This is a genomic window from Microbacterium sp. 1154 (genome assembly GCF_031455375.1).
GTDB lineage: Bacteria > Actinomycetota > Actinomycetes > Actinomycetales > Microbacteriaceae > Microbacterium.
Genome location: NZ_JAVDSN010000002.1, coordinates 1 through 55,735, shown reverse-complemented (window position 1 = coordinate 55,735; position 55,735 = coordinate 1). Strand labels below are relative to the sequence as shown.

The 55,735-nt window shown below is 70.1% G+C and carries 56 protein-coding genes and 2 tRNA genes (1 of these 58 cut by a window edge); 39 read left to right on the top strand and 19 right to left on the bottom strand.

What is annotated here, in order from left to right; translation table 11 throughout:
* The 3 genes in view from J2X55_RS09445 to J2X55_RS09435 are tightly spaced (each overlapping or abutting the next) and all read right to left on the bottom strand, a layout consistent with a single transcriptional unit that may run on beyond the window.
* Window positions 1-127, bottom strand: the 5' portion of a protein-coding gene (locus tag J2X55_RS09445) for a TAXI family TRAP transporter solute-binding subunit (protein WP_309823077.1). 806 nt of this gene lie to the left of the window's left edge; 127 of the gene's 933 nt are visible here — the first part of the coding sequence; it begins with the start codon at window positions 125-127; its stop codon lies beyond the left edge, outside the window.
* Window positions 124-1,512: a HAMP domain-containing sensor histidine kinase gene (locus J2X55_RS09440; protein ID WP_309823076.1), complete on the bottom strand. Its 1,389-nt coding sequence runs from the start codon at window positions 1,510-1,512 to the stop codon at window positions 124-126. Before J2X55_RS09440 ends, J2X55_RS09445 begins: the two co-directional genes overlap by 4 nt.
* Window positions 1,509-2,165: a response regulator transcription factor gene (locus J2X55_RS09435; protein ID WP_309823074.1), complete on the bottom strand. Its 657-nt coding sequence runs from the start codon at window positions 2,163-2,165 to the stop codon at window positions 1,509-1,511. Before J2X55_RS09435 ends, J2X55_RS09440 begins: the two co-directional genes overlap by 4 nt.
* Before the next feature lie 181 nt (window positions 2,166-2,346).
* Here J2X55_RS09435 and J2X55_RS09430 point away from each other — a divergent pair, with 181 nt between their 5' ends.
* On the top strand, window positions 2,347-3,711 hold the full coding sequence (locus tag J2X55_RS09430) for an MFS transporter (protein ID WP_309823072.1): 1,365 nt from the start codon (window positions 2,347-2,349) through the stop codon (window positions 3,709-3,711).
* A gap of 287 nt (window positions 3,712-3,998) precedes the next feature.
* Here J2X55_RS09430 and J2X55_RS09425 read toward each other — a convergent pair.
* The 5 genes from J2X55_RS09425 to J2X55_RS09405 all read right to left on the bottom strand — a co-directional run bounded on the left by J2X55_RS09425 (window position 3,999) and on the right by J2X55_RS09405 (window position 7,608).
* Window positions 3,999-4,074: transfer RNA gene (locus tag J2X55_RS09425), tRNA-Ala, on the bottom strand.
* 40 nt (window positions 4,075-4,114) lie between these two features.
* The gene (locus J2X55_RS09420; RefSeq protein WP_309823071.1) at window positions 4,115-5,023 is read right to left on the bottom strand and encodes a 3-methyladenine DNA glycosylase; all 909 of its coding nucleotides are present in this window, start codon (window positions 5,021-5,023) and stop codon (window positions 4,115-4,117) included.
* Window positions 5,020-5,730 (bottom strand): SOS response-associated peptidase, encoded by a 711-nt coding sequence (locus J2X55_RS09415; RefSeq protein ID WP_309823069.1) that lies wholly within the window; start codon window positions 5,728-5,730, stop codon window positions 5,020-5,022. Before J2X55_RS09415 ends, J2X55_RS09420 begins: the two co-directional genes overlap by 4 nt.
* Window positions 5,731-5,890: 160 nt before the next feature.
* Window positions 5,891-6,922 (bottom strand): App1 family protein, encoded by a 1,032-nt coding sequence (locus J2X55_RS09410; protein ID WP_115918126.1) that lies wholly within the window; start codon window positions 6,920-6,922, stop codon window positions 5,891-5,893.
* A 5-nt stretch (window positions 6,923-6,927) separates the two neighbouring features.
* A complete protein-coding gene (locus J2X55_RS09405; protein WP_115918128.1) occupies window positions 6,928-7,608 on the bottom strand; it encodes a DedA family protein in 681 nt (226 codons plus the stop codon).
* Between the two features lie 42 nt (window positions 7,609-7,650).
* Here J2X55_RS09405 and J2X55_RS09400 point away from each other — a divergent pair, with 42 nt between their 5' ends.
* Together J2X55_RS09400 and leuS are read left to right on the top strand one after the other, a co-directional pair.
* The gene (locus tag J2X55_RS09400) at window positions 7,651-8,889 is read left to right on the top strand and encodes an anthranilate synthase component I family protein (protein WP_309823068.1); all 1,239 of its coding nucleotides are present in this window, start codon (window positions 7,651-7,653) and stop codon (window positions 8,887-8,889) included.
* Between the two features lie 65 nt (window positions 8,890-8,954).
* Window positions 8,955-11,528, top strand: a complete 2,574-nt coding sequence (gene leuS, locus J2X55_RS09395; protein ID WP_309823067.1) for a leucine--tRNA ligase — start codon at window positions 8,955-8,957, stop codon at window positions 11,526-11,528.
* A gap of 174 nt (window positions 11,529-11,702) precedes the next feature.
* On the opposite strand, the gene J2X55_RS09390 is transcribed toward leuS, so the two are convergent.
* Window positions 11,703-12,200 (bottom strand): DUF2087 domain-containing protein, encoded by a 498-nt coding sequence (locus J2X55_RS09390; RefSeq protein ID WP_309823066.1) that lies wholly within the window; start codon window positions 12,198-12,200, stop codon window positions 11,703-11,705.
* A 219-nt stretch (window positions 12,201-12,419) separates the two neighbouring features.
* Here J2X55_RS09390 and J2X55_RS09385 point away from each other — a divergent pair, with 219 nt between their 5' ends.
* The 3 genes from J2X55_RS09385 to holA are packed head-to-tail and all read left to right on the top strand — an operon-like array spanning window position 12,420 to window position 16,402.
* A complete protein-coding gene (locus J2X55_RS09385; RefSeq protein WP_309823558.1) occupies window positions 12,420-13,004 on the top strand; it encodes a helix-hairpin-helix domain-containing protein in 585 nt (194 codons plus the stop codon).
* Window positions 13,001-15,355, top strand: coding sequence for a ComEC/Rec2 family competence protein (locus tag J2X55_RS09380; protein WP_309823065.1), 2,355 nt, complete (start codon window positions 13,001-13,003; stop codon window positions 15,353-15,355). The genes J2X55_RS09385 and J2X55_RS09380 overlap by 4 nt, the downstream gene beginning before the upstream one ends.
* 9 nt (window positions 15,356-15,364) lie before the next feature.
* On the top strand, window positions 15,365-16,402 hold the full coding sequence (gene holA / locus J2X55_RS09375) for a DNA polymerase III subunit delta (RefSeq protein WP_210112713.1): 1,038 nt from the start codon (window positions 15,365-15,367) through the stop codon (window positions 16,400-16,402).
* Window positions 16,403-16,452: 50 nt separating this feature from the next.
* Here holA and J2X55_RS09370 read toward each other — a convergent pair whose 3' ends face one another.
* The gene (locus tag J2X55_RS09370; protein ID WP_309823063.1) at window positions 16,453-17,232 is read right to left on the bottom strand and encodes an alpha/beta fold hydrolase; all 780 of its coding nucleotides are present in this window, start codon (window positions 17,230-17,232) and stop codon (window positions 16,453-16,455) included.
* Entirely contained in the window at window positions 17,232-17,759 is a 528-nt protein-coding gene (locus J2X55_RS09365) for a phenolic acid decarboxylase (protein WP_309823062.1), read from the bottom strand. The genes J2X55_RS09370 and J2X55_RS09365 overlap by 1 nt, the downstream gene beginning before the upstream one ends.
* 61 nt (window positions 17,760-17,820) lie before the next feature.
* On the opposite strand from J2X55_RS09365, the gene J2X55_RS09360 reads away from it, so the two are divergent.
* Window positions 17,821-18,270, top strand: coding sequence for a MarR family winged helix-turn-helix transcriptional regulator (locus J2X55_RS09360; RefSeq protein WP_115918144.1), 450 nt, complete (start codon window positions 17,821-17,823; stop codon window positions 18,268-18,270).
* A 90-nt stretch (window positions 18,271-18,360) separates the two neighbouring features.
* Here the strand turns inward: J2X55_RS09360 and rpsT are convergent, their stop codons facing one another.
* Window positions 18,361-18,621 (bottom strand): 30S ribosomal protein S20, encoded by a 261-nt coding sequence (gene rpsT, locus J2X55_RS09355; protein WP_056231218.1) that lies wholly within the window; start codon window positions 18,619-18,621, stop codon window positions 18,361-18,363.
* A gap of 119 nt (window positions 18,622-18,740) precedes the next feature.
* Window positions 18,741-19,463, bottom strand: coding sequence for an alpha/beta hydrolase (locus J2X55_RS09350; RefSeq protein WP_309823061.1), 723 nt, complete (start codon window positions 19,461-19,463; stop codon window positions 18,741-18,743).
* Between the two features lie 86 nt (window positions 19,464-19,549).
* Between J2X55_RS09350 and lepA the strand changes: the two genes are divergently transcribed.
* The 16 genes from lepA to J2X55_RS09270 all read left to right on the top strand — a co-directional run bounded on the left by lepA (window position 19,550) and on the right by J2X55_RS09270 (window position 35,747).
* Entirely contained in the window at window positions 19,550-21,394 is a 1,845-nt protein-coding gene (gene lepA, locus J2X55_RS09345) for a translation elongation factor 4 (RefSeq protein WP_309823060.1), read from the top strand.
* Window positions 21,395-21,419: 25 nt separating this feature from the next.
* On the top strand, window positions 21,420-22,064 hold the full coding sequence (locus J2X55_RS09340) for a DUF1990 family protein (protein WP_115918148.1): 645 nt from the start codon (window positions 21,420-21,422) through the stop codon (window positions 22,062-22,064).
* Window positions 22,064-23,281, top strand: coding sequence for a radical SAM family heme chaperone HemW (hemW, locus tag J2X55_RS09335; protein ID WP_309823059.1), 1,218 nt, complete (start codon window positions 22,064-22,066; stop codon window positions 23,279-23,281). Before J2X55_RS09340 ends, hemW begins: the two co-directional genes overlap by 1 nt.
* Window positions 23,282-23,365: 84 nt before the next feature.
* Window positions 23,366-24,406, top strand: a complete 1,041-nt coding sequence (hrcA, locus tag J2X55_RS09330; RefSeq protein WP_115918152.1) for a heat-inducible transcriptional repressor HrcA — start codon at window positions 23,366-23,368, stop codon at window positions 24,404-24,406.
* 64 nt (window positions 24,407-24,470) lie between these two features.
* Window positions 24,471-25,595 (top strand): molecular chaperone DnaJ, encoded by a 1,125-nt coding sequence (gene dnaJ / locus J2X55_RS09325; protein WP_115918154.1) that lies wholly within the window; start codon window positions 24,471-24,473, stop codon window positions 25,593-25,595.
* A 1-nt stretch (window position 25,596) separates the two neighbouring features.
* Window positions 25,597-26,331: a 16S rRNA (uracil(1498)-N(3))-methyltransferase gene (locus J2X55_RS09320; RefSeq protein WP_309823058.1), complete on the top strand. Its 735-nt coding sequence runs from the start codon at window positions 25,597-25,599 to the stop codon at window positions 26,329-26,331.
* A gap of 193 nt (window positions 26,332-26,524) precedes the next feature.
* Window positions 26,525-26,872: an HIT domain-containing protein gene (locus J2X55_RS09315; RefSeq protein WP_115918158.1), complete on the top strand. Its 348-nt coding sequence runs from the start codon at window positions 26,525-26,527 to the stop codon at window positions 26,870-26,872.
* 49 nt (window positions 26,873-26,921) lie between these two features.
* On the top strand, window positions 26,922-27,944 hold the full coding sequence (locus tag J2X55_RS09310; RefSeq protein WP_309823557.1) for a PhoH family protein: 1,023 nt from the start codon (window positions 26,922-26,924) through the stop codon (window positions 27,942-27,944).
* On the top strand, window positions 27,941-28,408 hold the full coding sequence (gene ybeY, locus J2X55_RS09305) for an rRNA maturation RNase YbeY (protein ID WP_210112725.1): 468 nt from the start codon (window positions 27,941-27,943) through the stop codon (window positions 28,406-28,408). Before J2X55_RS09310 ends, ybeY begins: the two co-directional genes overlap by 4 nt.
* A complete protein-coding gene (locus J2X55_RS09300) occupies window positions 28,405-29,715 on the top strand; it encodes a hemolysin family protein (protein WP_309823057.1) in 1,311 nt (436 codons plus the stop codon). The genes ybeY and J2X55_RS09300 overlap by 4 nt, the downstream gene beginning before the upstream one ends.
* The gene (gene era / locus J2X55_RS09295; RefSeq protein WP_309823056.1) at window positions 29,712-30,605 is read left to right on the top strand and encodes a GTPase Era; all 894 of its coding nucleotides are present in this window, start codon (window positions 29,712-29,714) and stop codon (window positions 30,603-30,605) included. Before J2X55_RS09300 ends, era begins: the two co-directional genes overlap by 4 nt.
* Window positions 30,606-30,675: 70 nt before the next feature.
* Window positions 30,676-31,623, top strand: coding sequence for an NADP-dependent oxidoreductase (locus tag J2X55_RS09290; RefSeq protein WP_309823055.1), 948 nt, complete (start codon window positions 30,676-30,678; stop codon window positions 31,621-31,623).
* A complete protein-coding gene (locus J2X55_RS09285; protein ID WP_309823054.1) occupies window positions 31,620-32,219 on the top strand; it encodes a GNAT family protein in 600 nt (199 codons plus the stop codon). The genes J2X55_RS09290 and J2X55_RS09285 overlap by 4 nt, the downstream gene beginning before the upstream one ends.
* A 138-nt stretch (window positions 32,220-32,357) precedes the next feature.
* On the top strand, window positions 32,358-34,118 hold the full coding sequence (gene leuA / locus J2X55_RS09280; protein WP_115918170.1) for a 2-isopropylmalate synthase: 1,761 nt from the start codon (window positions 32,358-32,360) through the stop codon (window positions 34,116-34,118).
* A gap of 23 nt (window positions 34,119-34,141) precedes the next feature.
* Window positions 34,142-34,930 carry a methyltransferase domain-containing protein gene (locus tag J2X55_RS09275; protein WP_309823053.1) on the top strand — a complete coding sequence of 263 codons (789 nt, stop codon included), beginning with the start codon at window positions 34,142-34,144 and terminating at the stop codon, window positions 34,928-34,930.
* Between the two features lie 34 nt (window positions 34,931-34,964).
* Window positions 34,965-35,747: an MOSC domain-containing protein gene (locus J2X55_RS09270; protein ID WP_309823052.1), complete on the top strand. Its 783-nt coding sequence runs from the start codon at window positions 34,965-34,967 to the stop codon at window positions 35,745-35,747.
* 21 nt (window positions 35,748-35,768) lie between these two features.
* On the opposite strand, the gene J2X55_RS09265 is transcribed toward J2X55_RS09270, so the two are convergent.
* Window positions 35,769-36,476, bottom strand: a complete 708-nt coding sequence (locus J2X55_RS09265) for a trimeric intracellular cation channel family protein (protein WP_396653258.1) — start codon at window positions 36,474-36,476, stop codon at window positions 35,769-35,771.
* Window positions 36,477-36,526: 50 nt separating this feature from the next.
* Here J2X55_RS09265 and J2X55_RS09260 point away from each other — a divergent pair, with 50 nt between their 5' ends.
* The 4 genes from J2X55_RS09260 to J2X55_RS09245 all read left to right on the top strand — a co-directional run bounded on the left by J2X55_RS09260 (window position 36,527) and on the right by J2X55_RS09245 (window position 39,304).
* A complete protein-coding gene (locus J2X55_RS09260) occupies window positions 36,527-36,976 on the top strand; it encodes a hypothetical protein (protein ID WP_115918176.1) in 450 nt (149 codons plus the stop codon).
* A gap of 137 nt (window positions 36,977-37,113) precedes the next feature.
* The gene (locus tag J2X55_RS09255; protein ID WP_115918178.1) at window positions 37,114-37,713 is read left to right on the top strand and encodes a hypothetical protein; all 600 of its coding nucleotides are present in this window, start codon (window positions 37,114-37,116) and stop codon (window positions 37,711-37,713) included.
* Between the two features lie 62 nt (window positions 37,714-37,775).
* A complete protein-coding gene (gene recO, locus J2X55_RS09250) occupies window positions 37,776-38,504 on the top strand; it encodes a DNA repair protein RecO (protein ID WP_115918180.1) in 729 nt (242 codons plus the stop codon).
* Entirely contained in the window at window positions 38,501-39,304 is an 804-nt protein-coding gene (locus tag J2X55_RS09245) for an isoprenyl transferase (RefSeq protein WP_115918182.1), read from the top strand. The genes recO and J2X55_RS09245 overlap by 4 nt, the downstream gene beginning before the upstream one ends.
* A 4-nt stretch (window positions 39,305-39,308) precedes the next feature.
* Here the strand turns inward: J2X55_RS09245 and J2X55_RS09240 are convergent, their stop codons facing one another.
* From J2X55_RS09240 to J2X55_RS09230, 3 genes are read right to left on the bottom strand one after another with little or no spacing between them, the layout of a single operon-like run.
* Window positions 39,309-40,205 carry a hydroxyacid dehydrogenase gene (locus tag J2X55_RS09240; RefSeq protein ID WP_309823050.1) on the bottom strand — a complete coding sequence of 299 codons (897 nt, stop codon included), beginning with the start codon at window positions 40,203-40,205 and terminating at the stop codon, window positions 39,309-39,311.
* A 19-nt stretch (window positions 40,206-40,224) separates the two neighbouring features.
* On the bottom strand, window positions 40,225-40,824 hold the full coding sequence (locus J2X55_RS09235; protein ID WP_309823047.1) for a methyltransferase: 600 nt from the start codon (window positions 40,822-40,824) through the stop codon (window positions 40,225-40,227).
* 41 nt (window positions 40,825-40,865) lie between these two features.
* Entirely contained in the window at window positions 40,866-41,699 is an 834-nt protein-coding gene (locus J2X55_RS09230) for a helix-turn-helix domain-containing protein (RefSeq protein WP_309823044.1), read from the bottom strand.
* An 82-nt stretch (window positions 41,700-41,781) separates the two neighbouring features.
* Here J2X55_RS09230 and J2X55_RS09225 point away from each other — a divergent pair, with 82 nt between their 5' ends.
* The 11 genes from J2X55_RS09225 (at window position 41,782) to J2X55_RS09175 (ending at window position 53,044) form a co-directional block, all read left to right on the top strand.
* Window positions 41,782-42,768 (top strand): tripartite tricarboxylate transporter substrate-binding protein, encoded by a 987-nt coding sequence (locus J2X55_RS09225; protein WP_309823043.1) that lies wholly within the window; start codon window positions 41,782-41,784, stop codon window positions 42,766-42,768.
* On the top strand, window positions 42,765-43,376 hold the full coding sequence (locus tag J2X55_RS09220; RefSeq protein ID WP_309823041.1) for a tripartite tricarboxylate transporter TctB family protein: 612 nt from the start codon (window positions 42,765-42,767) through the stop codon (window positions 43,374-43,376). The genes J2X55_RS09225 and J2X55_RS09220 overlap by 4 nt, the downstream gene beginning before the upstream one ends.
* The gene (locus J2X55_RS09215) at window positions 43,376-44,887 is read left to right on the top strand and encodes a tripartite tricarboxylate transporter permease (protein WP_309823040.1); all 1,512 of its coding nucleotides are present in this window, start codon (window positions 43,376-43,378) and stop codon (window positions 44,885-44,887) included. The genes J2X55_RS09220 and J2X55_RS09215 overlap by 1 nt, the downstream gene beginning before the upstream one ends.
* Window positions 44,884-46,101 (top strand): CaiB/BaiF CoA-transferase family protein, encoded by a 1,218-nt coding sequence (locus J2X55_RS09210; RefSeq protein ID WP_309823039.1) that lies wholly within the window; start codon window positions 44,884-44,886, stop codon window positions 46,099-46,101. The genes J2X55_RS09215 and J2X55_RS09210 overlap by 4 nt, the downstream gene beginning before the upstream one ends.
* On the top strand, window positions 46,098-46,904 hold the full coding sequence (locus J2X55_RS09205; protein ID WP_309823038.1) for a citryl-CoA lyase: 807 nt from the start codon (window positions 46,098-46,100) through the stop codon (window positions 46,902-46,904). The genes J2X55_RS09210 and J2X55_RS09205 overlap by 4 nt, the downstream gene beginning before the upstream one ends.
* Window positions 46,905-46,988: 84 nt before the next feature.
* The gene (locus J2X55_RS09200; protein ID WP_115918192.1) at window positions 46,989-47,672 is read left to right on the top strand and encodes a DsbA family protein; all 684 of its coding nucleotides are present in this window, start codon (window positions 46,989-46,991) and stop codon (window positions 47,670-47,672) included.
* A gap of 91 nt (window positions 47,673-47,763) precedes the next feature.
* Window positions 47,764-48,918, top strand: coding sequence for a tRNA dihydrouridine synthase DusB (dusB, locus tag J2X55_RS09195; protein WP_309823555.1), 1,155 nt, complete (start codon window positions 47,764-47,766; stop codon window positions 48,916-48,918).
* Window positions 48,908-50,242, top strand: a complete 1,335-nt coding sequence (locus J2X55_RS09190; protein ID WP_309823037.1) for a deoxyguanosinetriphosphate triphosphohydrolase — start codon at window positions 48,908-48,910, stop codon at window positions 50,240-50,242. The genes dusB and J2X55_RS09190 overlap by 11 nt, the downstream gene beginning before the upstream one ends.
* Window positions 50,242-52,080: a DNA primase gene (gene dnaG, locus J2X55_RS09185; protein ID WP_309823036.1), complete on the top strand. Its 1,839-nt coding sequence runs from the start codon at window positions 50,242-50,244 to the stop codon at window positions 52,078-52,080. The genes J2X55_RS09190 and dnaG overlap by 1 nt, the downstream gene beginning before the upstream one ends.
* Window positions 52,081-52,135: 55 nt before the next feature.
* Window positions 52,136-52,909, top strand: coding sequence for an ATP-binding cassette domain-containing protein (locus J2X55_RS09180; RefSeq protein WP_115918198.1), 774 nt, complete (start codon window positions 52,136-52,138; stop codon window positions 52,907-52,909).
* A gap of 62 nt (window positions 52,910-52,971) precedes the next feature.
* Window positions 52,972-53,044, top strand: a tRNA-Asn gene (locus J2X55_RS09175).
* A gap of 110 nt (window positions 53,045-53,154) precedes the next feature.
* On the opposite strand, the gene J2X55_RS09170 is transcribed toward J2X55_RS09175, so the two are convergent.
* Entirely contained in the window at window positions 53,155-53,304 is a 150-nt protein-coding gene (locus J2X55_RS09170; RefSeq protein ID WP_309823035.1) for a hypothetical protein, read from the bottom strand.
* Window positions 53,305-53,430: 126 nt separating this feature from the next.
* Between J2X55_RS09170 and J2X55_RS09165 the strand changes: the two genes are divergently transcribed.
* Window positions 53,431-53,841 carry a hypothetical protein gene (locus J2X55_RS09165; RefSeq protein WP_115918200.1) on the top strand — a complete coding sequence of 137 codons (411 nt, stop codon included), beginning with the start codon at window positions 53,431-53,433 and terminating at the stop codon, window positions 53,839-53,841.
* A gap of 16 nt (window positions 53,842-53,857) precedes the next feature.
* Here J2X55_RS09165 and J2X55_RS09160 read toward each other — a convergent pair whose 3' ends face one another.
* Entirely contained in the window at window positions 53,858-55,453 is a 1,596-nt protein-coding gene (locus J2X55_RS09160; RefSeq protein WP_309823034.1) for a serine/threonine-protein kinase, read from the bottom strand.
* Window positions 55,454-55,735: the final 282 nt, after the last annotated feature.

The window sequence follows — 55,735 nt, the reverse complement described above, 5'->3', positions numbered from 1 at the left end:
AACTGCCGCCCGGCTCGCCGCAGCCGAGGACGAGAGGCGTCGAGGTGGGCGAGGAGCACGCGGCGAGCGAGAGTGCACCGGCACCCGCGACGACCGAGAAGAACGCGCGTCGGGTCAGAACCGTCACCGCCGCCTCCACTCGAGCCGTGCGCCGAGACCGCCCAGGGTCGAGCGCTCGAGGTGCAGGGTGCCCCCAGCCGCCCGCATCAACTCCGCGACGATCGCCAGGCCCAGGCCGGTCCCCGGCGTCGACCGGTGGGTGCCCGCGCGCCAGAACCGGGTGCCCATGCTCTCGAGGTCGGCGTCGGCGAGGTACGCGCCCGAATCGTCGACTCGCAGTGTCACGCCCTCGCCGGTGTCGTACAGGGCCAGACGCACGCGGGCTCCGCGCCCCGCGTAGTTGGCGGCGTTGTCGAGCAGCACCTGCACCATCTCTTCGAGGTCCGCTCGGCCGCACGGCACGGAGACGACCGTGTCGTCCGCGTCCTCCAGCGTCACGCCCGCCTCGTCGAGCCGCCACCGGTGCACATCCCCGAGCTCGGATGCCGACACCCGGCACTCGCGCTCCGCCCCCTCCTCCCGCGCGGCGTCGTACCCCTGCCGCGAGGCCGAGGCCCGGTGCTCGGCATTCGCGAGCGTCAGCATGCGTTCGACGGTGTGCTCCAGCCGATCGAGGTCGTGGTCGACAGCGGCGAGGTCGTCAGCGGCATCCGGATCCCGGGGAAGCGAGTCCACGCGCAAGCGGATGGCGGCCAGGGGAGTGCGCAACTGGTGCGACGCGTCGGCCACGAAGCCGCGCTGCTGCTCGAGCGTGTTCTCGACCTCGTCGGTCATGGTCGTGAAGGCCCGACTGAGGCGGCGGAGCTCGGGCGGCCCGGTCGGACGAAGGAGAACGGGCTCGCGGTGGGCGGTGAGCGCCGCGACCGCGGAGTCGAGAGCGCGTACCGGACGCAGGATCCACCGCGTCCACAGCAACGAGGCCCCCATGAGCGCGGCGAGCAGGAGGAAGCCGACGACCGCCACGAGCGCCCACGCCGTACCGACGTCGGCCTTCGCGCGCGCGAGGTCGACCTCGAGCACCACCACACCGGTGGACAGATCGCCCGCGGCGATGACGGGGACGGCGACCAGCGCGGTGTCCGGCGCCCACGGGGTGACGCGCGGAAGAGACACCTGCGGGATCGCCCGCGATGCCGCCCCCGCGATGGAGCGCACATCGACGTCGGGCGACAGCCCCCCGGCCGAGGCCACCGCGTCACCGCTCTCGTCCAGCACGAGCACCGCCTCGCCGTACACCGCGTAGAAGCGGTCGACGTAGGCCTGCAGGCTCGACGTCCCACCCTGAACGAGAGCCGTTCGCGCGCGCTGCACGACTTGGTCGAGCGACGCCTGGCGTTGCAGGGCGACCTGCTGCGTCCGTGAGTCGGCTATCGACTGGGCGACGGGGATGAGCACCGCGATCACGGCGATGAGCCCGAAGACCAGCAACGGGAGCAGGACGCGCAGCTTCACGCGGCATCCTCGAGGCGGTATCCGAACCCGCGGACCGTCGTGATCGTGATCTCGGGGAGCTTCTGCCGCACCTGGCCCATGTGCACGTCGAACGATCGCGACGACGCCGCGTAGGCGTCGCCCCACACCTCGTCGAGGATGACCCGGCGACTCACGACGGTCCCCGCGCGACGGGCGAGGGACAACAGGATGCCGAATTCGTTGGGCGTGAGCGACACCTCACGGTCCGCGACACGGACGCGGCGGGCATCGACGTCGATCGACACCTGAGAGGTCTCCACGCGCATCGGCTCCTCGCGCGGACTGTACCGGCGCGTGACGGCGATCAGGCGAGCGAGCAGCTCGTGCAGGCGCACCGGCTTGACGAGGTAGTCGTCGGCGCCGAGCGACAGAGCGCGGACCGTGGAACGTTCGTCCCCTCGAGCGGTGACCACGATGACGGGGAGCTGGCTGACCTCGCGCAGGTCGCGCAGCACGTCGAGACCGTCACGATCCTCCAGACCCAGGTCGAGCAGGACGGCCTGGACCTCCCGGTGGCGCAAGAGGACGTCGCTCCCTCGCGAGACCCGGGTGCACGTGTGACCGGCGCGGCTCAGGGCCGAGACGAGGGCCGCGGCGACGGAGCCGTCGTCCTCGGCGACGAGTACGTGCATGCTCCATCGTAGGCACAGGCGCTGCGGCGCTGCGGCCATCGAATGTAAGGCCCGTGTAAGGATCCCGCACCGGGCCTCACCGTGCCGCCAACATGGCCCGTACGTCTCGTCACCGCTGCCGAAGGCGTTCTTCCTCGGCGGTGACGAGACGACCATCGTCCCTCGACCGATCGGATTCCTCATGTCAACGACGACGACGATCCCCACGAGTCTGCGGCGTTCGATCTCGAACACCCTCAAAGGCTCCGCCGGCAACCTCGTGGAGTGGTACGACGTCTACGTCTACTCCGTTTTCGCGGTGTACTTCGAGTCGCAGTTCTTCAGCTCCGACGACAAGAACTCGACCATCTACGTCTGGGCGATCTTCGCCGTCACCTTCCTCATGCGGCCGATCGGCTCGTGGTTCTTCGGGCGCTTCGCCGATCGGTACGGGCGCCGCTTGTCACTGACCGTGTCGGTGTCGCTCATGGCGTTCTGCTCGCTCATCATCGCGTTCGCTCCCACTGCCGAGGCGATCGGGGTCGGGGCCGTGGTGATCCTCGTGTTCGCGCGCCTCCTGCAGGGGTTCGCTACCGGCGGCGAGTACGGCACGAGTGCCACGTACATGTCCGAGGCGGCCATGCCCGGACGTCGCGGGTTCTTGTCGTCGTTCCACTACGTGACGCTCGTCGGCGGGCACGTCCTCGCTCAGACCACCCTGCTGATCATGGTGCTGACCCTCGACGAAGAGGCCATCACGGCGTGGGGCTGGCGCGTCGCCTTCGCCATCGGTGGTGTCGCCGCCGTGGCCGTGTTCTGGATGCGCCGCACGATGGACGAGTCGCTCGAGAAGCACGTGCTGGACGACAACAAGGCGGGCCGTACGAAGGACTCCGGTTCGATGCGCGACCTCGTCGTGAACAACTGGCGGCCTCTTCTGCTGTGCTTCGCCATCACCGCCGGCGGCACGGTCGCGTTCTACACGTACTCGGTCACCGGGCCGAACATCGTCAAGACCGCCTTCTCGGGCGGAGACGTCGTCACCGGCACCGTGATCAACCTCATCGCCCTGACGGCCCTGATGCTCATGCAGCCCCTCGGCGGCTGGTTGAGCGACAAGGTCGGCCGCAAGTCGCTCCTGGTGTTCTTCGGCGTCGGCGGAGTGCTCTACACCTGGTTCCTCATCACCATGCTTCCCCAGCAGACCAACGAGCTCGCCGCCTTCGCGATCCTTCTCGGTGGCTTCGTCATCCTCACCGGGTACACCTCCATCAACGCGCTCGTGAAGGCGCAGCTGTTCCCGACGCACGTGCGCGCCCTCGGCGTCGGCCTGGGCTATGCCCTCGCCAACTCGCTGTTCGGCGGCACCGCACCGCTGCTGTACGCCGGGGCGCAGTCGACCGAGCAGGTGCCGCTGTTCATCGTGTACGTGACGGTCATCATCGCGGCCTCGCTCGCGGTGTACATCTTCGCCCTGCGCAACAAGGCGCCGAACTGGCTCGACGACGAACTCGTGATGCGCGAGGCGCAGCAGCAGAGGTCGCGCGAGACGGTGTCGGCCCGCTGAGACCGTGGCGAGGGCGCCTTCTCCGCGAGGGGAGGCGCCCTCGCCACGCGGGGCACGGTCGTCCGCGCGTGCGCCGGGTCGCGGCATCCGGGACTGAGACGTGTCCTTCGTGAACCGCGTCGCGCCGCTCACCCGACGCGCCGAAATCGGATCGCGTCACCAGAATCGGATGCCGCGTCCCCTCGCATCCGATATGGATGCGAACATCCGATTCCGGTGCGTAGCGGCGGGTGGTGAAACGATCCCTGAACGACGAAAGCCCCCGCCGAAGCGGAGGCTTTCTCTCGTGGTGGACCTGAGGGGACTCGAACCCCTGACCCCCTGCATGCCATGCAGGTGCGCTACCAGCTGCGCCACAGGCCCATTTTTTGTTTTCCGCCCCGTTTGAGGCAACTCCATGAGCTTACAACACAGATCGCAAGGGCAAGAAATCGGCGCGGCCGGGCGTGTCGTCGGAGGCCCCCACCGCACGCAGGACAGCCCGCCGCAGCTCCTGGCCGCGTGCGCTCAGCGTGCGCTGTCGCGCGACGTACTCGCTCTTACCCTGGGGCGTCTCGATGGCGACCGGCGCGTAGCCCCACGCGGTGAGGTCGTAGGGAGAGGCCTGCATGTCGAGCGTGCGGATGTCGCGTGCGAACTCGAAAGCGTCGAGGAGCAGGTGACCGGGAACCAGCGGTCCGAGCTTCACGGCCCACTTGTAGACATCCATGCCCGCGTGCAGGCACCCGGGCTGCTCGCGCGCGGCCTGGTCCTCGCGGCGGAGCGGCGTGCGGTTGAGCGACGCGGCCTCGGGCGTGAAGAACCGGAAGGCGTCGAAGTGCGTGCACGTGAGGTCGTGAGCGTCGACGACCGCGTCGGTGCCGTCGCGTCCGAGACGCAGGGGAACGGCGTGGCGCACCTCATCGGCGCGATAGGCCATGGCCCACTCGTGCAGACCGAAACATCCGAACCGGGCGGGTCGATCGAGCGTCGCCCGCAGCAGGGTGACGATGCCGCGGTACATCGACCCCTTCTCGGCGCGGAAGCGCTCGGCATCCACCTCGGCTCCGGCGCCCTCGGATCGATACCACCGCCACCCGGCGCGTTCTTCGGCCTGTTTGAGCAGTACGCCCGCACCGGGGTGCCATCGGCGCAGAATCGCGGGCTTGTAGGAGTAGTAGGTGAAGAGGAAGTCCTCGACCGGATGCTTCTGCGCACGGCTCGCGCGAGCGCGGTGATCGGCCGTGAGCGCGTCGGCACGCACGGCATGCGCCTCGGCGGCGCCCGTCCACTCTTCGCGCGTCAGGACGCCGCGGGTGGCGAGGAGGCTCACTCGACCGGCTCGATGAGCTCGGGGGAGTCGTTGCGCACGTTCCCCACCGCGGACGACACGACGTGATCCTCGAGGGTCTCGGCCATGTCGGGGGCGGCGTCGATGGCCGCGTCGAGGATGTCGCCGACGTTCTCTGTCGTGGGGTCGAGCCACGCGTCGGCGAAATCGGGGTCCATGAACAGCGGCATGCGGTCGTGGATCGACCCCAGCCGACCGATCGCGTCCCGCGTGAGGATCGTGCAGCTCAGCACCCACCGAGCCGGGTCGTCGTCGGCGAGGGCGGGGTTCTTCCACCATTCGTACAACCCCGCGAAGAACAAGGGGGAGCCGTCTGCGGGGTGGATGTAGTGGGGCGTCTTGCCTTCGTCGGTGGTCTTCCACTCGTAGTACCCGGATGCCGGGATCACGGCGCGTCGCTTGATGAGGGCGTTGCGGAACATGGGCTTGTCTTCGACCTCTTCGCTGCGCGCGTTGAACGCCCGCGCGCCGACCTTGACGTCTTTCGCCCAACCGGGGATGAGGCCCCACCGCGCCACCTCGAGCCGGCGCACCGGCGGCTCGCTCTTGATCGAGTCGAGCACGATCCCCACCTGCGAGGTGGGAGCGATGTTGTACGAGGGCGCCGGCAGTTCGTCGGCCTCGACGTCGACGCGCAGCACCCCCACGAGCTCGGAGGCCACGTTGGCTACGACGAATCGACCGCACATGCTTCCACCGTACGCGCCACCCCCGACATCGGGTCGCCCGCGACACCTCCGCGCTCACCGTTCACGATCCGCACGACCTCGGCCCGGACACACCGGATGCCATCGACCTCGCCCAGATCGTCGAGGTCACGTGAGACGCCGCGCGCCGCGGCATCCGGGATCAGGCGTCGTTCGAGATGACGCCGGTGCTGCGCAGTCGGTCGAGAAGACCCGCTCCGTCGGACTCGGTCACCCACGGCACCTCGGCCGCGGAGTGGTCGTCGACCACGGTGCGGCCACCGGCGAGCACGGCTTCGGCGGGAAGGAGCTTGCGAATCGCCACGGCGGCGACGTTCTCCGGGTGCTCGATGGCGAAGCCGGTGTAGATCGCGTCGTCGTGCTGCCCGTCGTCACCGACCAGCAGCCACTTGACCTGCGGGAACTCCGCGGCGAGGCGACGCAGATTCTGCTCCTTGTGCTCTCGCCCGCTGCGGAACCAGCGATCGTGCGTCGGGCCCCAGTCGGTGAGCAGGAACGATCCGGCCGGGAACAGGTGCCGACGCATGAAACGCGTGAGCGTCGGTGCGACGTTCCACGCTCCGGTCGAGAGGTAGATGACCGGGGTGCCCGCGTGCTCCCGCGTCAGGCGCTCGAGCATCACGGCCATGCCGGGGACGGGCTGGCGCGCGTGCTCGTCGACGACGAAGGAGTTCCAGGCGGCGAGCAGGGGACGGGGGAGCAGCGTGACCATCACCGTGTCGTCGATGTCGCTGACGACGCCGAACCGCACGTCGGAGCCCACGATGAAGACGCGGGTCTCAGCCGGCTCGCTGCCCTCGACCGACATCGTGATCGTCTGCCAGCCGGGGGAGAGGGTCGCGGGAAGCTTCGCATCGATCACTCCGCCGCGGTCCGCGACGACGCGGTGCGTGACCCCGTCGATGACGACATCGACCTGAGCGAAGCCGACGGGAACGGCGGCGAAGCTGCGCCATCCGCGAAGACTCGCGAACTCGCCCGTGGAGGTGCGCTTCAGCGGTGGCGCGATCAGCACACGGCCCAGGACCCGCACCCACTCCTGGCTGCCGTAGCCCGGAAAACCGGTGACGGCGGGGCGAAGGCCGCGCGAGCGTGCGCGACGTTCGCGCCACCGGTGGAAGCGGCGCTCGAGTCGGGCGAACCAGAGCACTTTGGCGCGAGGGGAACGAGGCATCCCGCTCAGTCTTTCACGTCACCGTCCGCCGGTTCGAGAGGGGCGGCCTCGTCGGCGAGGTGGCGTCGCTCCATGCGCTCGATGATCTTCTTGCCGACGAAGACGAGCACGAGGAAGACCACCAGGATGCCGACGAAGATGTATCCCGCGTAGTGGATGCGGTCGGAGAGCTCGCGGTAGGTACCCGCGGCCGACGCCGCCACCGTGACGTACAGGCTCGCCCACACGAGGCACGCGGGCGTCGTCCACGCGAGGAACCGGCGGTAGCTGTAGCCGCTCATCCCCACCGTCAAGGGGACGAGGGAGTGCAGCACGGGGAGGAATCGCGACAGGAAGATCGCGGGCCCGCCGCGGCGGCGCAGGTACCGATCGGCGCGCTCCCAGTTGCGGTCGCCGAGCTTCTGCCCGAGGCGCGAGGCTCGGATGCGCGGGCCGAAGTAGCGGCCCAGCCAGAAGCCGAAGCTCTCGCCGATCAAGGCCCCGACCACGATCGCCGCGGCCAGCACGACCCCCTCGAGCGGGGAGGCGACCGCGGTTCCGGCGACGATCACCATCGTGTCGCCCGGAACGATGAGTCCCACGAGCACGCTCGTCTCGAGCATCATGGCCACGCCCGCGACGACGGTGCGCAGAACCGGGTCGACATCGCGGACCAGGTCGAGCAGTGACGTGAGAATCTCGTTCACCTCCGTCAGCCTAGGCCCGCCGCGCCGCCCTAGCCTGGGAGCGTGCCCACCTCCACCCCGCCGCTCACCCTCGCGCGGTGGATCGACCCCGAGGCGGTGTTCCTCCACCTCTTCGCGGCCGAGGGCGACGCGTTCTGGCTCGACGCCGGTCGCGACGCTTCGTCGGGCTGGAGCTGGATGGGCGCGGGACGCCTCGACGCGAACTCCGAAGCCCTCCGACGGGATGCCGCGGCCCCCGCGCACGCCGGGAGTGACGCCGGTCCGTTCCGCGGCGGATGGGTCGGATGGCGCTCCTACGAGGGTCACGATCGCTGGTTACGCGTCGACGCGTTCCTCGCGTTCGACCACGCGCGTCGCCGTGTGCACGTCTTCGGTGACGCGGAGCTCGCCGCGCGCGCGGCCGCGGCCCCACCGGTGGAGGCCCCGGCTCCGGCAGTGCCCCGGGGCACGGCATCCGCCCGGGTGAGTCCCGAGCGCTACGCCGAACTGATCGAAGCGTGCCGGGAGCGGATCCGCGAGGGCGATGCCTATCAGCTGTGTCTCACCACGCGCTTCACGGTCCCCGGCGAGGTCGACGCGGTCGACGTGTTCCGCCGGCTCCGGCACGCCTCCGCCTCGCACCACGCGGGGTTCGTCCGCATCGGCGGGACGACGCTGGTGAGCGCGTCTCCCGAGCGGTTCCTCGAGGTGCGCGGCGGCCGCGTGCACACCCACCCCATCAAGGGAACGCGTCCGCGCTCGGCCGATCCCGTTCGCGATCGCGCCCTCGCCGACGAGCTGCGGGCTGATGCCAAGGAGCAGGCCGAGAACGTCATGATCGTCGACCTGATGCGCAACGACCTGTCGCGCGTCTGCGAACCGTCGACGGTCGGGGTCGACCGACTGCTCGACGTGGAGACGTATCCGACCGTGCACCAGCTGGTGAGCGAGGTGTCGGGCCGGCTGCTCCCCGGCACGACGATCGGCAGGCTGCTCGAGGCCGCTTTCCCGGCGGGCAGCATGACGGGAGCGCCCAAGCAGTCCGCGATGCAGATCCTCGCCGTTTTCGAGGGGGCCGAGCGCGGCATCTACTCCGGCGCTTTCGGGTGGATCGGCGACGACGGGTCGGCGGATCTCGCAATGGTCATCCGCAGCGTCGTCGTCGAGCGGGATGCTGCCTGGGTCGGTGCCGGCGGAGGGATCACGTGGCGCTCGGTCGCGGCATCCGAGGTCGCCGAGGTGGGGATCAAAGCGCGCGCGCCCCTCGCCGCCCTCGGAGCCCGGGTACCGCCCGGGTGGTGACGGCGGGTCCGATAGCCTGGGAGTTGGTCCCCGCGGCCTCCCGACCTTCACGATTGGCTTCACCCGTGTCTCAGAACTCCGCAGCAGACCCCCGCGAGGGGGGCTTCGACACCCACGCCATCCAGGCGAAGTGGCAGCAGGCTTGGGCCGAGAAAGACCCGTTCCGCGCCGGGGGCGATGACGACACGCGCCCCCGCAAGTACGTGCTCGCGATGTTCCCGTACCCCTCGGGCGACCTGCACATGGGTCACGCAGAGAACTACCTCTACTCCGACATCGTGGCGCGGTTCTGGCGCCACCGCGGCTACAACGTGCTCAACCCCATCGGGTGGGACTCGTTCGGCCTGCCCGCCGAGAACGCCGCCATCAAGCGCGGCGCCGACCCCGTCGAGTGGACCTACGCCAACATCGCGCAGCAGAAGGCGAGCCTGAAGGACTACGGCGTCTCGTTCGACTGGAGCCGGGTGCTCCACACGAGCGACCCCGAGTACTACCGCTGGAACCAGTGGCTGTTCCAGAAGCTCTACGAGAAGGGCCTGGCGTACCGCAAGGACGCCCTGGTCAACTGGGACCCGGTGGATCAGACCGTGCTCGCCAACGAGCAGGTGCTGCCCGACGGCACGTCCGAGCGCAGCGGCGCGGTCGTCGTCAAGAAGAAGCTGACGCAGTGGTTCCTGCGCATCACCGACTACGCCGACCGTCTGCTCGACGACTTGAACCAGCTCGAGGGCTTCTGGCCGAGCAAGGTCATCCAGATGCAGCGCAACTGGATCGGCCGCTCCGTCGGCGCCGACATCTCGTTCGAGATCGAGGGTCGCGACGAGAAGATCACGGTCTTCTCGACCCGTCCCGACACGCTGCACGGGGCGACGTTCTTCGTCGTGGCGCCCGAGTCCGACCTCGCGGCCGAGCTCGCGGCATCCGCTGATCAGGGTGTGCGCGAGACGTTCGAGGCGTACCTGTCGCAGGTCCAGCGCGCGACCGACATCGAACGTCAGGCGACGGACCGGCCCAAGACCGGCGTGTTCCTGGGGCACTATGCGATCAACCCGATCAACGGCGAGAAGCTGCCGATCTGGGCCGCCGACTACGTGCTGGCCGACTACGGTCACGGTGCGGTCATGGCCGTGCCCGCGCACGACCAGCGCGACCTCGACTTCGCCCGCGCCTTCGACCTGCCCGTCAAGGTCGTCGTCGACACCACGGCGCCCATCACCGGCGCCATTCCCGTGATCGAACTCGACGATGACGGCGTGCCGATCGACCCGCTCGGCGACATCGACGACCTCGACCCGGTCAAGACGGGCATCGCGCTGACCGGTGACGGTCGCATGATGAACTCGGGGTCGCTGAACGGTCTGTCCAAGCGCCACGCGATCGCGCGCATGATCGAGGAGCTCGAGGCGAGGGGGGTCGGCCGCGCCGCCAAGACCTACCGCCTGCGCGACTGGCTGATCTCGCGCCAGCGCTACTGGGGCACGCCCATCCCGATGCTGCACGGTGAGGACGGCTCGATCACGCCCGTGCCCGCCGACCAGCTGCCGGTGACGCTGCCCTCGGTCGAGGGTCTCGACCTGAAGCCGAAGGGCACCTCGCCGCTCGGCGCGGCCACCGACTGGGTCGAGGTCACCGACCCCGAGACGGGCCAGACGCTGCTGCGCGACCCCGACACGATGGACACCTTCGTCGACAGCTCCTGGTACTACCTGCGCTTCCTGTCGCCGAACAGCGAGACCGAGGCGTTCTCGGGTCGCGAGGCCAACAAGTGGGGCCCCGTCGACTTCTACATCGGCGGTGTCGAGCACGCGATCCTGCACCTGCTGTACGCGCGCTTCATCACCAAGGCGCTGTTCGACATGGGTCTGGTGGAGTTCACCGAGCCGTTCTCGAGCCTCATCAACCAGGGCATGGTCATCCTCGACGGCACGAAGATGTCGAAGAGCAAGGGCAACCTCGTGCTGTTCCAGGAGGAGCTCGACGCCCACGGTGCCGACGCGCTGCGCGTCGCGCTCGCCTTCGCGGGCCCCGTGGAAGACGACAAGGACTGGAACGACGTCTCGACCACGGGTGCGGCGAAGTTCCTCGCCCGCGCCCTGCGCATCGCGCACGACGTCGACAGCGAGACCGACGTGGTCTGGGCCGAGGGCGATGCCTCGCTCCGCCGTGTCACGCACCGCCTGCTGGCGGATGCCGCGAACCTCATCGAGCAGACGAAGTTCAACGTCGTCGTCGCCCGCCTGATGGAGCTGGTCAACGCCACCCGCAAGGCCATCGACGGGAAGGCCGGCGCGAGCGACCCCGCCGTCCGCGAGGCGGCCGAGGTCATCGCGATGACCCTCGACCTCTTCGCCCCGCACACCGCGGAAGAGATGTGGGCGACCCTCGGCTACGACGGCTTCGTGGGGCTCGCGACCTGGCGTCAGGCCGACCCGACGCTGCTCGTCGAAGACACGGTCACCGCGGTCGTGCAGATCGACGGCAAGGTGCGCGGCACGCTCGAGGTCTCGGCCAAGATCGGCGCCGAGGAGCTCGAGGCCCTCGCCCGCGGCGACGAGCGCATCGTCCGCGCCCTGGGCGAGCGCGAGATCGTGCGCGCGGTGGTGCGCCCGCCGAAGGTGGTCAGCTTCTCGACGAAGTAGGTTCCTGTTCCGGATGCCACGTCCCCGGCGCTCTGCGGAGTGCGGGGGACGTGGCATCCGGCATAGGGGGAGGGCCGCCTGGCGCGTGTATCGCCGCTGGGCGGGTGACCGCCTGTGGCACGTGCTGATCCCGTGAGTCACGCTCGTTCGCGAGGAGCGGTGCTCTCGGATCGCTCACCGGGCGCGGGAGTAGACCGTGCCGTCTCGCGCGCGGTGCAGGAGACCCGCGTCGACGAGGTAGCGGCGCATCGCAGCGACATCGTCGACGATGTCCGCGAGCCGGTCGTTGACCTCGTGCTCGCTCAGCGTCGCGCCGGGTGTCAGCAACCGCTCTGCGATGTGCGCGTGGACCTCGTCGCGGTCGGCGATGCGGGAGGGGTAGGTCGCGAGGCGGCCGTCGACGAAGAAGCGGTCGACACCCGTCGGGCGGGGTGCGGGAGGCGCGGCGGCGAAGGCCGCGCGGAAGACGTCGGGCTCGATGCGCCACGCCTCACCGTCGAACGAGACGAGGCCGGCCGCCTGCAGGGCCTCGATGACCCGACGGCGTTTGCCCGGCGACAGCGCGTCGAGCGCCGGCTCGATGGGCTGGTTCAGCACGATCCGTGCGTAGATATCGCGCGCGTTGTCGTCGGCGAGGGCGGAGACCAGGGCGCGCCAGGCGTTCGGGGACATCGCTCCAGGCTAGGTGCGGGTCCTCCACACCAGGAGAATTCGTGTGACTCTCCACCGACTGGCGCTCGAACGCCGCGCGGAGGAGGGCCGTTTGTTTAGCGTCGTCGCGTGACCGACCGGCCCCTCTCCGAGACCGCGGCGCCGCCGCGCGCGTCGGACGGAACGGAGCGGGGATCAGGCCCCGCGGAGCAGCGAACCGCACGTCCGGCGAACGGCGCAATGCCCCCTCGGGCCCGCCTCGGAATCGGTGCCGTGATCGTCCTGGTCCTCCTCGCGTTCGCGGTGACGATCGGCATCGGAATGCTGCGGGGCGCGACGGGTGCCCAGATCGTCGAACCCACGGCATCCTCTTCGTCATCGCCCGTGGGCGTGCCCGCCGGGACGGGGCTCTACGTCCACGTGGCGGGCGCGGTCCGCGCGCCTGGGCTGTACCGGTTGGACGCCGGTGACCGGATCGCCGATGCGATCGCTCGGGCCGGAGGCTTCGCCGACGATGCGCAGCGCGACGCGGTGAACTTGGCGCGTCCCGTGGCAGACGGCGAGCAGATCGTCGTTCCCGTCATCGGTGCGGAAGCCGCCGCACCCGCCCCCGGTACGGGCGGCGGTGCGAGCGGGCCCCTGGACCTCAACACCGCGACACGTGAACAACTCGACGAGCTGCCGAGGGTCGGGCCGGCGATGGCCGACCGCATCCTCGAGTGGCGCAAGACGAACGGGCGTTTCACGAGCGTCGACGATCTGCTGTCGGTGCCGGGCATCGGCGAGAAGATGCTCGCCGGACTTCGAGACCTGGTGCGCGTGTGACGGGTAGACCTGGTGCCCGCCGCCGTTCCCTGCGCGCTGTCTCCGTCGCCGCCGCGACCTGGGCCGCCGCGGGCGGCGCGACGGTCATCCCGGATGCCACCGTCTTGACGGCCGTCCTCACCGTCGCTGCCTGCGCAGTAACCGCTCTCTACGCGTGGCGACGCGCCGCGGTCCTGGCCGTCGTCGCCGTCGCGCTCGGTTGTTCGGCCGCGACGGCGGGGGCCGTGGCCTCCGTGAGTCCGGCCCGAGCGCAGATCGCCGCCCTCGAAACCGACGGGGGACGACACCTCGAGCTCGAGCTCGTCGTCACCGGACGTATCGACGGCTCGCCCGACGGCGGCGCCTGGTTCGACGCGGTCGCCACGAGCGTTCGAGCGGGCACGCTCGCCGTGACGGGCACGATCCCCGCTCGCGTTCTCGTCGATCCGGAGGGCCGGTCCGCGCTGGGCGACGCGAGCATGGGCAGCGAGGTCGGGCTGACCGGACGGGCCGTGCCCTCCGACCCGGCCGAGCGAGCCGCGCTCGTCGTACGGGCGAGTTCGATCGAGTACGCCGCGGCCCCGGGCGGGGTGTGGGCGTTCTTCGAGGGGCTCCGCGACGGTCTCGTGGTCTCGACCCGCGGCCTCCCACAGCCGGGCGCGGGTCTCGTCCCCGGCCTCGCCGTGGGCGACACGTCCAGCCTCGACCCCGCCACCGAGGCCGCGATGAACGCCTCGTCGCTGTCGCACCTCACCGCGGTCTCGGGCGCGAACTGCGCGATCGTCGTCGGTGCGGCGTTCGCCGTGCTGGCTCTGTGCGGAGCGTCCCGCGCCGGACGGGTCGTGGGGGCGATGCTCGTCCTGACGGCGTTCGTGGCCCTCGTGACTCCCGAGCCCAGCGTCGTCCGCGCGGCCGCCATGGCCACGGTGGCGATGATCGCCCTCGCACTCGGGCGCCCGGCGATCGGTGTCGCGGTGCTGTCGCTCGCGGTGACGGTTCTTCTCGTGATCGACCCGTGGCTCTCCCGATCCCTCGGCTTCGCTCTCTCGGCCGCCGCCACGGGGGCTCTCCTGGTGCTCGCCCGGCCGCTGGCCACCGGCCTGGAACGATGGATGCCACGCGCGCTCGCCCTGGGCCTGGCGGTGCCCACCTCGGCCCAACTCGCCTGCGGGCCGCTCATCGTGCTGATCGATCCGCACGTGCCCCTGCTGGGCGTCGCGGCCAACCTCGTCGCCGACCCGGCCGCCGCCCCGGCGACGATCGCGGGGGCCCTGGCCTGTGTCGCCCCGTTCCCCTGGCTGCGAGACGGACTGACCGCCCTCGCCTGGGTGCCGGCTGCCTGGATCGCCGCCGTGGCGCACACGACCGCGGCGGTGGCGGCGCAGAACCTGCCGTGGCCCGACGGGCTGTTCGGGGCGACGCTGCTGGCTGCGGTCGGAGCCGCCATCAGCCTCGCCGTCATCCGGCCCCGAAGGCTGCCGCGTATGACCGCTCTGGCCTCCGCCGCCGTCGCCGTCGTTCTCGGCCTCGTGCTCGGGCAGACGGCCGTGCGCACGGTGGCAGGGCCGCTCACGGTTCCTGCCGCGTGGCAGGTGGCCATGTGCGACGTGGGCCAGGGCGATGCGACGCTGTGGCGATCGGGGCACGCCGTGGCTCTCGTCGATACCGGACCCGAGCCGGAGGCTCTGACCCACTGCCTGCAGACGTTCGGGGTGGAGCGCCTGGCCGTTGTCGTCCTCACGCACTTCGATCTCGACCACGTGGGCGGATCGTCGGCGATCGTGGGCCGGGTGGACCTCCTCGTCCACGGGCCGCCCGACGAGGCGAACGACGAGCGGCTCCTCGACCGGTTCGCGGCCGCAGGAGCCCGCCTCCAGCTCGCGACGATCGGGATGACGGGAGCCGTCGGCACCACGCGATGGCAGGCGCTCGGCCCGCTGCCGAACGTCGAACCCGGCAACGACGCCTCGGTCGCCCTCGACGTCGTCGGAGCGGATTTCCCGCGCACCGTGCTCCTGGGCGACCTCGGTGAGCAGGCGCAGTCCGCCCTCCGCCGGCGCATCGACGTCCCCCGCGTGCAGATCGTGAAGGTCTCGCACCACGGCAGCGCCGATCAGGATGCCGCGCTCTACCGCGCTCTGCACCCCACGATCGGGCTCATCGGCGTCGGTGCCGACAACGACTACGGTCATCCGACCGCGAAACTCCTCGGCATCCTGTCTGCCCTCGGAACGACCGCGGCACGTACCGATCGCGGCGGCGCACTCGCGGTCTGGATCGACGACGACGGGCGGTTGACGCTGTGGCGCGAGCGAGCGGAAGCGGAGGTCGACAGCTCCACACCGACCGGCGATGTCGGAACCGATCGGTAGGCTGGGGGAGTGACCCCGGCTCCCCGACGCTCCGCCCCCGCGAAGGCGAAGTCGGCCATCCCGCAGGTGTCATGGCGGTCCCCCCAGCCCGCACCCCTCGTCCTGGTCTCGGGCCCCGAAGAGGTCTGCGCCGAACGCGCGATCGCGGGCATCCGATCGATGTTGAAGAGCGAAGACCCCAGCCTCGAGGTCACCGACATCCGCGCCGACGACTACGCCGCCGGAACCCTGCTCAGCGTCACGTCGCCCTCCCTGTTCGGCGAGCCGCGCCTCGTCCGAGTCAGCGGCGTCGAGAAGTGCAGCGACACGTTCCTCACCGAGGCGGTGTCGTACCTCGCCCACCCCCAGGACGGCGCCACGGTGGTCTTGCGGCACACCGGCGCGAGCGTTCGCGGCAAGAAGCTGCTCGACGGCATCCGCGCGGGTCAGGGCAACGGCATCGAGATCGCGTGCCCCGCGGTCAAGCGCGACTCCGACCGCTTCGACTTCGCCGTCGGCGAGTTCAAGGCTGCGCACAAGCGCATCGCCCCGGTCGCTCTGCGCTCTCTCGTCTCGGCGTTCGCCGACGATCTCACCGAGCTCGCCGCCGCCTGCCAGCAGCTCATCTCCGACGTCCCTGGTGACATCGACGAACGCACCGTCGAGCGCTACTACGGGGGACGCGTCGAGACCTCGGCCTTCACCGTCGCCGACACCGCCATCGCCGGGCAGTACGGGCCCGCGCTCCTCGCGCTGCGGCACGCGCTGGCATCCGGAGCCGACCCCGTGCCCCTCGTCGCCGCCGTCGCCATGAAGCTGCGCACCATGGCCCGTGTCGCGGGAACCCGGGAGTCGTCGTCGATGCTCGCTCAGCGCCTCGGCATGAAGGACTGGCAGGTCGACCGCGCCCGCCGCGACCTCGTCGGGTGGACCGGCAACACGCTGGGCATGGCGATCCACGCCACCGCACGCGCCGACGCCGAGGTCAAGGGCGCATCGCGAGACCCCGTCTTCGCTCTCGAGCGCATGATCACGATCATCGCGACACGGGCGCCCTACGGCGGCTAGCCGGCCGGCCGCCGTAGGGCGTCGCATGCGACGCGAGGCAGAGCCCGGGCTCAGGCCGAGAAGCCCACTCGCGCGTCGAGGATGTCGAGCAGGCGTCGACGCCACGGGGTCGACGACCAGCCGTGGTCCGCGCCGTCGACGACGGTGAGCGACGCCCCCGGCAACAGTTCTGCGTACCGAGTGCCGTACTCCACCGGCACGATCGTGTCCTGCGTTCCGTGCACGACGTCGGCTGGACCGGTGTAGGTCGTAACAGGCCCATAGACGTCGAGGCCCGCGGTCACCTCGTCGATGAACGCCATGCCCAGCGGCATCCCCCCGAAGTCGAACCAGCCCTGCGAGCGGGCCGGTGCGAGGGGCTGCCCCTGGATGGCGTCGTGCACCGTGATGTCGTCGACGACGACGCCCGCCGGTGACCACAGCGTCAGCGTGCGAACGAGCTCGGGCACGCGAGCCGAGGCGAGCGCGGACTCCACCGCGCCAAGGCTGTGCGCCACGACATGGACGGGCCCCTCGACGGCGAAGGCACGGATCATGCCCACCACCTGGTCGACCTCGTCACCGATCGTGATGTCGGCGAACTCGCCGTCGCTCATCCCCTGGCCGAGCCGGCTGTAGCTGCGAACGACGGCGCCGCGATCCACGAGGTGACGCGCCGTCTGGACGAACAGCTGATGCCCGCCCGTCGCGTCGGCACTGAAGCCGTGGACCAGGAGCACCCGCGGGGCGTCGGCCGCGGCGACACGGCCCGCCGGTTCCCACTGCCACCCGCGCAGGGTGCGATCGCCGTGCGAAAGGGTGAGGGGAGCGATTCGCGGGTCGGCGGCCATCAGTTCGTCCGCTCCGACCAGCCGGCGGGCAGGTCGCCGGGGGCGGTGTCGATCACGGTCTCGTCGTTCTCGCCGACGTGCTCGAAGAGCGTGATGTGGGCGAACTCCGGAACGACGTAGATCGGGTAGGTGGGGCCCTCGTCGCGGTAGCGGTGCATGTCGTCGAGGTGGTCGTTCTGGAACAGCACGGTCTTGTGCCCGTCCAGTTCGATCCAGCGCGGGAAGAAGATGGTGCCGTGCAGCACACGCGCTGTGGGGAGTACGTTCACGACCACGCTCGTGCCCGTCGGCTCGTTCCACGAGACCTTGTAGACGTCCGGCGCGAGAGCGACGAGGTCCACGGTCTGATCCTTCACCCAGCGGCCGCCGACGTGACCGCTATGGATGCGGTAGTCGATCGTGGTGGCGTTCTTGACGTACATCTCGTACTGCCAGCCGTTGGCGTAGGTGTAGATGAAGCGGTGGCCGACGATGCCGGACAGGTCCTGGGGCGGCTCGGGGTGGGCGACGGTGGTGATGATGTCCATGGACTGAGTTTGTGACCAAACTAGTTCGGTGTCAAACGCATTTCTCGCCTAGACTTCGACGATGGACGATGGCATCATCCCCACCGCCGGCCTCCTCGCGCACCAGCTCGGGCCGCTGCGCCGCGCCGTCCTCCGGGCGTCCCGATCGGCCGCCGACCTGCCGGACATCCCGGAAGCGCAGATCGAGGTGATGCGCTCCCTGGCGACGACGGGGGAGAGCGCACCGTCCGACCTCGCCGACACGCTCGGCCTCGCCCGGTCCACCATCAGCAACCTGCTCTCGCAGATGGAGAGAGCGGAGCTCATCGAACGGCACCTGGTCGCCGGCGACGGACGACGCACCCGGGTCGGACTCACGCCGCTCGCCGAAACGCGCCTGCGTGCCTTCGACGAGTCCGCCGCTCACATCCTCGCCGCGGCTCTGCGAGACCTGTCCGCGAACGATGTCGCCGCGATCGCCACCGCGCTGCCCGCCCTCGACCGGCTGCAGCACCGCATCGTCGGCGGCTGAAGGAGCCCACGCGGGGAGGCGCGGTCGTCGGGGGCGCAACGCAAAGGCCCGCCCCGTGGAACACGGGACGGGCCTGAAACGATCTGCGACTCAGAGAGCGGCAACCGACTTCGCGATGGCCGACTTGCGGTTCGCGGCCTGGTTCTGGTGGATGACACCCTTGCTCACGGCCTTGTCGAGCTTCTTGGTCGCGGTGGCGAGCGCCTTGAGGGCAGCTTCCTTGTCACCGGCCACGACGGCCTCCTTGGTGCGACGCACGTGCGTGCGGAGCTCGCTCTTGACGGCCTTGTTGCGCTCGCGCGCCTTCTCGTTGGTCTTGTTGCGCTTGATCTGCGACTTGATGTTCGCCACGTCGACGGTCTTTCGTTTGAGTGAGTATGGGATTGTGCCGGGCGAGCGGTAGAGGGGCGCTGCACCGGCGATCGTGGAGGTCGGGAAAAACCCCACACGCAAGCCAAGGACCGAGTCTATCAGGTGGATGCATCGATCGTGGTGAGCGCCACCTCCAGCAGCGCGTTGAAGACGCGCGGTCGCATCGCCGTGACGAGGTGCGTCGTTCGCGGCACCACGACGAGCTCCGCGTGCCGCGCGACGGTGAGGAAGAGCCTCTCGTTCATCCGCAGCTGGTCCCACTGCCCGTTCACGAACCACAGGGGCACGTCGATGCGGCGGAGGGATGCCAGCAGGTCCAGCGTCGAGAGCGACGCGAGGGCCGTGTCCTGAGCGTCGAACGCGTACCCGCCGGCTCCGAAGTCGGGCCGTGTCTCCGGGGGAAGAGTGCGGTCGAGCACGCGGTTCGTCAGGCCCAGGCCGCGGTCGGGGAGGCTGTCGAAGCGCCGGGTGAAGAAACGGTGGGCGGACAGCCGGATTCCGCGGGGGAGCGAGGTGCACGACGCGGCCACGAACCCCGCCACCGGAGGGCGGTCCTCGCCACCGACGTACTCGATACCGAGCAACCCACCCATGGAATGCCCCACCAGGAGCACGGGCCCGAGCTTCGCGGCATCCTTAACCGCGCCGTCGATCGTCGCGAACGCCTCATCGAGCGAGAACTCCTCACCCCGGCGCGTCCCGTGCCCCGGGAGGTCGACGGCGGTGACGGGCGTACCGCGGTCCCGCAGGTACGCCACCTGCGCGCGCCACATCGTGGCGGACGTGCGGATGCCGTGCACGAGCACGACCTGGACCGCCATGGCATCCAGGGTAGAAGGCTCCGGATGCCGGAACCCTGAGCATCCGGGACGGCGATGTCGGCGCACCACCGTAGAATCGACGGAACATGTCACCGCGCGCCCTGAAGCCCCTCGAGCCGTCTGCCACTCCGCCGGAGCAGATCCGCAACTTCTGCATCATCGCTCACATCGACCACGGCAAGTCGACGTTGGCCGACCGCATGCTGCAGATCACCGGCGTCGTCAGCGACCGCGACATGCGGGCGCAGTACCTCGATCGCATGGACATCGAGCGCGAGCGCGGCATCACGATCAAGTCGCAGGCCGTGCGCATGCCGTGGGCCACGACCGACGGCACCTTCGCCCTCAACATGATCGACACGCCCGGCCACGTCGATTTCACCTACGAGGTCAGCCGTTCTCTCGCCGCCTGCGAGGGAGCGATCCTGCTGGTCGACGCCGCTCAGGGCATCGAGGCGCAGACGCTCGCCAACCTGTACCTCGCGCTCGAGAACGATCTGACCATCATCCCCGTGCTCAACAAGATCGACCTCCCCGCCGCCGATCCCGAGAAGTACGCCGCCGAGCTCGCCGGCCTGATCGGCGGCAGCCCCGACGACGTGCTGCGCGTCAGCGGCAAGACGGGCATGGGCGTCGAGGAGCTCCTCGACCTGATCGTCGAGAAGATCCCCGCTCCGGTCGGCCAGGCTGACGCCCCGGCCCGCGCGATGATCTTCGACTCGGTCTACGACGCCTACCGCGGTGTCGTCACCTATGTCCGCATGATCGACGGCTCGCTCCAGCCGCGCGAGCGCCTGCAGATGATGTCGACCGGCGCGACGCACGAGGCCCTCGAGATCGGCGTGTCCAGCCCCGAGCCGGTCCCCACCAAGGGCCTCGGCGTCGGCGAGGTCGGGTACCTCATCACCGGCGTGAAAGACGTGCGCCAGTCGAAGGTCGGCGACACGATCACCACGCATCGTAAGCCCGCCACCGAAGCACTTGCGGGGTACACCGACCCCAAGCCGATGGTCTTCTCGGGCATCTACCCGATCGACGGCAGCGACTACGCCGAGCTGCGCGAAGCGCTCGACAAGCTCAAGCTCTCCGACGCCTCGCTCCAGTACGAGCCCGAGACCTCGGTCGCTCTCGGCTTCGGCTTCCGCTGCGGCTTCCTGGGGCTGCTGCACCTCGAGATCATCACCGAGCGCCTCTCCCGCGAATTCGGACTCGACCTCATCACGACTGCGCCGTCCGTGACGTACGAGGTCACCACCGATACCGGCGAGACCGTGTCGGTCACGAACCCCAGCGAGTACCCCGATGGGCGCGTGGCCTCGGTCTCGGAGCCGATCGTCAAGGTCGGCATCCTGCTGCCGAAGGACTACGTCGGCACCGTCATGGAGCTCTGCCAGACGCGCCGCGGCACGCTGCTCGGCATGGAGTACCTCAGCGAAGACCGCGTCGAGCTCCGCTACCACATGCCCCTCGGCGAGATAGTGTTCGACTTCTTCGACCACCTCAAGTCGCGCACCCAGGGCTACGCCAGCCTCGACTACGAACCCGCCGGCCAGCAGACCGCCGACCTGGTCAAGGTCGACATCCTGCTGCAGGGCGACAAGGTCGACGCGTTCAGCTCGATCGTGCACCGCGAGAAGGCGTACGCGTACGGCACGCTCATGGCCGAACGGCTGCGCAAGCTCATCCCGCGCCAGCAGTTCGAAGTGCCCATCCAGGCCGCGATCGGCGCGCGCATCATCGCTCGCGAGACGATCCGCGCCATCCGCAAAGACGTTCTGGCCAAGTGCTACGGCGGTGACATCACCCGAAAGCGCAAGCTCCTCGAAAAGCAGAAAGAGGGCAAGAAGCGCATGAAGATGGTGGGCCGCGTCGAGGTTCCGCAGGAGGCGTTCATCGCCGCCCTGTCGGGAGACGTCGAGACCAAGAAGTAACGCACCACACCGAGAGGGGTGAACCATGCGCAGGCAGAACTTCACCGATGACACGGTCGACTACGCGGCTGTCGGCGCCACCCAGGCGCACGATCTCATGCAGTACCCGCCCGAGAACTCCGTGCCCGCCGAAGACGCATGGCGCATCGGCAGCGGAGAAGAGCGCTTCGCCGCGGCCGGCGAGCTGCTGCTGTCGTGGGCGCCGCTGCGGACCGGCGAACTGAGCATCAGCGACGTGCGCCCGGCCTCTGGAGAGGGCTACTCGGGTGTGGGCTTCGACGCCGACGGCGCTCCGGTCGCGCCCAGCAGCCTCGAGGCCGAGCAGCGTTTCGCCGTGGACGGTACTCCGTTCGTCAGCCCGGGCACCGGTGTCCGCCTGCACGGCAAGGTCGATGGTCACCGCGCCGACGCCGAACTCCGCGTGATCTCGGTCTTCGAGGAGCCCCGTCGCGTCGGTTTCATCCTCGGTACGGTGGGCCATTCGATCGTCAGCGGCGAAGAGCTCTTCTCCGTCGAGTGGAGGGACAACGACGAGGTCTGGTTCGTCGTCCGCGCCTTCGACCGGCCGACCGCTCCGACGTACCGACTGTTCACCAGCCGCGTGCGCCGCCGCCGCAAAGCGCTGTTCGCCCGGTACCTCCGCGCGATCTCGCCGCTGTACGCGTCCTGATGGGCGGTCCCCTCCCGCTCGGAGACCCCGCCCCCGTCGACGGGCACCTTCCCGCCGACCTCGACATCGATCCCGCGGCCGACTTCGGCGTGTACCTGCACGTACCGTTCTGCCGGGTGCGCTGCGGCTACTGCGACTTCAACACGTACACCGCCAGCGAGCTGCGCGGCGCTCGCCAGGACGACTTCGCCGACACGCTCACCGCCGAGGTACGCCTGGCTGCGGGAGTGATGGATGCTGCGGGCGGGCGGCGCACGGCATCCACCGTCTTCTTCGGGGGAGGCACACCGACGCTGCTCCCGCCCGGGGACCTCGCGCTGATGCTCGACGCCGTGCGGGACGAGTTCGGGATCGCCGACGGTGCCGAGGTGACGGTCGAAGCCAACCCCGACACCGTCGACGACACCGTGGCGCGCACCCTCGCCGACGCGGGCGTCACCCGCCTGTCCATCGGTATGCAGTCGGCGCGCCCGCACGTGCTGGCCGCCCTCGATCGCACGCACGACCCGCTGAACGTCGCCACCGCCGTCGCCGCGGCCCGCCGGGCGGGTCTCGACGTGTCGGTCGACCTCATCTACGGTGCGCCGGGCGAGTCGCTCGACGACTGGCGCGCCTCCCTCGAGGCGGCCGTCGCGCTCGAGCCCGATCACATCTCGGCGTACGCGCTGATCGTCGAAGACGGCACGAAGCTCGCCCGTCAGATCCGCTCGGGCGTCGTCGCGATGCCCGACGACGATCTGCAGGCCGACATGTACGAACTCGCGGACGGGCTGCTCGGTTCCGCGGGCTTCGATTGGTACGAGGTGTCGAACTGGTCGCGCGGGGTCTCCCACCGCTCGCGACACAACCTCGCCTACTGGCGTGGAACCGACTGGTGGGGTTTCGGGCCGGGCGCACACAGTCATGTCGGCGGGCTGCGCTGGTGGAACGTCAAACACCCCGCCGCCTACGCGCAGCGCCTGGCCGCACGCGAGTCCCCGGCCGCGGCGCGGGAGCGCCCCGACGAGACCGCGCGCCGACTGGAATCGGTGCTGCTGCGCAGTCGCATCCGCGAGGGGCTGGCGGTGTCGGAGATCCTCGGCGAAGGGCGCAAGGCCGTGGCATCCCTCATCGCCGACGGTCTGATCGAGGGCCGGGATGCCGTGCGGGGGCGCATCGTGCTGACCCTGCGCGGACGCCTGCTGGCGGACGCCGTCGTGCGCGCCCTCACGGTCTGATCCGCGAGCCCCCGGCACCCTTTCGGGCCGATCCCGTAGAATTGGCACTCCGCAGATGCGAGTGCCAGACGGGAGGAGCAGCTCATGGTGTCGGAACGAGGCCTGCAGGTGCTTCGCGCGATCGTCCAGGACTACGTCGACACGCGCGAGCCCGTCGGCAGCAAAGCCATCGTCGACCGCCACGCCTTCGGGGTGTCGGCGGCGACCATCCGCAACGACATGGCGCTGCTCGAAGACGAAGAGCTCATCGTCGCGCCGCACACCTCGTCGGGGCGCGTTCCCACCGACAAGGGCTACCGCGTCTTCGTCGACCACCTCGCCGAACTCCGCCCGCTCTCGGGCGCCCAGCGAAGCGCGATCACCTCGTTCCTCGATGAAGCGGGCGATCTCGACGACCTGCTCGCCCGCACCGTCCGCGCGCTCACACAGCTGACCGGGCAGGTCGCGATCGTGCAGTACCCCTCGTTCGCGCGCGCCCACGTGACCCACGTCGAGCTCGTCGCCCTCGGCGGACCGCGCGTTCTCGTCATCCTCGTCACCGACACCGGACGCGTGTCGCAGCGCATCGCTCTCGTTCCCGCCGAACCGGGCGAGACGGACATCGTCCAGCTTCGTGCTCGCGTGGGTGCGGTGCTGGTCGGGCGAAGCGTGGCCGACAGCTCCCACCACGTGCAGACGGTTCTCGCCGACGGCCCGCGACCCGGGGTCGCCCTCGACGCGATTGCCGACGCGGTGCTGCGCATCGTCGGCGAGGAGCTCGAAGGGTTCCGCCAGGACCGAATGGTCATGGCGGGTGCGGCGACCCTCGCCAAGCGGGAATCCGACTTCCGCGGCAGCATCTATCCGCTGCTCGAGGCCATCGAAGAGCAGGTGACGCTTCTGCGTCTCATGAGCGAGATGGTGGCCGACGACAAGGGTTTGTCGGCCAGCATCGGCCGCGAGAACGAGCCGTTCGGTCTCGTCGAGGCCTCCGTGCTCGCGAGCCGGTACGACGGCTCCACCGGCGGGGCCCGGGTGGGCCTGCTCGGCCCCACCCGTATGGACTACTCCTCCAACCTCGCGGCGGTCCGTGCCGTCGCGCACTATCTGACCCGGATGCTCGAAGACGACGACACGTCTCGTTGACGACGAGCACTTCGAGCACCCCCACCCCGAGAACGACCCCGCGTGAGCGGACAGGAAGGCGACTGTGGCTGACCACTACGAGGTCCTGGGCGTCGAACGCGATGCCAGCCCCGAAGACATCAAGAAGGCGTACCGCCGTCTGGCGCGCCAGCTGCACCCCGATGTGAACCCGGGAGAAGACGCCTCCGAGCGCTTCAAGCTCGTCACCCACGCCTACGACGTGCTGAGCGACCCTGAGCAGCGACGTCGCTACGACATGGGCGGCGATCAGAGCCCCTTCGGCGGCGGGGGAGCGGCCGGCTTCGGCGGCTTCAGCGACATCTTCGAGACGTTCTTCGGCGGGGGCGGTCAGGGCGGCGGCGGACGAGGGCCCCGTCCGCGCTCGCGTCGGGAGCGCGGACAGGACGCTCTCGTACGCGTCACTCTCGACCTGGGCGACGTCGTCTTCGGCACCCACCGCGACCTCGAGGTCGACACCGCCGTTCTGTGCGAGACCTGCCAGGGCGCCTGTACGCAGCCCGGCACGAGCGAAGTCACCTGCGACATCTGCCACGGCTCCGGCCACGTGCAGCGCACCGTCCGCAGCCTGCTCGGCAACGTCGTCACCAGCGCCCCCTGCAGCGTGTGCCAGGGCCACGGCACGACCATTCCCTATCCCTGCGGCACGTGCCAGGGTCAGGGCCGCGTGCGCGCGCGCCGCACCGTGTCGGTCGACATCCCGGCCGGCGTCGAGTCGGGCCTGCGCCTGCAGCTCCCCGGTTCGGGCGAGGTCGGACCCGCGGGCGGTCCCAACGGCGACCTCTACCTCGAGATCACCGTCGACGTGCACGAGTCCTTCAGCCGCGAGGGTGACGACCTCGTCGCGACGCTGGAGGTGTCGATGCCGGATGCCATCCTCGGCACGAACACTTCGATCCAGTCCCTCGACGGCAGCGTCGACCTCGAGGTGCGTCCGGGCGTGCAGTCGGGCGACGTCTTGACCATCAAGGGCCGCGGCATCACGCCGCTGCGCGGCAGCCAGCGCGGCGACCTGCGCGTCGGCGTCCACGTGGTGACCCCTACGCGCCTCGACCACAAGGAGCGGGCCCTCATCGAGGAGTTCGCGAAGCGGACGAAGGCCCCGAAGCCCCGTCTGGCCGAGCACCAGCAGGGCATGTTCAGCAAGTTCCGCGACCGCTTCCGGCACTGACGTGGCGCTGCACTTCGTCACGGACGACGCCACCTCCGCGCTACCGGGTGACACCGTCGAGCTGACCGGCACCGAGGCGCACCATGCCTCGGCCGTCCGGCGTGTGCGCGTCGACGAGGCGGTGACGCTGGGCGACGGTCGCGGGGTGTGGTTGACGGGTCTCGTGACCGCGGCGACCCCGAGGCAGGTCGATGTGCGCATCACCGCGCGCGACGAGCATCCCGCGCCCTCGCCGCGGTTCGTGCTCGTGCAGGCCCTCGCCAAGGGGGACCGCGACGAGCTCGCCGTCCAGGCCGCCACCGAACTCGGCGTCGACGCGATCGTGCCCTGGCAGGCGTCGCGGAGCGTCTCGCGCTGGGACGCCAAGGCCGAGAAGGGTCTCGCGCGCTGGCGCACGATCGTCCGCGAAGCGGCGAAGCAAGCCCACCGCGCGTGGATCCCCGAGGTGGAGCAGGTCGCGCGGATCGCCGACCTCGTCGGCCTCTCGGGTAGCGCGCGGGTTCTGGTGCTGGAGCCCTCGGCATCCGCTCGCCTCACCGAGGTGGCCGCCGAGGCGTCGGACGGACGCGATGTGGTGCTCGTGGTCGGCCCCGAGGGCGGGATCGCACCCGACGAGCTGTCGGCGCTCGAGGGCGCCGGCGCGCGGCTCGTCCGCCTCGGCGACACCGTGCTTCGGACCTCCACCGCGGGGGCCGCGGCGATCTCGGTGCTGTCGGCGGCGCATGGTCGTTGGTGACCCGCCCGCGCGTGTCGTCCGCGAGGTCGGCGCAGGTCACCTGCGGCGTTCGGGGCGGATCCCGTCGCGTGGGGCGCGCTTCTCCCGCCCCCTGCGACGGAATGCCCGCCGAACCGGGTCGGCGTGTCACGCTCCGTGCAGCGCGCGGATCCGCCCAGCCCCGGTGTCGGAGGCCGTCACTAGACTGGATGCCATGAGCGAACCGTCGATCTTCACGCGCATCCTGCAGGGCGAGATCCCCGCCGAGATCGTCGCCGAGACCGAGAACGCCTTCGCGATCCGCGACATCGCACCCCAGGCGCCGGTGCATCTGCTCGTCATCCCCAAGACGCAGCAGTACCGCAACGTCGTCGAGCTGGCCGCGGGCGACCCCGACCTGCTGACCGAGGTCATCGGACTGGCGAATACGGTCGCCGCCGAGCACGCAGACGGCGACTTCCGCCTCATCTTCAACACCGGCGAGGGTGCCGGTCAGACCGTCTTCCATGTGCACGCCCACGTCCTCGCGGGCGGCCTGAACGAAAAGAGCTTGGGTGGCTGATTCCGCCGAAGAAACCGTCTCCGACCACATCCAGGTCGACGGCGTGGCCATGGTGCAGCTTCTCGGCCCGCAGGACCGCCTGCTGCGGGTCGTCGAGAAGGAGCACCCCGATGTCGACGTGCACGTGCGCGGCAACGAGATCACCCTCTCGGGCACACCCGATGCGGTTCGCGCGGCCCGAGGTCTCGTCGACGAGCTGCTCAGCATGACCCGCTCGGGCCACGGTCTCGATCCGTCCGACGTGTCGAGCTCGAACCGGATGCTCTCCGACGGGGGCCCGCGCCCCTCCGAGGTCATGGGCGAGGCGATCCTCTCGTCGCGCGGCAAGACCATCCGGCCCAAGACCGCCGGTCAGAAAGAGTACGTCGACGCGATCGACGAGAACACGATCGTCTTCGGCATCGGGCCAGCCGGTACGGGCAAGACCTACCTCGCCATGGCCAAGGCCGTGCAAGCGCTTCAGCGCAAAGAGGTCAACCGCATCATCCTGACGCGGCCGGCCGTCGAGGCGGGGGAGCGGCTCGGATTCCTCCCGGGCACCCTCACCGACAAGATCGACCCCTACCTGCGCCCGCTCTACGACGCGCTCAACGAGATGATGGACCCCGACATCGTCCCGAAGCTGATGGCGACGGGCACGATCGAGGTCGCGCCCCTGGCGTACATGCGCGGTCGTACGCTCAACGACTCCTTCGTCGTGCTCGACGAGGCGCAGAACACCACGCCCGAGCAGATGAAGATGTTCCTCACGCGCCTCGGCTTCGGGACGCGCATGGTCGTGACCGGTGACATCACGCAGGTCGACCTCCCGCAGGGCGCTTCGGGTCTGCGGCTCGTCACGCGCGTGCTCGACGACATCGACGACATCCACTTCTCCCGCCTCACCAGCGACGACGTCGTGCGCCACAACCTCGTGGGCCGCATCGTCGACGCGTACAGCGAGTACGACGAGAAGCGCCTCGCCGCTCGTCGCGAGCGTGACGAGGCATCCGAATTCGCCACCCGTGCGGAGCGACGCGGCCCGAGCGCCGCCGGTCCCCGCGATCACCTCCCGAGACGAAACCGCTCATGACCATCGAGATCAACAACGAGTCCGACCACGAGATCGACGAGCAGGTCTTGCTGCGTCTCATGGAGTACAACCTGGCCGAGCTGCACGTCAGCGCCGACGCCGACGTGGCCATCGTGCTCGTCGACGAGGGCGCGATGGAATCCCTGCACGTGCAGTGGATGGACGAGCCGGGGCCCACCGATGTGCTCAGCTTCCCGATGGACGAACTGCGCCCCGGCTCCGAGGACGCCCCCACCCCCGCGGGTCTGCTCGGCGACATCGTGCTGTGCCCGGCGGTGGCCGAGACCCAGGCCGTCGCCGCGAAGCATTCCACGCAGGACGAGCTGATCCTCCTCACGACCCACGGGCTGCTCCACCTGCTCGGCTTCGACCACGCCGAACCCGACGAGGAGCGCGAGATGTTCGGTCTGCAGCGCGAGCTGATCGCCGGCTTCCAGGCCGTCGAGCGCCAGCGCCGCGCATGACCGAGGCCCTCCTCCTCGTCTCCGCCTTCCTGCTCGTCGCCTTCGGCGGCCTGATGGCGGCGTTCGAGGCGGCCCTGGGCGTGACCTCTCGCATCGACCTGATCGAACTCGGGTCGGGCGGTCGCAACGCGCGGTCCCTGCGTCGCATCGCCGACGACACGAACGCCCACGTCACGGCCGTCTCGTTCATCCGCGTCCTCGCAGAGACCACGGCGGCGGTGCTGGTTGCAGCCGCGTTCATGCTGATCTTCGACAACATCCCGCTCGCCGTGCTCGCGGCGGCCGTTCTGATGACGGGCATGTCGTTCGTCGCCGTCGGCGCCAGCCCACGCTCGGTCGGTCGGCAGCACGCCCGCGGCCTCCTCCGCGGGGGAGCGCCGATCATCCGCGGCATGCGCATCCTGCTCGGGCCCCTCGCCCACGGACTCGTCGCGGTGGGCAACAGGGTGACGCCCGGTGTCGCCCACTCGACCTCGTTCGCCTCCGAAGAGCAGCTGCTCAGCATCATCGACGAGGCGGCCGAGAACGAGCTCATCGAAGAGGACGACCGCGAGCTCATCCACTCCGTCTTCGACTTCACCGATCGGTACGTGCGCGAGGTCATGGTTCCCCGCACGGACATGGTGAGTGTGGATGCCGCGGCCACCTCCCGCGAGGCGCTCGCTCTGTTCCTCGAGAAGGGCGTCTCGCGCATCCCCCTCGCCGACGACGAAGCCGACGACATCGTGGGGGTGCTGTACCTGAAAGACCTCGTCCAGTTCGGCTTCCGCGACGAGGCCGGCTGGCGCGACGCGCCGATCCGCCGGATCGCTCGACCGGCGGTCTTCGTGCCCGAGTCGATGAAGGCCGAGACCCTGCTGCAGCAGATGAAGAAGGACGCCGTTCACGTCTGCCTCGTCGTCGACGAGTACGGCGGGGTCGCGGGGCTCGTCACCCTGGAAGACCTGATCGAAGAGCTCGTGGGCGAGATCGCCGACGAATACGACGCGCCCTCCACCGAGATCGTGGAGCTCGGCGACGGCCGGTACCGCGTCAATGCGCGCCTCGGCCTCGACGAGGTCGGCGACCTGTTCGGCCTCGAACTCGACGACGAAGACGTCGATTCGGTCGGCGGCCTGCTGGGCAAGGCTCTGGGCCGCATCCCGCAGCCCGGTGCGACAGCCGAGCACTCCGGTCTCGTCATGACCGGCGGCGCCTCGCGCGGGCGCAACCGCGGCATCGCGACGGTGATCGTGGAACGGGCTGAGACGATGGACGACGAAGACGCCGAGGCAGAGGTCTCGCAGCGTGAGAGGAACGACAGATGACCGACACCCGATCCGGCTTCGTGACCTTCGTGGGCCGGCCGAACGTCGGCAAGTCCACGCTGACCAACGCCCTCGTGGGCGAGAAGGTCGCCATCACGAGCGACAAGCCGCAGACCACTCGCCGTGCCATCCGCGGCATCGTCAACCGCCCCGGCGGTCAGCTGGTGGTCGTCGACACCCCCGGCATCCACCGCCCGCGCACTCTGCTCGGCCAGCGCCTGAACGACCTCGTCGAGCAGGTGCTCGGCGACGTCGACGTGATCGCGTTCTGCGCACCCGCCACCGAGAAGGTCGGCCCCGGCGACCGCCGTATCGCCGAGTCGCTCTCGGGCTATCCGCGCGCCAAGAAGGTGGCTCTCGTCACCAAGACCGATGCCGCGACGCGCGACCAGATCACCGAACGTCTCATCGAGGTCGACGCGCTGCGAGAGGACTGGGCGGCGGTGATTCCGCTCTCCGCCGTCACGAACGATCAGCTCGACGTGCTGAGCGACGAGCTGCTCGCCCTCATGCCGGTCGGTCCCGCGTTGTACGAAGACGACGTCGTCACCGACGAGGCCCTCGAGGACCGCATCGCCGAGATCATCCGCGAAGCAGCCCTCCACGGTGTTCGCGACGAGTTGCCGCACTCGATCGCCGTGACCGTGGACGACGTCGCTCCGCGCGAGGACAGCGACCTCACCGACGTGTGGGCGAACATCGTCGTCGAGCGCGACAGCCAGAAGGCGATCATCATCGGCAAGAAGGGGTCGCGCCTCGCGGATGTCGGTGCACGCGCCCGCGCCGGCATCGAGCCGCTCGTCGGCGGCCGCGTCTATCTGTCCCTGCACGTGCGCGTGGCCAAGGAGTGGCAGCGCGACCCGAAGCAGCTCGGTCGCCTCGGCTTCTGACCGGCTCCTCGGATCCCTCGCGCGCCGGGTCCGCACCCGGCGGCGAACACCCGCAACGAAAGGCGTGACCATGGCGAAGAGGTGGACGGCCCCGGCTCCGGGCCCGATCGACTCGTGGACCTTCGACGACATCGAGGTCGCACCTCCCGGCCCGGGCGAAGTGACCGTCCGCGTGCGCGCGGCGGGCATCAACCCCGCGGACGCGAAGCACGTCGCCACCGCACGTCCCGGCACCGAGTTCCCCGTGCCGATCGGCTACGAGCTGTCGGGCGAGGTGACCGCCGTCGGCCCCGACACTCTCGGCGGGTCGGGCGAACTGCGCATCGGTGACGAGGTCGTCGCGTTCCGCGTGCAGGGCGCCTATGCGACCGAGCTGACGGTTCCCGCCCGCGACGTCTTCGCCAAGCCCGCGAACCTCTCGCACCCCGAAGCCGCGAACCTCCTGCTCGCCGGCACCACGGCCGCCGAGATGATTCAGGTCACCCGCGTCACCGAGGGTGACACCGTCCTGCTGCATGCCGCCTCCGGCGCGGTGGGCGTGAGCCTGCTCCAGCAGGCGCGCGAGCTTGGCGTGCGCGTCATCGGAACGGTGGGCCCGGATGCCGATGACTCGGCCGACCGCGTCCGTCGCTACGGCGGCATCCCGGTGGCCTACGGCGACGGTCTGCGCGAGCGGGTCGAGGCGGCCGCGGAGGGCGCCCGCATCGCTGCCGCGTGGGATGCCGTCGGCACGGACGAGGCATTCGATGTCTCTCTCGCCCTCGTCTCCGAACGCGACCGCATCGTCACGATCGTCGACCCCGAGCGGGCGAAGAGAGACGGCGTGCTGTGGATCGCCGGTTCGAGACCCGAGAGCGCCCGCTTCCGCGATATCGCCCGTGCCCGGGTGCTGGAGTTGGCGGCATCCGGCGTTCTCGAGGTGCCCGTCGCGCGCACCTACCCGCTTGCTCAGGCGATCGAGGCCGTGCGCTTCGTCATGGACGGGCACCCGGGCGGCAAGGTCGCGCTGCTCCCGTGAGCGACTCGCCTTTCGTCCTTCCTGCCGCGCCCGACACTCTCGACGTGGTCCGCGAGCGGGTGCGGCTGCGCCCCTTCGAGGAGCGCGATCTCGAGGCCATGGCCGCGTACCGCGGCGATCCCGAGGTGTGCCGCTTCCTCCCCTTCGAACCGCAGTCGGCCGACGACATTCGACACCGCAACGGTCATCTGATGGGCGGCACGAGTCTCGAGGGGGAGCGCGGCGGCGTGATGCTCGTGATCGAGCGAGCCGACGACGGCGCGGTGATCGGCGACCTGGTGCTGTTTCACCTCGACGCCGCGGCGGGCTCCGCCGAGATCGGGTGGGTCGTGAGCCCCGCGGCCTCCGGTCGTGGGCTCGCCACCGAGGCGGTGCGCGCGCTGATCGACACGGCGTTCGAGGTCTACGGCCTCCGCCGTCTCGTCGCCCAGATCGACGCCGACAACGTGCGGTCCGCGGCCCTCGCGGAGCGCCTCGGCATGCGCCTCGAGGCGCACTTCGTCGAGAACGAGTGGTTCAAGGGGCGGTGGAGCGACCTGCTCGTGTACGGCGTCCTCGACCGCGAGTGGCGGCCCACGCAGACGAGCGGGTCGTGAGGGACTGCTACGATCGCTCCATGCGCTTCGGTGGCCAGCTTCTTCTTAGTTGCCGCGACGAGTCCTCGATCTAAGGGCCTTCCTCGTCGCGGAGATCGTCGTCGGCCCCACCGAACGAATCTAAAGAAGCGACACATCATGAAGAACACCCAGAAGCCCACGTCCGCTCCGGTGCACAAGTACCGTCCCTTCCACGAGCAGATCGCGGTCGACCTGCCCGATCGCACGTGGCCGTCGAAGCGCATCGAGGTCGCGCCCCGCTGGTGCGCCGTCGACCTGCGCGACGGCAATCAGGCGCTGATCGATCCGATGAGCCCCGAGCGCAAGCGGGTCATGTTCGACCTGCTCGTGAAGATGGGCTACAAGGAGATCGAGGTCGGGTTCCCCAGCGCGAGCCAGACCGACTTCGACTTCGTTCGCCAGCTGATCGACGAGAACCTGATCCCCGACGACGTCACGATCCAGGTGCTGACCCAGGCCCGCGAGCACCTCATCGCCCGCACGTACGAAGCGATCGCCGGTGCGAAGCAGGCCATCGTGCACCTGTACAACTCCACGAGCGTCCTGCAGCGCGAGGTCGTGTTCCGCACCGACCAGCAGGGCATCGTCGACATCGCCCTCGAGGGCGCGCGGCTGTGCAAGCAGTACGAGAAGACCATCCCGCAGACCGAGGTCTTCTACGAGTACTCGCCCGAGAGCTACACCGGCACCGAGCTCGAGTTCGCCCTGCGCATCTGCAACGAGGTGCTCGAGATCTTCGAGCCCACGCCCGAGCGCAAGGTCATCCTGAACCTGCCCGCCACGGTCGAGATGGCCACCCCCAACGTCTACGCCGACTCGATCGAGTGGATGTCGCGCCACCTGAACCACCGAGAGAACGTCATCCTGTCGCTGCACCCGCACAACGACCGGGGCACCGCCGTGGCCGCCGCCGAGCTGGGCTACATGGCCGGCGCCGACCGCATCGAGGGGTGCCTGTTCGGCAACGGTGAGCGCACCGGCAACGTCGACCTCGTCGCCCTGGGCATCAACCTGCTGACGCAGGGGATCGACCCGCAGATCGACTTCAGCGACATCGACCAGGTCAAGCGAACGGTCGAGTACTGCAACCAGCTGCCCGTTCCCGAGCGCAGCCCGTGGGCCGGCGATCTCGTCTTCACCGCGTTCAGCGGATCGCATCAGGATGCCATCAAGAAGGGCTTCGAGGCGATGGAAGCCCGCGCGGCCGCCGAGGGCAAGAGCATCGACGACATCGAGTGGGCGGTTCCCTACCTGCCGATCGACCCGAAGGACCTGGGGCGTTCGTACGAAGCCGTCATCCGCGTGAACTCGCAGTCGGGCAAGGGCGGGGTCGCGTACCTGCTGAAGGCCGACCACGCGATCGACCTGCCGCGCAAGCTCCAGATCGAGTTCTCGGGCGTCGTGCAGACCCGCACGGATGCCGAGGGCGGCGAGGTCTCGAGCGGGCAGATCTGGGAGATCTTCACCGATGAGTACCTGCCGTCCGAATCCGACGATCAGCGCTGGGGCCGGTTCGAGCTGCTCTCGACCCGCTCGTCGAGCGACATGTCGGGGGACGTGCACCTCGATGTCACGTTGCGCGACGGCGATGCGAACCACCCGGCCTCCGCAGTGGGCAACGGACCGGTGGCGGCCTTCCTCGAGATCGTGCGCGCCCAGGGCTTCGAGGTGACCCTCTACGACTACGTCGAGCACGCTCTCAGCTCGGGCGGCGACGCGCAGGCGGCCGCGTACGTCGAGCTGCAGGTCGACGACCAGCGTCTGTGGGGCGTCGGTATCGACGGAGACATCTCGACCGCGTCGCTCAAGGCGATCGTGTCGGGCGTGAACCGCGCGATTCGCTCCCGTCAGACCTCCGGCGCCCTGGCCGGCGTCTGAGCCGCGCGAACGAGAAATCGACCGTGGCATACGCCCACGGACACCACGAGAGCGTGCTGCGTTCCCACGCCGCGCGCACCGTCGACGACTCGGCGGCGTACCTGGTGTCTTCGCTGTCGGCCGGCGCCCGCATCCTCGATGTGGGCGCCGGCCCCGGCTCCATCACCGTCGACCTCGCCGACCGGGTCTTCCCGGGAGAGGTCGTCGGGGTGGATGCCGCCGCCGACGTCGTCGAGGTCGCCCGCGCCACCGCGGGGGACCGCACGAACGTGACGTTCCGCACCGGCGACGCGTACGCGCTCGACGAGCCCGACGGCTCGTTCGACATCGTGCACGCGCACCAGGTGCTGCAACACCTCGCCCGACCCGTCGATGCGCTGCGCGAGTTCCGACGGGTCGCCGGCCCCGACGGCCTCGTCGCGGTGCGCGACGTCGATTACGGCGGGGTGATCTGGCATCCGAGAATCCCCGCTCTCGACGAGTGGCTCGAGATCTACCAGGGGGTGCATCGCGGGGTGTCGGGGGAGCCTGACGCCGGTCGCGTGCTCAAAGCGTGGGCCCGCGAGGCCGGGTTCGCGCGCATCGAGGCGAGCGCCAGCGTCTGGGTGTTCGACACCCCCGACAAGCGCACCTGGTGGGGCGGCATGTGGGCCGACCGGGTGCTCGCCTCGGCGTTCGCGGGCCACGCGAAGCGGCTCGGACTCGCCGACGACGCGACCTTGCAGCGCATCTCCGATGCGTGGCGCGAATGGGCGGCGGACGCCGACGGGTGGATTCTTCTCCCGCACGGCGAGGTGCTCGCCCGCGGGTGATGTTGGCGGAGGGCGTCGATGCCAGGATGAACAGGTGATCCGCGTCGACGCCCTGTACCGCTACCCCGTGAAGGGCTTCACGCCCGAGAGGCGCGACAGTCTCGTCATCCAGGACGACGGCCGCGTGCAGGGCGACCGGTCGCTCGTCTTCCGCTTCGCCGACGCCCTCGAGCCGGCGGACGCGACCTTCCCCAAAAGACGCGGCCTCGCTCTCATGACGTTCCCCTCGCTCGCGCGGGTCGATCTCACCTTCGACGATCGGACGCAGACGCTCCGCCTCCGGGTCGATGACATCGACGTGGAGGCCGACCTCAGTCAAAGCGGACGGGAGCGCCTCGCCGAGGCGGTAACGGCGTACCTGCGGACGACGAACGACGCGAGGCTGCTGGAGGCCGACGGCATCCTGCCCCTCGGTCTTCTCGGAGACGGCCGCACGGCCCGCTTCCAAGACCGCCCGCGCGGTTTCATCTCGCTGCACGGCGCGGCGTCGGTCGGAGCGCTGGATGCCACGGTCCCCGCGCCCGTGGATGATCGCCGCTTCCGATCGAACATCGTCGTCGATGGCAGCGACGCGTGGGCAGAGCTCGACTGGAACGGCCGCCTGCGTATCGGCGAGGTGGTCTTCGAGGTGCAGAAGCCGATCGAACGGTGCGCCGCGATCACCGCGAACCCCGACACCGGCGTGCGCGATGCGCGTCTGCTGCGGGTGCTCACGTCCGAGTTCGGCCAGGACGCGCCGACCCTCGGCATCCTGCTGCTCCCCGCCGACGGCGGCGGCACGATCCGCGTCGGTGACGAGGTCGTCCTCGACGCGTGATGCGCGTGTCAGAAGCGGCGCTCAGGCCGCGTCGTCGGGCCGGATGATCGGGATGCCGGTGGTCTCGACCGCGACCTTGCGCCGGTAGAGCTTGCGCTGCTCGGGTAGGGAGAGGTCGAAGATCACCGCGAGCACGCGGATGACGGTCGTCACGATCACGCCGATCACTGCGGCGATCGGGAGGGGGACGCCGAACGCGGCCGTCGTGGCGAGCACGACGCACCCGCCGCCGGCGGCCACGGCGTAGAGAGAGCCGACGTGCATGATCGCGACCGGCAGGCCCATCAGCACATCCCTCAGCACGCTGCCGCCGGCAGCGGCCAGGACGCCCACGAACACCGCGGGCACCGCCGGCATGCCGAGCGCCAGAGCCTTCGACGTTCCGAAGGCGCCGAACAGCCCGATGACGACGGCGTCGAGCATGACGATCGCGCGGTTGAGCCGTTGGAAGATCCCCGACAGGAGCATCCCGACGATCGACGCGAGGGTCGCGGTGATGAGATACCAGTTGCTCTGCAGCGTGGCGGGGGTGAGCCCGAGCAGCAGATCTCGGATGAGACCGCCGCCCATCCCGAGCAGGATGCCGATGATCGCCACGCCGAGCAGGTCCAATCGCCGCTGACCCTGGAACCCCGAGGCGAACAGGGCCCCCTGCACGCCGCCGAGTGCGACGGCGGTGAGATCCGCCCACAGCGGGATGACGAAGACCGAGGCGTTCACGGCATCCATTCTCCGCGAAGCGTTCGAGGGCGCGGGGAGGCGCGGCATAGTCTCGGCGTATGGACCCCGCGTACCTCCGCTCGGATGCGGCGACCCTCCTCGCGACGCTGACACCGGGGAAGAAGCGCCGGTCGACGATCCGCGGCATCCTCTCGACGTGGGACATGATCCAGGTGGGCATGCCGAGCCGGAGAACCCTCGAGGCCGCCGCGGGTGCGCTCAGCGCGGCACGACTGATCACGATCGACGACGACTGGCGGCTGAGCCTCACCGCCGAGGGCGCCCGGATACGGGCCATCCCCTCCGGATGGGCGGGGATGCGCACGTTTCCTTCGGCGATCGAGAAGCATCTCCCACCCCTCGTCGGCGACCCGGAGGTGACGCTGCCCGCCGAGCTGTACGAGTGTGCTCGCGACGACTACCTGCGACCCCGGCGCGGCGCCCCGCGGTGGCTGCGCTGGTTCCTCGAATGGGGTCAGCCCAGCTGGCAGCGCCATTCCGACCGCTGAGAACACGCTTTAGCACCGCCCGCGATCCCACGTCCAGCGGCAGCGCGTCTGACGGCCATGCGGTTGGATCGATATAGGGGGCCGCTCTGTGTGCCCGGAACGTCGAGCCGGTCGGGAACCGCGGGAGAGGAACGCACATGCACTGGGGGGCGAATTCGAGTGTGGCGGTCGCCGTGCTCATCGCGGGAGTCATCACGACCATCGTCACCGCGATCATCAGGCGGTCGCCGTCGCGCGCGACCGCGCGAGCCACGAGGGAGGGCGTGCTCTTCGTGGTCTCGACGCGGATGTGGCAGCGCGTGCTCATCCGTACCGTCGGCATCGCCGTCCTCCCGCTCGCGGTCATGCTCCTGCTGGCCGCCGCCTTCGTCCGCGACCCGGAGATCGGAATGGTCATCGCGGGGGCGGCGATGCTCGTCGGCGGCATCCTGTTCATCCTCCTCGCCCGCGGCATGAAGCGGATGCGCCTCGAAGTCACCCCCGTCTCGGTGTGGTCGTTCGGTCTCGTGCGCGGGCCGAACGAGGTGCCGATCGCGGAGCTCACCAGTTTGGAGCCCGATTTCGGCAATCGGTTCGGCGGCATCCTCGGCAAGACGGGGAGCACGACCCGATTCGGTGCGACCCGCATCATGCTCGGATACCCCCAGCTCATCGACTTCCTGCAGCAGACCCGCCCGGACCTGCCGATCCCCGACCCGTCCTGGCCGATTCAGGGACGCACGGCCGCCTCCCGCTGACCTGGGCGGCGCGCCACGACCGCACGCAGCCGCTTTCCGGGGGAGCGGGCGGATAATGGACTGTGCCCACCTACCGCGACGAAGTCGTGGTCCTGCGTACCCACAAGCTCGGGGAGGCGGACCGCATCCTCACGCTGCTCAGCCGTCGCAACGGCAAGATCCGTGCCGTCGCGAAGGGGGTACGCCGCACCTCGTCGAAGTTCGGGTCTCGGCTCGAACCCTTCATGGTCGCCGACGTGCAGCTGTCGACGGGACGCAACCTCGACATCGTGCAGCAGGCCGAGTCTCTCGGCTCGTACGGTGCCGACATCGTCACCGACTACGACCGGTACACCACCGCGAGCGCCATGGTCGAGACCGCCGATCGCCTGAACGAGGCCGAGGCGACCCCGCAGCAATACCTTCTGCTGGTGGGCGGCCTCCGCTCCCTCGCGCGCGGGGAGCACTCCGAACGCAGCGTGCTCGACTCGTACCTGCTCCGCGCGATGGCCCTCTCGGGCTGGGCGCCGGGACTGACCGAGTGCGCCCGTTGCGGCACGATCGGAGACCACGACTACTTCCTCCCGCAGCTGGGGGGTGTCATCTGCTCGACCTGTGCCCCCGCGGGCTCGCCCCGCGTGGCGCGCGACACCGTCAGCATGCTCCGAGCCCTGATGGCGGGGGAGTGGGAGACCATCGACGCCGCACCCGGTCGCACGACCGCGGCCGCTTCGGGCCTCGTGGCGGCCTACGCGCAATTCCACCTCGAGCGCGGCATCCGTTCCCTCTCTCACCTGGAGTCGCACCGATGACACCCAAGCCGTTCACGCACCGCGACGCCGTCGCCTACCGCCCCCTGGACTGGACCGGCGAGTACCCGCCGACCTACCCCAAGGGGGCCGTGCCCGAGCACGTCGCGATCGTGATGGACGGCAACGGCCGCTGGGCCAACCGCCAGGGACTCACGCGCGTCGAGGGTCACCGGGCCGGGGAAGCGGCTCTGCTCGACGTCGTCGCCGGCGCCATCCAGGCGGGTGTGAAGCACCTGTCGGTGTACGCGTTCTCGACCGAGAACTGGTCGCGGTCGCCCGACGAGGTGCGCTTCCTCATGGGCTTCAACCGCGAGGTGCTGCACCGCCGCCGCGACCAGCTCAACGAGTGGGGCGTGCGGATCCGATGGTCGGGGCGAAAGCCGCGCCTGTGGGGCTCGGTCATCAAAGAGCTCCAGCACGCCGAGCGCCTCACCGAGGGCAACTCGACGCTGACGCTCACCATGTGCGTGAACTACGGCGGACGGGTCGAGATCGTGGATGCCATGCGCCGCATCGGCGACGACATCGCAGCCGGGCGGCTCAAGCCCTCCGCGGTGACCGAGAAACTCATCCGCAAGAATCTGTATCAGCCCGATATGCCCGACGTCGACCTGTTCGTGCGTTCCAGCGGCGAGCAGCGCACCTCGAACTTCTTGCTGTGGGAATCGGCGTACGCCGAGATGGTGTTCCTCGACACGCTCTGGCCCGACTTCCGCCGCACACACCTCTGGGACGCGATCGGACTCTATCTGTCGCGCGATCGCCGCTTCGGCGGGGCCGTCGACACCCCGACCGCGTGAGACCTCAGGGCGCGAGCTCGGACCGGAGCGACGCGGCGGCCTCCATCGCGACCCGCCGCATCGCCTCGCGCGTCTGACCACCGATGTGCGGCGTGATGACGACGTTCGCACGACCGCGGAGCGGGTGGTCGTCGGGCATCGGCTCGATCTCGGAAACGTCGAGTCCCGCGCCACCCAGCTCGCCCGCGTCGAGCGCCTCGGCCAGCGCGTCCTCGTCGACGACCCCACCCCGCGAGGTGTTCACCACGATCGCGTGCGACGGCATCCTTCGGAACTGCTCGGCTCCGAGCAGACCGCGGGTCGTGGACACCAGCGGAACGTGCACGCTCACGGCATCTGCCTCGTCGAGGAGATCGTCGAGCGAGCACGGCTCGGCGCCGCCCGCCCGCACCTCGTCGTCGCTCAGCCCGGGGTCGTACGCGCGCACCCGCATGCCGAACCCGCCCTGCCCGATGCGGGCCACGCGGCGCGCGATGCGGCCGAAGCCGATCAGACCCAGGGTGGAGCCGCTGAGCTCGCCCCCGATCAGTTCCGCACGCGAGGCGGCTCCGGTCGCGGCCGCGACGATACCCCGCCGCACCGCCATCAACAGCGCCACCGCGTGCTCGGCGACCGACAGCACGTTCGCTTCGGGAGTGATCGTCACCCGGATGCCGCGCTCTCGAGCGAACACGGTGTCGACGGTGTCCGTGCCCACGCCGTGACGGGCGATGAGACGCAGCCGCGGCATCCGCTCCAGCTGGGGGGCGTCGAGGCGGGCGGTCCGCAGCAGGATCCCTTCAACCAGGGGAGCGATCGCGTCTTCGGCCACGGCCTCGGCACCCCACCCGCGTCGCACGTCCGCCCAAGTCTCGAGATCGGCCACCGCGTCGACGTGGATCTCGCGGGGGATCCAGATCACCGGCCGCGTCGGGGAGAACTCAACCACGGGGCGTGAGCGCCCTGTTGGCCGTGCGGCGCTCGGCCTCGCCCCGCACGAGCTCGTCGGCTGCGGCGCTGACCTCCGCGATACGCGCACGCGGGACGACGGCCACACCGTCCGAGTCGCCGACGATCCAGTCGCCGGGCGAGACGGGGACGCCACCGAGACTGACGGTGCCGCCCAGGCGGTACGGCCCCGTCTTCCACGGGCCGGCGGGGGTCACCGCGCGAGCGAAGACCGGGACGCCGACCTCGCGCAGCTCACCGGCGTCACGAGCCGCACCGTCGAGCACGATGCCGGCCACGCCGAGCGCCTTCGCCTTCTCTGCCACCAGCTCACCGATCAGAGCCCGGGTCTCGTCCGAACCGCCGTCCACCACCAGCACCTCGCCCGCACGAATGACCTCGAACGCCGCGTGCACACCCATGTTGTCGCCGGCACGCGTGAGCACCGTGGCCGCGGGGCCGGAGACGACCGCGCCGACCCACAGGGGCGAGACGCCCCGCGCCACCCCGAAGCGCTCCATCGCGTCGCCGACGGTGGCTGACGCGTACGCACCGGGTGGGGGATATGCCGTGATCTCGGTCGGAGTGCTCATCGTTGGGCGTTCCTCTCGTCGGGGATGGGGTGTGCGGAAAGTCAGTCGAGTGCGGGGGGCAGACCGGTGTGCCGGAGGTCGGATGCCGCTGCCTCGAGCGCCTCGAGGAACATCGCCACACGCTCCTCGGTGAAGCGGGCCGTGGGGCCACCGAGCCCCAGCACCACAGCGGGACGCCGGTCGTCGCCCTCTCTCACGATCACGGCGACGCCGCTGTTGCCCGGCTCGCGGGCCCCGTGCGAGACGGCATGGCGATCACGGGCGGCCGCGGCGACGGCCGCGCGGAAGGCATCCGCGTCGACACGGCGAATCTCGTCGGCCGAGGCCGATGCGAGCACCTGCTCCGCGGCATCCGGCCCACTCGCCGCCGCCAGGAGGGTCGACGACGCCCCCGCCAGAAGCGGCATCTCGTCGCCGACCTGGACGACGTGGCGGAGCGAGTAGGGGCTGGGGGACTGAGCGACGGCCACGCGGCGCAGGCCGCTGCGGACGTAGAGGCTCGCGGTCTCACCGGTCTCCTGCGCGAGCCGCGTCATGCGCTCGGCGGTCTCTTCGGGGACGGCCCACGCCGCCTCGGCGAAAGCGGCGAGACGGATGAGGCGTGCGCCGACCGTGATGCGGCCGTCGGCGGCGTGGCGCAGCATGCGCTCGCCGACGAGGGTGTCGATCAGCCGCAGCACCGTGGTGCGCGGCAGGCCGCTCTCGCGCACGATCTCGGCGACGGAGAGCACGGGACGATCCGCCGTGAAACTCTGCAGCACCTCGAAGGCCCGGGTGACCGCCCGGACGCCACCGCCCTCGGCGGTCGAGCCGTCGCGGCTCTCGACGATCGTCGACATCAGCATCTCTCCCCGGCGCCACGGTTGCGCCTTCACGAGACTCGAGTGTACCGTCAGGTGGACACCGGAGTCCACTAGACGGACACCGGCTCGAACCTCATCACGAAGGAGTGACGACGTGAGAACCAGACGCGTCCTATGGAACGCGCTCGGGATCGCAGCCACCGCCGCCCTCGTCGGCGTGGCCGCGGTCAACGCCAGCGGCTCGAGCGCCGGCGCCGACCCGCGGACCAAGCTGACGATCATGGCCCCGGCGGCCCCCGGCGGCGGGTGGGACCTCGCCTCCCGCGAGTCCCAGCAGGTGCTGCGCTCGACCTCGGTCGTCAACAACGTGCAGGTGGTCAACGTGCCCGGCGCGGGCGGGACCATCGGCCTCGGTCAGTTCGTGCAGCTCGACGCCGACCCGACGAACCTGATGATGACCGGCACCGTCATGGAGGGCGCGATCACCGCGAACGGCTCCGCCGCGACCCTGGCCGACACCACGCCGATCGCGCGTCTCGCCGAGGACTACATCGTCTTCATCGTGCCGGCGAACTCGCCGTTCCAGAACCTCGACGACTTCGTCCGGGCGTGGCGCGAGAATCCGCACGGCCAGGCCATCGGCGGCGGCGGCATCGGCGGCACCGATCACCTGTTGACCGGACTCACCGCGAAAGCCGCGGGCATCGACCCGGGCGAGATCAACTACGTCTCGTACGCCGGTGGCGGCGAAGTGCTCACGGCGCTGCTGTCGAACACGGTCGCGGTTGGTGTGAGCGGATACAACGACTTCAGCGACCAGATCGAAGCCGGGCGCCTGCGGGCCCTGGCCGTCTCGTCCGAGGAAGCCGTCCCCGGTATCGACATCCCCACCTTCATCGAGCAGGGCGTCGACGTGAACCTCCCGAACTGGCGCGGCCTCGTCGCCCCTCCCGGCTTGACGGATGCCGACCGCGACGAGCTCGTCGCCATCGTCGAGCAGATGGCCGCCACCCCCGAGTGGGCCGAGGTGCTCGAGCGCAACCGGTGGCGCGACGCGCTGCTGACCGGCGCGGAGTTCGCCGACTTCATCGCGCAGGATCAAGCGCGCGTCGACGCGATCATCGAGGAGCTGGGCCTGTGAGCGGCGTCGTCCCCACCATTGCGCGCACACACCGGGCGCGTCCCTCCCACGGCTTCTGGCGGCGTCGGACCGGACTGGTCGTCCCCGCCGTCATGCTGGCAGTGGGGCTCGCCCTGATCGTGGGCACCCTCACGATGACGGTGCCCGCCAACACCGCTCCTCCCGGACCGCAGTTGTTCCCGGCGCTCATCGCGGGCGCCGTGATCGTGCTCGCGGTCCTGCTCGCCATCGATGTGATCCGCCGCCCCGAGCCGGCCGAGGTCGTCGATGGCACCGCCGCCGGAGACACCGCCGAGATCGACGACGACGCGCTCATCGCCGCGGTCGAGGGGCGCGAGCCCGATGCCCCCGCGGTTCGTCCGCGCAGCAACCAATGGGCTCTCGCGGGCGCTGTCGGCACCGTCATCGTCTTCATCGCAGCACTCACCCCGCTCGGCTGGCTCCTCTCAGGTGCCTTCCTGTTCTGGGGCATCGCCCGATCGCTCGGCAGCCGCCGCCCGATCTTCGACATCTTCCTCTCGCTTGCGATCTCCGCCATCGTGCAGATCGCCTTCTCCGGCGGTCTCGGACTCAACCTGCCGCCTGGAATTCTGGAGGGCCTGTTCTGATGGACGCTCTGGTCAACCTGGGGGAGGGCTTCGCCGTCGTCCTCACGCCCATCAACATGCTGTGGGTGCTCATCGGCGCCGTTCTCGGCACCGCGGTGGGCGTGCTGCCGGGCCTCGGCTCGGCGATGGCGGTCGCGCTGCTGCTGCCGGTCACCTTCTCCCTGGATCCGATCGGCGCGTTCATCATGTTCGCCGGGGTCCTCTTCGGTGGTCTCTTCGGCGACTCGATCGCCGGCATCCTGATGAACACTCCCGGCAACAGCACCGCGATCGCCGGGTCGATCGAGGGCCATCGGATGGCCAAGGACGGCCGCGCGGCGCAGGCGCTGGCGACCTCGGCGATCGGCGCCTTCATCGGCGGCATCATCGCCTCGATCCTGGTGGTCTTCTTCGCACCGCGTCTCGCGGAACTCGCAACCCTCTTCGGCCCCGCCGAGTACCTCGCCCTCGCCGTCTTCGCCTTCGTCGCGATCTCGGCCGTCGTCACCGATTCGGTGTTGCGCGGCCTCGCGGCCCTCGCCATCGGACTGGCCATTTCGGTCGTCGGCATCGACGGCGCCTCCGGTGCCTCGCGCTTCACTTTCGGCCTACCGGAACTGTTCGACGGCATCGACATCGTCGTGATCACCGTCGGCCTCCTCGCCCTCGGCGAAGTGTTCAGCGTCGCAGGTCGTCGCGGCACTCCGGACGACACGAAGCTCCTGGCGTCGAGCGGTCGCCTCTGGCTGTCGTTCCGCGAGCTGCGGCAGGCGCTGCCCGCGTGGCTACGCGGCACCGCGATCGGCGTCCCATTCGGCATCATCCCCGTCGGCGGCTCCGAGGTTCCGACCTTCCTGTCATACGGCGCGGAGCGCAAACTCGACGGACGACGCAAGCGCCCGATGTTCGGCCGCGGGGCCATCCAGGGCGTCGCCGGTCCCGAGGCGGCCGGCAACGCGACGGCGGGTACCGCCATGGGAGCCCTGCTCGCCCTGGGACTTCCCACCTCGGCGACCGCGGCGATCCTGCTCGCCGCCTTCCGTCAGTACGGACTGCAGCCGGGACCGCTGCTCTTCGACCGCGCACCCGACCTCGTGTGGGCGCTGCTGGCGAGCTTCTTCGTCGGTATGGTCGTGCTCCTGATCCTCAACCTGCCGTTCGCGCCCCTCTGGGCGAAGCTGCTCAAGGTGCCCAAGCACTACCTCTACGCGGGAATCACGGTGTTCGCCATGCTCGGCGTCTACGCCACGAGCGGCAAGATCCTCGACCTGGTGCTCGTGCTCGCGGTGGGTCTGCTCGGCTTCCTGATGCGGCGCTACGGCCTCCCGGTCGCCCCGATGCTCATCGCCATCATCCTCGGCCCCCTCGCCGAGACCGAGTACCGCCGTGCCATGGCCGTCAGCGAGGGCGACGCCGGCATCCTGGTGTCGAGCCCCATCTCGATCACCCTGTACGCCGTGCTCGCCGTCGCGATCGCGGGCGTGATCTTCACCCGGGTGCGCGCCGCGCGGAAGCGGCAGGTCACCGCATGACGGATGCCACGACTCCGGGGCCCCTGACGGGCGTCACCGTCCTGGATCTCACGAACGTCCTCGCCGGCCCCTACGCGGCGTATCAGCTGGCGCTGATGGGCGCCGACGTCATCAAAGTCGAGACCCCGGAGGGAGGCGACCTCGCGCGTCGTCTCGGTACCTCCGCCGAGCTCAACGCGCAGCTGCTCGGGATCTCCTTCCTGGCGCAGAACGCGCAGAAACGGTCGATCACCCTCGACCTGAAGACGGAGAGCGGCGCCGAGGCACTGCGTCGGCTCGTCGCGACCGCCGACGTGCTCGTCGAGAACTTCCGCCCCGGCGTCCTGGACCGTCTCGGTTTCGGGTGGGACCACCTGCGGGCTCTGAACTCCCGCCTCATCCTGTGCCAGGTGTCCGGTTTCGGCCAGACCGGCCCGATGCGCACGAAGCCGGCGTACGACCAGATCATCCAGGGGTACTCGGGGATGATGAGCGTGACCGGCACCGCCGAAACCGGGCCACTGCGCGCGGGCTTCCCGCTCGCCGACACGATCGGCGGACTCGCCGCGGCGTTCGCGATCTCCAGCGCCCTGGCCGGTCGCGCGCGCACGGGTATCGGCGCGGTGATCGATGTCTCGATGCTCGAGACCGCCGTGACCGCGATGGGGTGGGTCGTCTCGAACCTGCTGGTCGACGGTCACGAACCCCGTCCCCTCGGCAACGACAACGGCACGGCTGCCCCCTCCGGGGCGTTCACGACCGGGGACGGGATGCTCAACATCGCCGCGAACAAGCAGGAGCAGTTCGAGATCCTCTGCACCCTCGTGGCTCGCCCCGACCTGATCACCGACGACCGGTTCCGCGAGCGCGAGAGCCGTAAAACGCATCGCGCGGCGCTCACGGCCGAGCTCGAGAGCGCGCTCGTCGCACGCTCGGCCGCGGAGTGGGAGGACGTCCTGAGCTCCGCGGGCGTTCCGGCGGCCGCCGTTCTCCGCGTGGGCGAGATGCTGCAGAGCCCCCAGATCCGCGATCGCGGCCTCGTGCACGAGCTCGCCTTCCCGGGCGGCGGCGACGAACCGCTCCGCGTCCTGGGCAACGGCATCCGGATCGACGGGAGACCCTCGGCACCGCGCACGCCCCCGCCGCTGCTCGGCGAACACACCGACGAGATCCTGGCGGCTCTCGGCTACAGCGCCGAAGAGATCGCCGACCTGCACGAGGAAGGTGCCGTATGACCGACGACGAGCTGGCCCCCGTCACCGCGTGGTGGGCCACGGCCATCACGCGCATCCAGCCGGGTGAGATCGCTTTCCGTGGCCGGCCCGTGCAGGATCTCATCGGCACGACCGGTTTCGTCGAGACCATCTGGCTGATGGTCACCGGAGAGGTCCTCGATCCCGAGCGCGGCAGGCTGCTCGAGGCGACGCTGGTGGCGAGCGTCGACCACGGACCGCAAGCGCCCTCGATCGCGAGCGCGCGCATGGCGGCCACGTGCGGTGTGGGCATCAACTCGGCGATGGCGAACGGCATCAACGTGCTCGGTGACACCCACGGCGGTGCGGGGCAGCAGTGCGTGGCGATGCTGAACCGGATGGTCGGCGCCCACCGCTCCGACGGGCGCTCCCTCGACCAACTCGCCATTGACGAACTCGCCGAGCACCGCGCGCGCGGTGCCTTCGTGCCGGGCTTCGGCCACCGCTTTCACCCGGTCGACCCGCGCCGAGATCCTCTCCTGGCGCTCGTCGAGCAGGCCGTGGCCTCCGGGTCGATCTCCGGCGACCACCTGCGCGCGGGACTCGCGGTCGAGCGGGCGCTCGCGTCACGGGGCGTCCCGATGAACATCGACGGCATCTCGGCCATCGTCTACGGTGAGCTCGGTGTCGAGCCCGAACTGGCGCGGGGCCTTTTCGTGCTCGCTCGGTCGGTGGGCATCCTCGCCCACGCCTGGGAAGAGACCGGTTCGGGCCGACGGATCAAGGGCCCCCTGCCCCCGCCCCTGCTCGCCGATTACACCGGGCCGGAGGTCGCCGGCACCTGATCCACGCCGGGGGCGCCGCCTTCGACCAGGGAGAACGGATGCCACCAACGGAATAGATCGATGCGGTCCGAGGTTGCACGCGATATGACGGATGCCATCAAGATCGACGTGTGGAGCGACATCGCCTGCCCCTGGTGCTACATCGGCAAGCGGAACCTCGAGAACGGCCTGGCCGCGACCGCGTCGGATGACGACGCCCCGGTCGTCGAGATCGAGTACCACTCGTTCGAGCTCTCGCCGGACACCCCCGAGGACTTCGACGGCGGAGAGGTCGACTACCTCTCTCAGCACAAGGGCATCTCGCCCGAGTCGGCTCGCGAGATGCTCGACCGAGTCACCGGCGTCGCCGCCGACGCCGGCCTCGAATACCGCTTCGACATCCTCAAGCACACGAACACGGTCAAGGCGCACGAGCTGCTGCACTTCGCGAAAGAGAACGGCCGCCAGCTGGAGCTGGCCGAGCTGCTCATGTCGGCCTACTTCCTTCAGGGGCGCCACGTCGGCCGCGACGAGGATCTCGTCGCTCTCGCGGGCGAGGCGGGGCTCGACCCGGATGCCGCGCGCGAGGCCCTGTCGTCGCAGCGCTACCGCCCCGCGGTGCGCGCCGACCAAGCGCAGGCCCAGCAGTACGGCATCACCGGCGTCCCCTTCTTCGTCATCGACGGCAAGTACGGCGTGAGCGGAGCGCAGCCCGTCGAGGCGTTCACCCAGATCGCCCGCCAGGTGTGGGGCGAACGTCGCGAGGCATCCGAGACCGCCGACGCGTGAGGCTCCTGCACAGCGGTGCCCGTTCCCGGATCGTCGGGATCGGGCACCGCTGTCGTTATCCGTCTGGGAGAATGGTGCAGTGAATACGGCAATGGCTCCGGTGCGGTCGCTCCGCATCGGCAACATCGAACTCGACGCTCCCGTCGTGCTCGCCCCGATGGCCGGCATCACGAACACGGCGTTCCGTCGCCTGTGTCGCGAATACGGTGCCGGGCTCTACGTGAGCGAGATGATCACGACGCGTGCCCTGGTGGAGCGCAACGAGACCACCATGCGGCTCATCCGTCATCACGAGTCCGAGACGCCGCGGTCGATCCAGCTCTACGGGGTGGACCCCGCGACGGTCGAGGCCGCCGTGAAGATGATCGTCGACGAAAACCACGCCGACCACATCGACCTCAACTTCGGGTGCCCGGTCCCCAAGGTCACGCGCCGCGGCGGGGGAGCAGCCCTGCCCTGGAAGACCTCGCTCTTCCGCGAGATCGTCGAGCGGGCCGTCGGCGCCGCGGGCGACATCCCGCTCACCATCAAGATGCGAAAGGGCATCGACGCCGACCACCTCACCTACCTCGAGGCCGGGCGCATCGCCGAGGGCGCGGGAGTCGCCTCGATCGCGCTCCACGCCCGCACGGCATCCGAGTTCTATTCGGGTCACGCCGATTGGGCCGCGATCACGAAGCTCAAAGAGACCGTGTCGAGCGTCCCCGTCCTCGGCAACGGCGACATCTGGTCGGCCGACGACGCCGTGCGCATGATGAACGAGACCGGCTGCGACGGTGTCGTGGTGGGGCGCGGCTGCCTCGGTCGCCCCTGGTTGTTCGGCGACCTCGCGCGCGCTCTCGGCGGCCCCGGCGCGGCGCACGGCGCGCCGGTCGACGCGACGCTCGGCTTCGTGGCCCGTGCCTTCCGCCGCCATGCCGAGTTGCTCGTAGAGTTCTTCGACGACGAAGGCCGCGGATGCCGTGACATCCGCAAGCACGTCGCGTGGTACTTCAAGGGGTATCCCGTCGGCGGCGAGCTGCGCGCGGCCCTCGCGACCGCCTCGACCCTCGATGAGATCGACGAGCTGCTCGACACGATGGAGCTCGACGCCCCGTACCCCGGGGCCGCCGCCGAAGGGCAGCGTGGTCGCGCCGGCACGCCCAAGCGCCCCGCTCTTCCCGACGGGTGGCTCGATTCGCGCGAGATCGGCCACGACGCCGGCCGCGAGCTCGCCGCAGCGGAGTTGCACCACAGTGGCGGTTGAGGTCTCGCCGGCGGTCGCTCGACCGGTCGGCTACGACGACGGGGATGCCGCGCGCTTCCACGTCGAGAACCATCGCTCGCAGCGCGACGACTTCGCGCGTGATCGCGCGCGCGTGCTGCATTCCGCCGCGCTTCGTCGCCTCGCGGCGAAGACGCAGGTGCTGAGCCCGGCGAGCCCCGCCGATTTCGCCCGCAACCGCCTCACGCACTCGCTCGAGGTCGCGCAGGTGGGCCGCGAGTTGGCGACGGCACTGCAGCTGTCGCCCGACGTCGTCGACACCGCCTGCCTGAGCCATGATCTGGGCCACCCCCCTTTCGGGCACAACGGCGAGCGTGCGCTCAACGACTGGGCCGCCGACATCGGGGGGTTCGAGGGCAACGCGCAGACCCTGCGCATCCTCACGCGCCTCGAGCCGAAGACCTTCGGCACCGACGGCGAGCCGTTCGGTCTCAACCTCACCCGCTCGAGCCTCGACGCGACGTGCAAGTACCCGTGGACCATCGACGAGCCCGTGCCCGACCCGGGCGGGCGTCTGAAGTTTGGCGTCTACCCCGACGACGAGCCGGTCTTCCACTGGATGCGCGGGGGAGCACCCGCACGCCAGCGCTGCATCGAGGCCGAGGTCATGGATCTGTCCGACGACATCGCGTACTCGGTGCACGATTTCGAGGACGCGGTCGTCAACCGCTACGTCGACCCCGCGCGACTGGCCTCGCGGGTCGGCCGCGAGGGGCTGCTCGATGCGATCCAGCGATGGGTCGGCTACGACTTCGTCCGCGACGATCTCGCCGCGGGCCTCGAACGCCTCATGGCCTTGCCCGAATGGATCCACTCCTTCGACGGCACACGTCCCGCTCTCGCGCGTCTCAAAAACCTCACCTCCGACCTCATCGGTCGCTTCGCCCGCGCCGCGACCGCGGCGACGCGCGAGGCCTATCCCGCCGACCAGCTGACGCGCTATCGCGCGCACGTCATCGTCCCGGCCGAGGTCGAGGTCGAGATGGCCGTGCTCAAGGGCATCATCGGCGCGACGGTCGTGTCGATCGACGGCCGCAAGGTGCTGTACCGCGAGCAGCGCCACGTGCTGAAGCGCCTGGCATCCGCCCTCTGGGAGAACCCGGGGGCATTGGATGCTCTGCACGCGCCCGACTTCGCCGCCGCGGACGACGACGCGGCCCGCCGCCGAGTGGTCGTCGACCAGGTGGCGAGCCTCACCGACCAGCTCGCGATCGCGTGGCACGGACGACTCGTCGGAGAAGTGGATGCCGCCGAGCTCGGGGTATGGGCACCCGGCGCTCGCGCCGCTCGCGGGGCGGATGCCTGATGCCCCGCATCCGCCAGTCCGACGTCGAAGAGGTCAAAGCGCGGGTCAACATCGCCGACGTCGTCGGAGAGCGCGTGGCGCTGAAGTCGGCCGGTGTCGGCTCGATGAAGGGACTGTGCCCCTTCCACGATGAGCGGAGCCCCAGCTTCCACGTGCGCCCGCAGGTCGGGTACTACCACTGCTTCGGCTGCGGTGAATCGGGCGACGTGTACTCGTTCCTGCGCGCGATGGACCACGTCTCGTTCACCGAGGCCGTCGAACGCATGGCGGCGCGCGTCGGATACACGCTGCACTACGAAGACGGCGGCCCCGCCCCCGAGACGACCGGCCGCTCGCGCCTGTACGCCGCGAACGCGGCCGCGGCGGAATACTTCCGCGCCCAGCTCATGACGCCCGAGGCCGACACGGGCCGGCGCTTCCTCGGCGACCGCGGGTTCGATGCCGGGGCGGCGGCGCATTTCGGGGTCGGATACGCGCCCCAGGGCTGGTCTCATCTCATGGACCATCTGCTCGCGCAGAAATTCACGCGCGACGAGCTGCTGCAGGCGGGGCTCGTATCGCAGGGACAGCGCGGGGTCTACGACCGGTTCCGCGGCCGGCTCGTCTGGCCGATCCGCGACGTGACCGGGCAGGTCATCGGTTTCGGCGCGCGCAAGCTCTTCGACGACGACCAGGGCCCCAAGTACCTCAACACCCCCGAGACGCCCATCTACAAGAAGGCGCAGGTGCTGTACGGCCTCGATCTCGCCAAGCGCGACATCTCGCGCTCGCACCGGGTGGTGGTCGTCGAGGGCTACACCGACGTCATGGCCTGCCACCTCGCCGGGATCACCACGGCGATCGCCTCGTGCGGAACGGCCTTCGGCACCGACCACATCACGGTGCTGCGCCGCGTGATGGGCGACGACAGCTCGTCCGGTGAGGTCGTCTTCACCTTCGATCCGGATGCCGCGGGCCAGAAGGCGGCGTTGCGCGCCTTCGCCGACGAGAAACGTTTTGCGGCGCAGACGTACGTCGCCGTCGCCCCCGAGGGCCTCGACCCCTGCGACCTGCGCCTCCAGCGGGGTGACGGTGCCGTCCGCGCGCTCATGGAGAACAAGGCGCCGATGTTCGAGTTCGTCATCGACCAGCGGCTCAAGGACTTCGACCTCTCCAGCGTCGAGGGTCGTGCCGGCGCCCTGCGTGCGGCTGCGCCCATCGTCGCCGACATCCGCGACCCCGCCCTCCGCCCGGGGTACATCCGCGTTCTCGCCCGTCGCCTCGGCCTTGACATGCCCGAGGTGCAGTCGGCCGTCGAACGGGCGGCTCGCGGCGCCGATCGCGCGGAGAAGCGCGACGCCGCGAAGGACTCCGCGCCCGCGCCGGTGGCGATCTCGGTCACGATGGCGTCGCTGCCGAACAACCGCGACGTCGCTCTCGAGCGCGGCGCGATGATGGCGTTCCTGCAATACGGGCACCGCATCGATCCCGATGTCTTCCTGCGGGCCCTGCAGACGCCGTTCACGCATCCAGCCCTCGAGGCGGTCCGCAGCGCCCTGGCATCCACCGATCTGTCCCAGCCCGGCTGGGCCGTCGCCGCGGTCGAAGCCGTGCGCGAGCCGTTCAGATCGCTCGCGGCCGAACTGCTGACCGCCGAGTTCCCGGCACGAACCGAAGAGGGCGCGGTCGCCTCGGCGAACGACCTCGCGCGGGGACTGCTGGTGCGCGAACTCGAGCGCGAGAAGAACGAACTCCTCCGCGGAATCCAGCGGGTGCCCGCCGACTCCGACGAGGGTAAGCGACTGCGGTTCCGGCTGCGCGAGCTCGACGCCGACCGCCAGCGCCTCATCGCCTCCTGAGCGGACGCCCCGCGCGCCGCTGGCATCCCTCGTTGTGGTCGGGGAGGATGAGGGAATGCCCCGGACCCTCGACACCGACGTCGCCCTTCGAGCAGACGACCTGTCTCTGGCACGCAGCGGCGTGCGTGTGATCGACGGGATCACCTTCACGCTCCCCGCCGGAAGCACCCTGGTCGTGCAGGGAGCGACGGGGTCGGGAAAGACCTCGCTCGTCTCGCTGCTGGCCGGCGACCCCGACGACGGGCTGACGGTGGTCGGGGGAGACGCCCGCGTGCACGGCATCTCGGCCCGACGTCCGGGACGCGCCCGTCGCGAGTGGGTCTTCCACACCGGGTATCTACCGCAGGGAGCGGGAGCGGCGCTTCCCTCACGCCTGACCGTGCAGGACGTCATCGCCGAACCCATCACTAGTCGCGACCGCAAGGTCAACACGCGGGCGCTCGCCGTGCGTGTGGCGACCCTTCTCGACGAGATGGAGCTGCCGCTCGGCACGGCTCCGAAGTACCCCTATGAGCTCAGCGCGGGCATGCGTCAGCGCGTCGCGCTGGCTCGCGCGCTCGTGCTCGAGCCACGTCTGTTCGTCGCCGACGACCTGTACGCGAACCTCGACCTCGAGGTGCGTGCCGCTGCTCGTGCGTCGATCACGCGGAGGCGCGACGAGCGCGCGATGGCGTCGCTCATCGTGACGAACGACGCCGACGCCCCGAAGGACCTGAATGCCGATGTGCTCGTGCTGCACGCCGGTCACGCCGTGGGCCTCGGACATGGCGACCAGGCGGTGCAGTGGACCCCCGACGGCACGCCCGAGAGGCGGATTTCGGCGGGCTGATTTTTCCGCCGCCCCCGCGTGCTGTTAGTATCGTGGGGTTGCCCGCCGCAAGGTGAGCATGATCCTCGGTAGCTCAATTGGCAGAGCAATCGGCTGTTAACCGATAGGTTCTTGGTTCGAGTCCAAGCCGGGGAGCCCCAGAAGGCCCGTCGCACCAGCGTCGGGCCTTCGTCGTTATCGGACCGCGCAGATCGGCACATTGCGGTAGGCCGGCGCGCTCGGGAGGAAGCCCGGCACGACGTATGTCAGGCGGGTTCGGAATCAGCGTCCGGGTCGAGACGCTCCTCCTCACGGTGCGCGGGGCTCTGCTCCATGTCGGGAACGATCGACGTGTCGTCTCGATCGGTCTTCTGGGCAGCGGGGTCGCGGATGGGAAGTCGATCCGGATCGCTCATGCCGGTAACCGAACCACCGCGCTCGGGGGTTCGTCGCGCCCGTTGACACAGGCGCCCGACCCCCGCCGGGACGCGCAGGCCTGTGGTCTCCCCTGCTCGCGCGGGCTGCGTGCCTACACTCGAAGCATGCGTCGCGCACTCGTCCTGGTCGCCTCCTGCGTGTCGATCGCCGTTCTCGCGGGTTGCGGGTGGGTACGCCCCGACGTCGTCGACCGAGCCGACGATGTCAGCGTCACGGGCGGAACGTGCCGGATCGAGTGGTGGTTGGCCGCGCTGAACGATGGTGCGACAGACGAGGCGTGGGGCGTCGCGCGCGAAGCGCTCGCTTCAGCGACGGTCGACGAAGCGGAGCTGTCCGAATGGAGAGAACTCCTCCTGCTCGATGACGACGTCACCTGGGCGTCGCCGGGTCGCCTCGACGGTGCCGCACACCTCGAGGCCGTTCGTGCCGATGTACGCGACGCCTTGGCTGTTGCGGGGTTCCCCGATAGCGATCGCGTCATCGAAGTCTTCTCGTCACAGCTCTGCACGGTGTGACGCTCCGGCGGGCGTTCTAACTCGTCGGAGCATCGGCGACCTGTCCGGGCCCCGGCCCCTTCCCGTTGTTCGAGCCCTTCCCGTTTCCGTTCCCGTTCCCCTTGCCCGAGCCGCCCGCGCCGGGCCCGGAGCCGCCGGGCGTCGCCTCCGGCGAGGGCGACGTGACCGGAGTGGGGACGACCTCGCCGCCGCCGGGCGGGGTGGGGGCCGGCGCCGGTTCGACGGCGTTGGAACCGTTGGAGTCGGGGGAGCCGTGACCGGGTTGCGTCGATCCGCCACCCGGCACCTGAACGATCGGCTGTGCCGGAGCGGGCTGCACCGGCTGCGGCGCGACTGGATCGGGCGAAGGCGGTGGAGTCTCGGCATCCGTGCTCGACACCGACTCGACCGAGGAGGGATCGTTCTCGGCCACCAGAGGGACCGGCGTCGACGAAGGCGCGGGGGTGGAGACGCGGTCCGTGACCGCGTCGGGGACTGCGCCGAGAGAGAACGCCATCACGTGCCCACCGACGACGAGCGCGGCGCCGGCTGCGGCGCCCGCCCAGACCCACCGCCGTCGGAACGATCGGCGCGGGGGCGCGGCCGAGACGAAAGAACTTCCGGCCCCGACGCCGACGGATGCCGCGGCGGCGACCGGCGCGGTGCCGCCTGCGGCCGCGGCCCGCGGTTCATCGCTTCCTGCCGACGCCACCGGAGGTGCGCTCATCACGGCCGTCGGCAGCTGCCACGACACCGCGGCCGCGGGCACGCCGGCGGTGCCCACTGCCTCATGCGTCAGCACCTGCACCCGCCTCACGACGTCTTGGGCAGAGGGCCGCTCATCGGGGTCGAAAGCCGTCATCGACGTCAGCAGCGACTGCCACTCGCCGCCGTACGTGCCCGGGATGTCCGGTTGACGGGCGAGGCGGGCGAGCAGCGTCTCCTGCAGCGTTCCGCCGCCGAAGGGATGCAGGCGCGTGAGCGCTTCGATGGCGAGCAGGCCCAGCGCGTACACGTCCGACGCGGCTCGGGGCGGCTCTCCGCGCACCTGTTCCGGCGCGAGGTAGGCGGCGGTCCCGATGACGGTGCCCGGCGTGGTCAGACGCGTGGCACCGATGAGTCGCGCGACCCCGAAATCTGCGAGCACGGCCTCGACGGCGCGGGCCCCGCCCCGCACCGGTCGCAACAGCACGTTCGACGGCTTGACGTCGCGGTGCACGATGCCGGCGTCATGAACGACGGCGAGAGCCCCCGCGAGGTCGGCGATGATCCCCGCGACCTCGGCCGGTGAGACCGGGCCCTCTTCGATGCGCCGCTGCAGCGAGGGCCCGTTCACGAGCTCCATCACGAGATACACGTGATCGTCGCCGGTGAGCCGTGCGTCGTAAAGCGTCACGAGCGACGGGTGATCGAGTGCCGCGAGAGCCCGCGCCTCCGACATACGGCGGAGGGGCTCGGGTTCGTCGCTCGCGTCGGCGAAGAAGATCTTGATCGCGACGTCGCGGGCGAGGACCTCGTCGCGTGCACGGAACACGCGTCCCATCCCCCCGGCGCCGATCCGCTCGCGCAGGATGTAGCGCCCACCGAGGATGTCGCCCGCATGGGGCATCGAGTGATCGAGCGCGTGACTCATCGGTTCCTTCGAGCGGGACCGCCTGACGGCGAGAAGGACGGATGCCGGGACGCATCCGCTGCGTGGGAGGCTATGCCCGCGCGGCTCGGCGAAGGCCGGGGTAGCGGCACAGCCCGCTGATGCGCATAATGGTCGCTCGCCTCGCGGTCGTCGGTTTCGTTCCCCGTCCCGACTGTCTGCGCCCCGGGGCCGGGGTAGCGGCACAGCCCGCTGATGCGCATAATGGTCGCTCGCCTCGCGGTCGTCGGTTTCGTTCCCCGTCCCGACTGTCTGCGCCCCGGG

What these genes read in the sequence shown, in the direction of transcription:
- J2X55_RS09435 (WP_309823074.1), bottom strand. Translation starts at nt 2,165, where the DNA reads ATGCACGTACTCGTCGCCGAGGACGACGGCTCCGTCGCCGCGGCCCTC.
- J2X55_RS09430 (WP_309823072.1), top strand. Translation starts at nt 2,347, where the DNA reads ATGTCAACGACGACGACGATCCCCACGAGTCTGCGGCGTTCGATCTCG.
- J2X55_RS09415 (WP_309823069.1), bottom strand. Translation starts at nt 5,730, where the DNA reads ATGTGCGGTCGATTCGTCGTAGCCAACGTGGCCTCCGAGCTCGTGGGG.
- J2X55_RS09410 (WP_115918126.1), bottom strand. Translation starts at nt 6,922, where the DNA reads ATGCCTCGTTCCCCTCGCGCCAAAGTGCTCTGGTTCGCCCGACTCGAG.
- J2X55_RS09390 (WP_309823066.1), bottom strand. Translation starts at nt 12,200, where the DNA reads ATGTCCCCGAACGCCTGGCGCGCCCTGGTCTCCGCCCTCGCCGACGAC.
- J2X55_RS09385 (WP_309823558.1), top strand. Translation starts at nt 12,420, where the DNA reads ATGCCCCCTCGGGCCCGCCTCGGAATCGGTGCCGTGATCGTCCTGGTC.
- J2X55_RS09370 (WP_309823063.1), bottom strand. Translation starts at nt 17,232, where the DNA reads ATGGCCGCCGACCCGCGAATCGCTCCCCTCACCCTTTCGCACGGCGAT.
- J2X55_RS09365 (WP_309823062.1), bottom strand. Translation starts at nt 17,759, where the DNA reads ATGGACATCATCACCACCGTCGCCCACCCCGAGCCGCCCCAGGACCTG.
- J2X55_RS09360 (WP_115918144.1), top strand. Translation starts at nt 17,821, where the DNA reads ATGGACGATGGCATCATCCCCACCGCCGGCCTCCTCGCGCACCAGCTC.
- J2X55_RS09350 (WP_309823061.1), bottom strand. Translation starts at nt 19,463, where the DNA reads ATGGCGGTCCAGGTCGTGCTCGTGCACGGCATCCGCACGTCCGCCACG.
- lepA (WP_309823060.1), top strand. Translation starts at nt 19,550, where the DNA reads ATGTCACCGCGCGCCCTGAAGCCCCTCGAGCCGTCTGCCACTCCGCCG.
- J2X55_RS09340 (WP_115918148.1), top strand. Translation starts at nt 21,420, where the DNA reads ATGCGCAGGCAGAACTTCACCGATGACACGGTCGACTACGCGGCTGTC.
- hemW (WP_309823059.1), top strand. Translation starts at nt 22,064, where the DNA reads ATGGGCGGTCCCCTCCCGCTCGGAGACCCCGCCCCCGTCGACGGGCAC.
- hrcA (WP_115918152.1), top strand. Translation starts at nt 23,366, where the DNA reads ATGGTGTCGGAACGAGGCCTGCAGGTGCTTCGCGCGATCGTCCAGGAC.
- J2X55_RS09315 (WP_115918158.1), top strand. Translation starts at nt 26,525, where the DNA reads ATGAGCGAACCGTCGATCTTCACGCGCATCCTGCAGGGCGAGATCCCC.
- J2X55_RS09310 (WP_309823557.1), top strand. Translation starts at nt 26,922, where the DNA reads ATGGTGCAGCTTCTCGGCCCGCAGGACCGCCTGCTGCGGGTCGTCGAG.
- ybeY (WP_210112725.1), top strand. Translation starts at nt 27,941, where the DNA reads ATGACCATCGAGATCAACAACGAGTCCGACCACGAGATCGACGAGCAG.
- J2X55_RS09300 (WP_309823057.1), top strand. Translation starts at nt 28,405, where the DNA reads ATGACCGAGGCCCTCCTCCTCGTCTCCGCCTTCCTGCTCGTCGCCTTC.
- era (WP_309823056.1), top strand. Translation starts at nt 29,712, where the DNA reads ATGACCGACACCCGATCCGGCTTCGTGACCTTCGTGGGCCGGCCGAAC.
- J2X55_RS09290 (WP_309823055.1), top strand. Translation starts at nt 30,676, where the DNA reads ATGGCGAAGAGGTGGACGGCCCCGGCTCCGGGCCCGATCGACTCGTGG.
- leuA (WP_115918170.1), top strand. Translation starts at nt 32,358, where the DNA reads ATGAAGAACACCCAGAAGCCCACGTCCGCTCCGGTGCACAAGTACCGT.
- J2X55_RS09265 (WP_396653258.1), bottom strand. Translation starts at nt 36,476, where the DNA reads ATGGATGCCGTGAACGCCTCGGTCTTCGTCATCCCGCTGTGGGCGGAT.
- J2X55_RS09260 (WP_115918176.1), top strand. Translation starts at nt 36,527, where the DNA reads ATGGACCCCGCGTACCTCCGCTCGGATGCGGCGACCCTCCTCGCGACG.
- J2X55_RS09255 (WP_115918178.1), top strand. Translation starts at nt 37,114, where the DNA reads ATGCACTGGGGGGCGAATTCGAGTGTGGCGGTCGCCGTGCTCATCGCG.
- J2X55_RS09245 (WP_115918182.1), top strand. Translation starts at nt 38,501, where the DNA reads ATGACACCCAAGCCGTTCACGCACCGCGACGCCGTCGCCTACCGCCCC.
- J2X55_RS09235 (WP_309823047.1), bottom strand. Translation starts at nt 40,824, where the DNA reads ATGAGCACTCCGACCGAGATCACGGCATATCCCCCACCCGGTGCGTAC.
- J2X55_RS09215 (WP_309823040.1), top strand. Translation starts at nt 43,376, where the DNA reads ATGGACGCTCTGGTCAACCTGGGGGAGGGCTTCGCCGTCGTCCTCACG.
- J2X55_RS09210 (WP_309823039.1), top strand. Translation starts at nt 44,884, where the DNA reads ATGACGGATGCCACGACTCCGGGGCCCCTGACGGGCGTCACCGTCCTG.
- J2X55_RS09205 (WP_309823038.1), top strand. Translation starts at nt 46,098, where the DNA reads ATGACCGACGACGAGCTGGCCCCCGTCACCGCGTGGTGGGCCACGGCC.
- J2X55_RS09200 (WP_115918192.1), top strand. Translation starts at nt 46,989, where the DNA reads ATGACGGATGCCATCAAGATCGACGTGTGGAGCGACATCGCCTGCCCC.
- dusB (WP_309823555.1), top strand. Translation starts at nt 47,764, where the DNA reads ATGGCTCCGGTGCGGTCGCTCCGCATCGGCAACATCGAACTCGACGCT.
- dnaG (WP_309823036.1), top strand. Translation starts at nt 50,242, where the DNA reads ATGCCCCGCATCCGCCAGTCCGACGTCGAAGAGGTCAAAGCGCGGGTC.
- J2X55_RS09180 (WP_115918198.1), top strand. Translation starts at nt 52,136, where the DNA reads ATGCCCCGGACCCTCGACACCGACGTCGCCCTTCGAGCAGACGACCTG.
- J2X55_RS09170 (WP_309823035.1), bottom strand. Translation starts at nt 53,304, where the DNA reads ATGAGCGATCCGGATCGACTTCCCATCCGCGACCCCGCTGCCCAGAAG.
- J2X55_RS09165 (WP_115918200.1), top strand. Translation starts at nt 53,431, where the DNA reads ATGCGTCGCGCACTCGTCCTGGTCGCCTCCTGCGTGTCGATCGCCGTT.
- J2X55_RS09160 (WP_309823034.1), bottom strand. Translation starts at nt 55,453, where the DNA reads ATGAGTCACGCGCTCGATCACTCGATGCCCCATGCGGGCGACATCCTC.